We start from the raw sequence: 55,327 nt of genomic DNA, 5'->3' as shown, positions 1-55,327 counted from the left end.
CGCAACCTTGATCAGCGGTGAACCCACGGTGGCGGCCACGAGGGAGGACAGCGCCGAGATGTTGGCGGAGGCGTCCGAGACGTTGGAGGCGATCCCGTCGACCTTCTTCAGCTGCTCATTCGTGGTGGAGACGGTGGCGGTGACTTCGTCCATCAGCGGGGTGGCGCCGTCGCTGATCGAGCGGATGGACGTCCGCACCTCGTCAAACACTCCCCCGAGCTTCAGAATCGGCACGGCGAGCAGCAGGACCAGCAGTGCAAACACTCCGGCCGCGATCAGGCCGGCAATATCGCCACCAGACATAGACGTTCATCTCCTTGTTGCGTCGTATTCCTGCAGCGTGCTCCGACTGATACAGCCGGCAACCGCAGAACTCCCCCAAGTACCTTACATACAAAGAAGCCCGCGGCGCTTGCCACGGGCTTCTTTGTAAGGTGTTGCGTTGGATCTAGCGTGCGTAGAATTCCACGACGAGCTGCTCTTCGCAGGTCACGGGGATTTCGGTGCGCTTGGGGCGGCGCACGAGGCGGGCCTGCAGGGCGTCAAGCTTGACGTCCAGGTAGGCCGGAACCATCGGCAGGACGTCGCGGTGCGCGCCGGCCGCCGCAACCTGGAGCGGAACCATGGTTTCGCTGCGGCTGTGGACGTGGACCAGCTGGCCCTCGGAGACGCGGAAAGACGGGCGGTCAACGCGGATGCCGTCAACCAGGATGTGGCGGTGGACAACCAGCTGGCGGGCCTGGGCGATGGTGCGGGCGAAGCCGGCACGCAGCACGAGGGCGTCGAGACGCATTTCGAGCAGTTCGATCAGGTTTTCACCGGTCAGGCCCTTGGTGCGGCGTGCTTCTTCGAAGGCACGCGTCATCTGGGCTTCGCGGATGCCGTACTGGGCGCGCAGACGCTGCTTTTCGCGCAGACGTACGGCGTAGTCGGAGTCCTGCTTCTTGCGGGCACGGCCATGCTCACCGGGGCCGTACGGGCGGCGCTCCATGTACTTGGCGGCCTTGGGGGTCAGAGCGATGCCGAGTGCACGCGAAAGGCGTGCGGTACGGCGAGCACGAGTGTTGTTAGCCACTTGTGTCCTTCCAATATCTGCGGTGTGTCAGTGTTACTGGCCTCCACGATGGAGAGCATCGGCCAACCGCTGCCTTTTGCTACTGGGCACGGGGCGAAGCCCACCAAAACAGCGTCAAATCAGCATCAGATACTGAAGTCGGTGGGATTGTGCGTCCGTGCCTTGCCAGACAACGAATAAGCCTACCATGGCGGGGCCGGCGGGCCGTCAGATCCTGGCGTGCACGCCCCGGCTGCTGCGCCGCCCGAACGAGGCCGCTCCGAGGAATTCCACGGCCACGAACGATGTGGCCCCCACCACCCACTCGTCATGGCCGGGCGGGATCGCGAACGTATCGTTGGCGTGGATTGTGGAGCGCAGCCCGTCGGAGGACTCCACTTCCATTGTCCCGGAGACGCAGAATCCGAGATGGTGATGCTGGCACAGTTCGGTCTGTTCGAAGGGTTTGATGCATTCGGACCACCGCCAGCCCGGGCCGAGAATCCGCCGGGCCACGGAATAGTCATTCACGGTGACAAGATCGAATTCGGCTTTCTCCGGGCACCGCTTCTTGTCCGGGGCATCAAAGGACTTGACAGCCATGGTTGTGACGAAATTTACGGACATGGGACACGACCTGGAAACGGGGACTGCCTGGGAAGGGACCTTGGAGACCACGCACGTGCAGCAGATCCTTGCTGACGTAATTCCACGTTAGACCTCCCGGAGGGGAAGTCAACGGGCAGTTTCAGTGCCCGCCGGTCACTTGCCGCGGATGATCTTCCGCAGGCGCTCCAGCCGGGTGGAGATGTCGCGTTCCGCGCCGTTGGCGGTCGGTTCGTAGTAGTTGCGTCCCACCAGGTCGTCCGGCGGGTACTGCTGGGTGGCCACCGAGTGCGGTGCGTCATGCGCGTACTTGTAGCCCTTCCCGTGGCCCAGCTGTTTTGACCCCGGGTAGTGGGCGTCGCGCAGGTGCGCAGGGATGCCGTTGCCCAGCCCGGCCCGGACATCGGCGATCGCCTGGTTGATGCCCAGATAGGCGGCATTGGACTTGGGCGCCGTGGCGAGGTGCACCACGGCCTCGGCCAGGATGATGCGGCCTTCCGGCATGCCGATCAGCTGCACGGCCTGCGCCGCGGCGACGGCGGTCTGCAGCGCCGTCGGATCGGCCATGCCGACGTCCTCGGCCGCAGAGATGACAATGCGCCGGGCCACGAACCGCGGGTCCTCCCCCGCCTCGAGCATCCGGGCCAGGTAGTGCAGGGCGGCGTCGACGTCGGAGCCCCGGATGGACTTGATGAAGGCGCTGGCCACGTCATAGTGCTGGTCGCCGGCGCGGTCGTAGCGCACGGAGGCGACGTCAAGGGCCCGTTCCGTGTGCTTGAGCTCGATCGTGACCGGAGCCGGTTCTCCCGTACCGGCGGTGCCGTCGGCGTCGTCCGCGTCGCCGAACGCGACGCCGGCGGCCGCCTCCAGCGCTGTCAGCGCGCGGCGGGCGTCCCCGCCGGAGAGCCGGACGAGGTGTCCCAGGGCCTCGGCGCTGAGTTCCACCTTGCCGCCCAGCCCGCGAGGATCCGTCGCGGCCCGCAGCAGCAGCCCCTCGACGTCGGCGTCGGTGAGCGGCTTGAGGGTCAGGAGCAGGGACCGGGAGAGCAGCGGGGAGACGACCGAGAAGGACGGGTTTTCGGTGGTCGCGGCCACCAGCACCACCCAGCGGTTTTCGACGCCGGGCAGCAGCGCGTCCTGCTGGGCTTTGTTGAAGCGGTGGATCTCGTCCAGGAACAGCACTGTGGTGGTCTTGAAGAGGTCCCGGGCGGTCAGGGCCTCCTCCATGACACGCCGGACGTCTTTGACACCGGCGGTGATGGCGGAGAGCTCCACGAACTTCCGGCCCGGGCCCTTGGCGATCACGTGCGCGAGAGTGGTCTTGCCGGTGCCCGGGGGTCCCCAGAGGATCAGCGAGCTGGGGCCGGCGGGGCCGGTGGCGTCGGTGCCGGCCGCGAGCTGCCGCAGCGGGGATCCCGGGCCGAGGAGATGCTGCTGGCCCACCACGTCATCCAGGGTCCGGGGCCGCATCCGGACCGCGAGCGGGCTGCGCGGCGAGGTAGCGCGGCGGTCTGCGGACTCTTCGGCGTCGTCGTCGTCCTCGATAGCGGCGCTGCTATCCCGTCCTGCGCCAAAGAGATCATCCACATAGATAGGCTACTTCTAGTTCCCGCACGCGCTGCACCCACCACCTTCAACGGAGACCCGAGCCATGGCCACCACCGAAACCCGCCTGGCGTTCGTGTCCGGCACCCGCCTGCCTGGCTGGGTGGAGCGCTTCGCCGCGAGCCACGGCGCGGTGAACGAGGAAGAGCTCGACGGCGGCCTCCAGCTGCGCGCCGCGGACGGGGCCGCGGCCCTGCTGCAGGCACCGTGGCCGGTGGACGGGCGGCCCGGACGCGGCGGCGATGCCGTCTCCCGGCTGGCTTCCCTCGCCGGGCAGCCGAGGAGCGTCGGGGCCGTGCTGGTCCGCCGGGGCGGTTACTCCGTGGCCGTGATCAGCGCCGGCGCCGTGCTGGCGTCCAAAACCGGCACGCGCCATGTCCAGTCCCGGACGGCGGCCGGCGGCTGGTCCCAGCAACGGTTTGCCCGTCGCCGGGCCAACCAGGCCGATGCCCTGGTGGAGGCCGTCGCGGATCATGCCGCCCGGATCTTCGCGGCGCACCCCATCGAATACATCGCGCCCGGGGGCGACCGGACCCTCGCCGAACAGGTGCTCGCCGAGCCGGTGCTGAAGCAGTACGGTGCGCTGGCGAGGCTGGCGTTCCTGGACGTCCCGGACCCACGCGCCGCGGTGCTGAAAAAGGCCGCCGCGGACCTGTGCGCGGTGCGGATCCTGGTGACCGATCCGCCCGCTTGAAAGACCCGCGCCCCGCAGGCGGGGAACCGCCGAAATGGCGCGCCGGCGGCGCCCACGGAGGGAATCCTCAGCAGCCCGTCAGGTGCCGCTTCGGCCGCTCCTGCCGGTAAAGGTAACGTCCGGCCTCGGAGAACCCGGCCCGGGCATAGAGCTCCCGGGCTCCGGCGTTGGAGGCCATCACCAGCAGCCAGCAGCCTTCCACGCCGCGGGATGCCCCGGCAGCCAGCAGCGCCCGCAGGATCCTGGCGGCGTAGCCCCGCCGCCGGGCGTCCGGGCGGGTTGCCATGCAGTACAGGCCGCCCCGGCCGGCTGCCCCGACTGCCCCGCCGGGAGGCGGAACGGCGAGCCGTCCGACGGCGGCCGGCACGCCGTCGTCGTCCCGCAGCAGCGCGTACAGCGAGGGGCAACCTTCGAGGATTTCGCGGGCGACGCCGAGCGCCGCCTCGTCCCCCCGGCCGTCAACGCTCCACCAGAGACGCAGCCATTCCGCGGTGGGCTCAACGGAGAGCTCGACGCCGGAGCCGGGCTCCGGCGACTCCGGCTCCGGCTCCGTGCCGCCGTCCCGGACCAGCACCAACGTTTCGGACTGCCGGGTGAAGCCCTGCTCGTCGAGCACGGCGTTCAGGCCGGCATGACGCGGGCCTTCGAACATCTGGAAAATCAGCGGCAGGCGGCGGCTCCGGTACCAGAGCCGCGCCTCGCGCAGTGCACGGAGCTGCCCGTGCGGGTCTTCGCCAGGGTTCCGGGGCCAGACGGAGTTGGCTCGCTGCGTCACGCCGGACGCGGCGCGGAGCATCCAGCCGCCGGACTCCTCCCGCTCGGCGGCGGGCCAGGCGGCATCCATCAGCGCCTCAAGATCGGGCAACCCGGTCGGCTCCGTCATTTCTTCCCTTCAACACCTTCCATGAGACGGCAGAGGCCCCCCGGTTTCCCGGGGAGCCTCTGGCGTTGAACCATGCCGGCTATTCGGCCTTCTTGGCCTCCGGCTTGAAGTCAACGCCGGCTTCCTTGCGCTGCTGCGCCGTGATCGGAGCGGGCGCCTGGGTCAGCGGGTCGAAGCCGCCGCCGGACTTCGGGAAGGCGATGACGTCGCGGATGGACTCAACGCCAGCCAGCAGTGCCACCACGCGGTCCCATCCGAAGGCGATGCCGCCGTGCGGAGGCGCGCCGAACTTGAAGCCCTCCAGGAGGAAGCCAAACTTGGTCTGGGCATCCTCCTTGTCCAGGCCCATGAGTTCGAAGACCCGTTCCTGGATGTCGCGCTCATGGATACGGATGGAGCCGCCACCGATTTCGTTGCCGTTGCAGACGATGTCGTAGGCGTAGGACAGCGCCGACTCGGGATCCTTGTCGAAGCTGTCCATGAACTCGGGCTTGGGCGAGGTGAACGCGTGGTGCACGGCGGTCCACTTCCCGCTCCCGACGGCGACGTCACCGGAGGCGACAGCGGCTGCGGCCGGTTCGAACATCGGGGCGTCGACAACCCACACGAAGGCCCAGTCCGACGGGTTGATCAGGCCGGTGCGGTGGCCGATCTCCACGCGGGCGGCACCCAGCAGGGCACGGGCCGCGGACTTCTCCCCTGCGGCGAAGAAGATGCAGTCGCCGGGCTTGGCGCCCACGGCACCGGCCAGGCCGGCACGCTCAGTCTCCGTCAGGTTCTTGGCCACGGGGCCGGCCAGTTCGCCGTCTTCCTTGAAGAGGACGTAGGCCAGTCCCTTGTGCCCGCGCTGCTTGGCGAACTCCTGCCAGCCGTCCAGGGTCCGGCGCGGCTGGGAGGCCCCGCCGGGCATGACGACGGCGCCGACGTAGGGGGCCTTGAAGACGCCGAAGCCGGTGTCCTTGAAGAACCCGGTCAGTTCGGTGAGCTCCACGCCGAAACGCAGGTCCGGCTTGTCCGAGCCGTAGCGGGCCATCGCATCGTGGTAGGTGATGCGCTGGATCGGCGTCGGGATCTCGACGTCGATCAGCTTCCAGAGTGCCTTCACGATCGCTTCGCCGAGCCGGATGATGTCATCCTGCTCCACGAAGCTGGCTTCGATATCGAGCTGGGTGAATTCCGGCTGGCGGTCCGCGCGGAAGTCCTCGTCGCGGTAGCAGCGGGCAATCTGGTAGTACTTCTCGAAACCGCCCACCTGCAGGAGCTGCTTGAACAGCTGCGGGGACTGCGGCAGCGCGTACCAGGAACCGGGCGCGAGGCGAGCGGGGACCACGAAGTCGCGGGCGCCTTCCGGCGTCGAGCGCGTCAGCGTGGGGGTTTCGATCTCGACGAAGCCGTCCTGGTGGAGCAGTTCACGGGCCACGCGGTTGGCCTCCGAGCGCAGCCGCAGGTTCCGGGCGGGGCCGGGGCGGCGCAGGTCAAGGTACCGGTGCTTGAGGCGTGCTTCCTCGCCCACTTCGACGTGCTCATCGATCTGGAACGGCAGCGGCTCGGAGGTGTTGAGGATGGTGACCTTCTCGGCCATGACCTCGATCTCGCCGGAGGCCAGCGCCGGGTTCTCATTGCCCTCGGGGCGCCTGGACACGGTGCCCACAATCTGCAGCACGTACTCGTTGCGCAGACCGTGGAAAACCTCTTCCTCACGGACCACAACCTGGGCGACGCCCGAAGCGTCACGCAGGTCAACGAATGCGACACCACCGTGATCACGACGCCGGCCGACCCAGCCGGCCAGGGTTACGGTTTGTCCAATGTGCTCGGAGCGAAGGGATCCGAGGTCATGTGTGCGCAGCACAGCACGCCTTTCTGAAGAAGACAGAATCAAGTAAGTGAGGCCCGCTACGGGAACGGTCCCGTCCGAGTTTACCCGCTGGCCGGCGGGTAAGGCGTCCTAGCTGTTGGTGACCCGGACGTGCAGGTCCTCCTCGGCGGGGGCCCAGCTGGCCGGATCGGCGTCGGACTGTTCGCCGGAGCGGATGTCCTTGACCTGGTGCTTGCCGTCGTCGTCGGTGAACCAGACAAACGGGATGCCGCGGCGGTCGGCGAACTTGATCTGCTTGCCGAACTTCTCGGCCTTCGCGGCGACCTCGGTGGCGATGCCCCGGCTGCGCAGCTGCGCGGCGACGTCCTGGGCCGCGCCCCAGGTGTCGTCGTTGTTGAGCGTCACCAGCACGGCGGTGGGCACCGAGCGTGTTGCCTTGGCGAGGTCCTGGCTGAGGATGCGCGAGACCAGCCGGGTCACGCCGATTGACAGTCCGACGCCGGGGAACTTGCGGTTGCCCTTGCTGGCCAGTGCGTCGTACCGGCCGCCGGAGCAGATCGAGCCGAGCTGTTCGTGGCCCACCAGGATGGTTTCCACCACGGTCCCGGTGTAATAGTCCAGGCCCCGGGCGATGCTGAGGTCCGCGACGACCCGTCCCGGGGCGTGCTGAACGGTGGCCGCAATGACCTGTTCCAGCTCGTTCAGTCCTTCCTCCAGCAGTTCGCTGCTCACGCCCAGGGCCCGGACCTGCTGCACGAAGGACGTGTCCTCGGTGCGGATCGAGGCGAGCTTGAGCGCCAACTGTGCCTGCTCCTCGCTGGCCCCGAGTTCGGATTGCAGCAGCTCCGCCACCTTGGCGGGACCGATCTTCTCGAGCTTGTCGATGCTGCGCAGTACTCCGGCTGTGTCCATGAGTCCGATGCCGTGGTAGAAGCCTTCGGCGAGCTTGCGGTTGTTGATCCGGAGCAGGAAATCCGGAATCGGCAGGGCGCCCAGGGCCTCGGCGATGACCAGGGCAATCTCGACGTCGTAGCGGAACGGCAGTTCGCCGTCGCCGACGATGTCGATGTCCGCCTGGGTGAACTCGCGGGCGCGGCCCTCCTGCGGGCGTTCGCCGCGCCAGACCTTCTGGATCTGGTAACGGCGGAACGGGAAGGCGAGGTAGCCGGCGTTCTCCACGACGTAGCGGGCGAAGGGCACCGTCAGGTCAAAGTGCAGGGCCAAGGCATGCGGATCACCCTTGTGTGACTTGGCTTCCTCGCTGTCCTCATCCTGGAGCCGGCTCAGGCCGTAGACCTCTTTGTCGATCTCGCCCTTGCGCAGCAGCTGGCCCACCGTCTCCACGGCCCGGGTCTCGATCGAGGAGAAGCCATGGAGCTCAAAAGTCCGGCGCAGGGTATCCAGCACATGGAGCTCCACCAGCCGCTCCTCGGGAAGCCACTCGGGGAATCCGGACAGGGAGGCGGTGCGTGCCATGGTGGAATTTTCTCCTCAGGTATCACCGGCCGGTTCACTTGCGCCGCATCCCGGCCGTAACGGGATGTCCGAAACGGCTAACAGATAAGCGGCAGACCGGCCAGTCGTGCATAAACTGTGTGCGGCAGTCAGTTTATGCGTTGAACGCCGGCATCTCTAATGAGGCCGGGCACTAACGGGACTACCCACAGCTTTGCAGCTGAAACCGCGACGGCGCCACGGCCCGTCGAGGTTCCGGCCCGACAACCAGGAGGACTTTTGGCGGCCAGTTCACGGAGCGCCCGCGATGCCAAGCGGCGCGTCCAGCAGATGGAAGCAAAGCGCGGGCTGCGCCGGGAGCAGGACAAACGCCGGAAGCGGGACAACATCCTCGCCGTGGGCGCGGGCACCGCGGCGGTGGCCCTCGCCCTCGTCCTCCAGCTGACGGTCTTCTCCTCCAACCCCACCGAGGAGGAATTCGCCGCAGCGCAGGCCGAACTCGCCTCACCGGCCGCGACGCCGTCGGCCTCGGCCTCGGCCGGCAACGGCGAGAACATCCCCAAACCGGAGACCGCGGCCGGCAAGACCTTCACCGGCGAGCTCAAGCTCAATGCCGGAACACTCGGCGTCGAACTCGACGGCACCAAGGCGCCGCAGGCTGCCGCCGTCTTCAAGTCCCTGGCGGACCAGAACTTCTACGCCGGACTCAGCTGCCACCGGCTCACCACGGGCGAGACCTTCGGCGTGCTGCAGTGCGGCTCCAAATCCGGCGACGGCAGCGTCGATCCGGCCTACACCTGGGGTCCGCTGGAAAACACCCCGCCGGACAATGACTACCCGGCAGGCACCATCGCCGTGGCCAGGACGGGCGGGAACGCCAACGGCAACGGCACCCAGTTCTTCATTGTGTATAAGGACACCGTCATTCCGGCCGACGCTGCCGGTGGCTATACGGTGGTCGGCAAGGTGACATCCGGACTCGACGTGGTCGCCGGGATCGCTGCCGCCGGCCTTAAACCGGGTGATAACGCCACCGACGGCGCACCTGTGGAACCAGTCACGATAGACTCGTTCTCACTGAAGTAACCAGCCGGGGCCCTTGCGGCCACGGCGCCGGTATTTCCCTCCAAGCGAAAGACTTCTAGCGGTGACAGACAGTCAGAAATCCGACGAAACAGTGTCAGCAGCAGCTGCCAACGAGACCGAAGCCGAGGCAGTGTCCGTAGGACACGGCGCAGGACAAGCAACGGCACAGGCGCCAGCACACGCGACAGCACAGGCGCCAGCACACGCGACAGCACAGGCGACAGACACTCCGCCAGACCCAGCAGCGGACACGCTAACAGAGCCGCAGGTAACAGGGCCGCAGGTAACAGAGCCGCAGGCCGAGGTTAAGCCTGCACCGGAAGCTCCCGCCGCGGAAGCAGCCCCGGCTGAAGCAGCACCCGCCGCTGAAGCAGCCCCGGTGGCAGCAGCACCCGCCGTCGCAGCAGCACGCGCCGACGAAGCCGCCCCGGCTGCGTCGCGCCCCGCGCCGTCCCCGGCAGCCTTCGCGGCCCGGCCCAAGGCAAAGCCTTCCCCGGCCGCTCCGGCAGCCGCACCGGCGTCGGTCTCCTCGGCGGCTTCGCTCGCCGAGGCCGCCCGCTGGGGCCGTGTCGAAGGCGACGGCCATGTCTTCCTGACCGTAGCCGGTGAGGAACACCCCGTCGGCCAGTACCCGGGCGTCAGCGATGACGAGGCCTTGGGCTATTTCGCCCGGAAATACGACGACGTCGTCGCGCAGATTGTCCTGTTGGAACAGCGCGTCAGCTCCAAGGCGCCGGCCACGGACATGCAGAAGACCGTCACGCACCTGCGCGAGCAGCTGGCCGAGCGGAACATGGTGGGCGATCTCCCCGCCGCCGAGGCCCGCCTGGACGCCCTCGCCACGCAGATCAGCGAGCTTGAGAAGGCCGAGAAGGCCGAACACGACGCCGTCCGCGCCGCCGAACTGGCCGCCCGCGAAGCCATCGTGGCCGAAGCTGAGGAGATCGCCGGACACGACCCGGCGCAGATCCAGTGGAAGACCTCCAGCGCCCGGATGAACGAACTCTTCGAGGGATGGAAGACGGCTCAGAAGAGCGGGGTCCGGCTCGGCCGGAGCAACGAGGACGCCCTCTGGAAGCGCTTCCGGGCTGCCCGTACCGTCTTTGACCGGCACCGCCGCGCCTACTTCTCGCAGCTGGACAGCAACAACTCGGCAGCCAAGGCTGCCAAGGAGAAGCTGATTGCCGAGGCGGAAGCCTTGTCCTCCTCGACCGACTGGGGCTTCGCAGCTGGCGAGTACCGCCGCCTCATGGACGAGTGGAAGGCCTCTCCCCGCGCCAGCCGCAAGGACGACGACGCCCTCTGGGCACGTTTCCGGGCCGCGCAGGATGTCTTCTTCACCCACCGCCAGGCAGCCAATGATGAGATCGATCAGGAATACGGCACGAACCTCGTGGTGAAGGAAGCCCTGCTGGTCGAAGCCAACGGGCTGCTGCCCATCAAGGACCTCGCTGCCGCCAAGAAGGCACTCCAGTCCATCCGTGACCGCTGGGAAGAGGCCGGCAAGGTGCCGCGCGCCGATATGGGCCGCGTGGAAGCCGGGCTGCGGAAGGTGGAGGACGCCGTCCGCCAAGCCGAGGATGAGAACTGGAAGCGGTCCAACCCGGAAACGAAGGCCCGCACCAACAGCGCGCTGAGCCAGCTGGAATCCGCCATCGCCGGCCTCAAGGACGACCTTACCAAGGCCGAGAAGGCAGGCGACGAGCGCAAGATCACGGTAGCCAAGGAAGCTCTCGAAGCCCGCCAGGCGTGGCTGGAACAGCTCGAGCGTTCAGCGAGCGAACTCTCCTAGCACCCCGGCGGGCCTAGCACCCCGGCTGGAATCCAGCCCAGGCCCCGTTTCGGTTATCCACATGACCGGGACGGGGCCTGTTTCGTGGCCCGGACACCGGGCACGATTGCTGAATGGTCCACCCGCCCGGCGCTGATCCGGTTGCCCCTGATGCTCTTCCGGCCGAACTGTACTCCCCCGGCATGCTCTTCTCGTGGCCGGAGCTGCAGGCCATGGCGTCCGACGGCGTCCTGACGCAGCTGTACCAGCGCGGCTACCTGCCGCCGGGCACCCGTTCCACCCCGCGGCTCCGGGCCCGCGCTCTCGCCACGATGATCCCGCCGCCGATCAGGCAGCGCGTGGTCGCAGGCAGGATGACGGCGGCCTGGGTTTACGGCTGCGCGCGGGAACCGGACCGCCTGGCGCTGCTGGTGGACGCCAACCGGAGACTTTCCAGCCTGAGATCCACGCGAGGCTGCACTTTCCATGAGGTGCGCCTGGGTCCGTTCGACGTCGTCAGCCTCGGCGGGCTGATGGTCTCCAGCCCGCTACGGACTGGCGTGGACATCGCCCTCCATGTGGAAACGGAACGGGCGCTGCCGGCCCTGAACGCGCTCCTGGCCCGGACTGAGCTGGGCGTGCGGCTGCGCCTGCTCCGGCTCGCCGTGGAAGCCACCCCGCACGTGCCGCACAAGAAGGGGGCACTGGAGAAACTCGCTGCCCTGGAGGACGGAAAACCGCCCTAGCTGCGCCGCCGGTTCCCGGTGGTGCGATAGACGTCAAAGACACCGTCGATCCGGCGGACCGCACTGAGCACGTGGCTCAGGTACTTGGGATCGCCCATTTCAAAGGCAAACTTGGAAATGGCCACGCGGTCCGTGGAGGTGTGCACGCTCGCCGCCAGGATATTGACGTGGTTTTCCGACAGGATCCGTGTAACGTCCGAAAGCAGGGACTTGCGGTCCAAGGCCTCGACCTGGATTTCCACCAGGAACACGCTCGACTGCGTGGGCGCCCAGTCGACGTCGACAATCCGGTCCGGCTGGTCCATCAGGCCCGCGACGTTGGTGCAGTCGGTCCGGTGCACGGACACGCCCGAACCGCGCGTGACAAAGCCCAGAATCGGATCCGGCGGCACGGGTGTGCAGCACCGTGCCAGCTTCACCCAAACGTCGTCCACGCCGCGGACGACGACGCCGGAATCGGAGTACTTGGCTTTGCTGACCTGGGTGGGGATGGAGACCTCGGAGAGGTTATCGCCGGGCGTTTCCTTCCCGCCGAGGCTCTCGACAAGGCGTTCCATGACGGACTGGGCCGAGGTGTGGCCGTCACCCACCCCTGCGTACAGCCCGGAAATGTCCGCGTACTTGAAGTCCTCGGCGATTGCGGCGAGGGCGTCGTGCGTCATGAGCCGCTGCAGCGGGAGGTTCTGCTTGCGCATGGCCTTGGTCAGCAGTTCCTTGCCGCGGTCGATCGCCTCGTCGCGGCGTTCCTTGCTGAACCACTGCCGGATCTTGTTGCGGGCACGGGCGCTCTTGACGAAGTGCTGCCAGTCCTGGCTGGGCCCGGCCCCTTCGGCCTTCGAAGTGAAGATCTCCACCCAGTCGCCGTGGTTCAGTTCGCTGTTTAGCGGCACCAGCTTGCCGTTGACCCGGGCACCGATGGTCCGGTGGCCCACCTCGGTATGCACGGCGTAGGCGAAGTCCACGGGTGTGGAGCCGGCGGGCAGGGCCATGACCTCGCCCTTGGGGGTGAAGACGAAGACCTCGCGGGCGTTGATTTCAAAGCGCAACGAGTCCAGGAATTCGCCGGGATCGGAGGTCTCCTGCTGCCAGTCGACCAGGGAGCGTAGCCAGCCCATGTCGCCGTCGCGGGGGCTGCCCGGACCGGCAGCCGTGCGGTTCGGCTGGTCCTTGTACTTCCAGTGCGCGGCGACGCCGTATTCGGCGCGGCGGTGCATCTCATGCGTGCGGATCTGGATTTCGACCGGCTTGCCGCCCGGACCGATCACCGTGGTGTGCAGTGATTGGTACATGTTGAATTTGGGCATCGCGATATAGTCCTTGAACCGCCCCGGCAGGGGGTTCCAGCGCGAGTGCATCGCGCCCAGTGCCGCGTAACAGTCCCGGACAGAGTCGACGAGGACCCGGACGCCCATGAGGTCGTTGATGTCGTCGAAGTCCTTGTCCCGGACGATCATCTTCTGGTAGATCGAGTAGTAATGCTTCGGCCGTCCGGTGATGGTGGCCTTGATCTTGGCCGCGCGCAGGTCCTCGGTGATCTGGTTGCGGATGACACTCAGGTTTTTCTCGCGCTCCGGGGTCCGGTCCCCCACCATGCGCACGATTTCCTCGTAGACCTTCGGGTAGAGGGCCGCGAAGGAGAGGTCCTCCAGTTCCCACTTGATCGTGTTCATGCCGAGCCGGTGGGCCAGCGGTGCAAAGATTTCCAGGGTTTCCCGGGCCTTCCGCGCCGAGGACTCGGCGGACACGAAGCGCCAGGTGCGGGCGTTGTGCAGCCGGTCAGCGAGTTTGATCATCAGCACCCGGATGTCTTTGGCCATCGCCACGACCATCTTGCGCACCGTTTCGGACTGGGCCGCCTCGCCGAAGCTGACCTTGTCCAGTTTCGTGACGCCGTCAACCAGCATCGCGACTTCGGGCCCGAACTCGGCCTTGAGGTCCGCCAGGGTGTAGGACGTGTCCTCGACGGTGTCGTGCAGCAGTGCCGCGGCCAGCGTGGTGCCGCTGAGGCCCAGTTCGGCGAGGATCGTGGCCACCGCCACGGGGTGCGTGATGTACGGATCGCCGCTCTTACGCTTCTGCCCGCGGTGGCAGCGCTCCGCCACGACGAAGGCACGCTGGATGAGGTCGAAGTCCTCTTTGGGGTTGTTGGCACGCACGGTGCGGAGCAGGGGCTCCAGGATGGGCGAGTAGGCCGGGGCGCCGCGCCCTGTCAGCCGGGCGAGCCGGGAGCGGGTGCGTTCGCGGCGGCCGGGGAAGGTGGTCCGCGCGCCCGAGCTATCGACGGGGACAACCGGATCGGCGCGGACAGGAGCCACCACACCAGTCTGCGAACCCTGGCCGGTACCCTTGTCCGCTGGTGCTGCCGGCACCGGCGTCGAACGTTCTTCCAATGAAGCACCCCTCACAACCCGTTAATTACTCAAGTCTATTCCCGCGGCAGGATACTTCGATAACCGGCCGGAATACGGCGACGGGCCGGAGAGCGTCACGGATGACGTTCTCCGGCCCGTCGGATCACCGCCACCGGGCATGGCTCGAAACCTGCCGCAGGCTACGCCGTGGCCGGTGCGGCGGTTTTGGCCGCAGCCTCTGCCCGGCGCTGCTCCACGCGCTTGGCCTGCTTGACCAGCTCAGGTTCGTTCTGACGCAGCCAGGCGTAGAGCGGCGCGGCGATGAAGATCGTCGCGGCCGTTCCGATCAGGATGCCAAAGAACAGCGCCAGCGAGAGGTCCCGCAGCGTTCCCGCCCCCAGCAGCCCGGCGCCGATGAAGAGGATTGCACCGACGGGAAGGATGGCCACCATCATCGTGTTGATGGAACGGACCAGGGTCTGGTTGACGGCCAGGTTGACTTCCTCGCCGAAAGTCCGCCGGGTGGAAGCCTGCAGGTCCGCGGTGTTTTCCCGGATCTTGTCGAATACCACCACGGTGTCGTAGAGCGAGTAGCTGAGCACAGTCAGGAAGCCGATGATGGCCGACGGCGTCACCTCGAAATCGCTGAGCGCGTAGACACCGGCCGTGATGAACATCGTCACGACCATGCCGGCGATGGCGGACAGTGACATCTTCCAGGTGCGGAAGTACAGCGCCATCATCACGGCGGCGAGGCCGACGAAGATCAGCAGTCCCAGCAGGGCCTGCTTGGTCACGTCTGCGCCCCAGGTGGGCCCGATGAACGTGGACGTCACTTCGTTCTCGGTCACCCCGTAGGCCTGCGTGAGGCCTTCCTTGATCTGCAGCGTCTCGTCGTCGGTGAGCTTGTCCGTCTGGATGCGCATCGTGGTGCCGGCGACATTCGCCACCCGCGGGATGCTGCCGGCGACAACGCCCTGAACGGCCTGCTCACCGACGGTCGCGTCCGTGGTCTTGACATTGGAGACGGTGAATTCGGATCCGCCGCGGAACTCGATGCCGAGGTTGAAGCCGCCCTTGGCGACCGGGAGCAGGACCGAGAGCGCAACCAGGACGGCCGCGATCAGGAACCAGATCTTCTTCGACCCGACAAAGTCGTACGAGCGTTTGCCCGTGTACAGCTCATTACCGAAAGTAGAGAAGCTGGCCATTTACTTGCCCTCCTTGGACGCGCTCTTGGAGGAACCGGCAAGCTGTCCCTGCTTTTCCTGTTCCTGACGTTCCGCGAGGCGGCGTTCTGCAATGGTCATCCTGCGTTCGGCTTCGGCCGCGGCGCCAGTGTTCTTGGCACGGACCACTGCGGGCTTGTCCTCCGGCGTGCGGATCCGGCCCGCTCCCCGGTAGAGGGGCACGGCGCCGAGGCGCTTCGGGTCGAGTCCGGAGAACTTGTGGCCTTCACCGAAGAACTTGGTGCGGGCCAGCAGCTGAAGGGTCGGGTGCGTGAACATGAAGACGACGATGAGGTCAGCGATCGCGGTCAGGCCGAGGGTGAAGGCGAAACCGCGGACGTTGCCCACTGCCACGAAGTACAGCACCAGGGCGGCGAGGAGGTTCACGGCCTTGGACGCCAGGACGGTGCGCTTGGCGCGCTTCCAGCCGTTCTCCACCGCCGAGACGAGGCCGCGGCCTTCACGCAGCTCATCACGGATGCGTTCGAAGTAGACGATGAACGAGTCCGCCGTCTGGCCGATCGCGACGATGATGCCTGCGACGCCTGCGAGGGACAAGCGGTAGTTTTCGGTCCAGCCCAGGATCGCGATGGCCAGGTAGGTCAGCGCGCCGGCCACCACGAGGGAGGCTACCGTGACGAAGCCTAGCGCCCGGTACTGGAACAGCGAGTAGACCACCACGAGGAGCAGGCCAATCAGGCCGGCGAGCATGCCCATGCGGAGCTGCTCCCCGCCAAGGGTTGCCGAGATCTGCTGTTCGCTCTGGATCTCGAAGCTGATCGGCAGGGCGCCGAAACGCAGCTGGTCGGAGAGGGCCTTCGCGGACTGCTCGGTGAAGCCGCCGGTGATCTGCGGGCGGCCGTCGGTGATGACGGCGAGGGACCGCGGCGCGGAGATGACCTGGTCGTCGAGGACGATCGCGAACTGGGCCTTCGGATCCGAGCCGCCCTGGCCGCCGCCGGCGGTGTAGAACTGGTACAGGCGCTCGGTGACGTCCTTGAACTTGGCCGTGCCCTGGTCGTCGAACTGGATGTTCACGGCCCACTCGTTGGTTACGGCGCCCTGGGCGCCGGCCTGCAGCTGGAAGGAAGAAGCCTTGATGTTCGAGCCCTTCACTTCAACCGGTCCGAGGATGTACTTGATGGCCGGCGAGTTGGCCGACGCCGGCTCGCAGGTGACCAGCGGCTTGGCCGGGTCGGAGCGTTCCTGCTTGTCCTGGGAGGGGTTGTCGCAGTCGAGCGCCTCGAACTGCTTGTAGACCTCGGGGGTGATCCAGTTCTCATCACTGCTGTTGGCAGGCGCGGCCGTGGGCTGGGGCAGCTTGTCGTCCGGGGTCCTGGACTCCGCGGGAACAGCTGCGCCGGGCCCGGCCTGAATGACCGGGCGGAAGTTCATGTCGGCGGAGGCCTGGATCAGCGCGCGGGTTTCCTTGGAAGGGGTGCCCGGGAGGCTGACCACGACGTTGCGGCCGGACTGCGTGCTGATTTCAGCTTCCGTGACGCCCGAGCCGTTCACGCGCTGGCGGATGATCGCCACGGCCTGGTTGAGCTGTTCTTCGTTGATGTCCGAACCGCCGCCCTCCACCTTGGGCGCCAGGATCATCTGGGTGCCGCCTTCAAGGTCCAGGGCGAGCTTGGGAGCCCAGCTCGCCTGGCCGGCCATGGTGCCGCCCGCCAGGACTGCAGTCAGGACGGCGAGAATTACGCCAAGCCAGACCAGCACCCTGAGGGCTGTGTTTTTGGGGCCAGTACGTGCCATTGTCGATCTTTCTCTTATTTACGGAGGAACCGCCGGTGCGGGCCCGGAGGCACGCACCGACGGATGCCCGCAACCGTTACTTCGCGGGATAGCTCAGGTAGGCAGACTAGCTGTCTTTCTTGCCTTCGTCATTGAGGCGGCGCAGAGTTTCATCAGGAGTTTCATTGCGGGGCGCTTCATTGACAGGAGCGGCACTGTCCGCTTTTTCAGTGGTCAGCGAGGAAGCGTCGTTGGGAACCACCGCGGGCTCCTCGGCCGCGACAACCGGCTCAACAATCTTGGTGACGGCCTGACGGTGCACGGTGGCGGTGTTTCCCGGGGAGAGCTCGAGCAGGACCTTGTTCTCTTCCTCATCGATTTCGACGATGCGGCCGTACAGGCCGAAACTCGTCATCACCTCGACGCCGGGGCCGAATTTCGACTGGAGCTGCGCCTGCTGCTGCTGCGTCTTCTTGTTGCGGCGGAACATCATGAAGACGAACACGCCGAGCATGACGAACAGGAGAATTGTCATTGGATCCAAGGGGAAATTCCATTCTTTTACTTGCCTAGCTGGGTTTCAGCAACGTCCGCTTCACTCCGGGCCACCTGGCAGGTTCCCTGCCTGGCGGTGCCTGGCAGCGTACCTGCCGGAAAACCATACCCGGCCAGGAGCGGCCAGATGCGCGCCGCCCACAGAAACAAAGACCCGAACGTGCCGAGCGTCATTCCAGTCTAAAGGGAAAAGCTCACGGGGTGGTGTTATTGACTGTTACGGATCCATTCCGGATCCGCTTCCTCACCCAGTTCTGCACCGAGTTCTTCACCGATGTCCTCGGCCGGGAACAGCTCCAGGGGGTCCTGCGCGAAGACTCCGGCCGGCACGGCAAAGCCGAGGTGGGTCCAGGCCGGTGCCAGGGCAATCCGGCCCCGGGGTGTCCGCCCCAGCAGTCCCTCGCGGACGAGGTATGGCTCGGCCACGGTTTCCACGGTCTCCGTTTCCTCACCGACGGCGATCGCGAGGGTGGACAGGCCAACCGGTCCCCCGCCGAACTTCGTGATGAGCGCCTCGAGAACGGCACGGTCCAGCCGGTCGAGGCCGCGCTTGTCCACCTCGTACATGTCCAGCGCGGCGGAGGCTGCCCGGGCATCGATCTGCTCGATACCGTGCACCAGCGCCCAGTCCCGCACGCGCCGCAGGAGCCGGTTGGCGATGCGGGGTGTGCCCCGGGAGCGTCCGGCAATCTCGCTGAAACCGGCGGAGTTGACCTTGAGATCCAGGAGCCCGGCGGAACGCCGCAGCACAAGTTCGAGTTCCTCCACCGAGTAGAACTCGAGGTGGCCGGTGAAGCCGAAGCGGTCCCGCAGCGGTCCCGGCAGGAGACCCGCCCGGGTGGTGGCACCGACCAGGGTGAAAGGCGGCAGTTCGAGCGGGATGGCGGTGGCGCCGGCACCTTTGCCGACGATGATGTCGACGCGGAAGTCTTCCATCGCCATGTAGAGCATTTCCTCGGCCGGCCGGGACATCCGGTGGATCTCATCGAGAAAGAGGACCTCGCCCTCGGAGAGGGAGGACAGGATCGCGGCGAGGTCGCCGGCGTGCTGGATGGCCGGGCCGCTGCTGATCCGCAGCGGGGCGTTCATTTCGGCCGCGATGATCATCGAAAGCGTGGTCTTGCCCAGCCCGGGAGGCCCGGAGAGGAGCACGTGGTCGGCGCTGCGTCCGCGCATGCGGGACGCCTCCAGCACCAGGGAGAGCTGCTTGCGGACCCGGTGCTGGCCGACGAAGTCGTGCAGGTTCTTGGGCCGGAGCGCGGCCTCGATGACCCGCTCCTCCGGCTCCTCTCCCCCGGCGACGAGCGACGGCTCAGCCACGGGCGCCTACCCTGTTCCCGGCGCGGGCGCCGTCCTGGCCCAGCCAGCGGAGGGTGGCGCGAAGGATCTCGGCCACGTTGCCCTTCTCCGCCAGTTCGGGGGAATCGGCCAGGGATTTATCGATGCTGGCGGTGGCGTCCTTTTCGGACCAGCCGAGGCTCGTCATGGCCGCGACAACCTGCGGCTTCCAGACCGCTTCCGCGGATGCCGCCGGGGCCGTGGGGCCTGCGGTCCCGTGCGGCACCAGCTTGCCGGCCAGTTCCAGCACGATCCGTCCGGCGACCTTGGGTCCGATTCCGGGCACCTTCGTGAAGGCCTTGCCGTCGCCGGAGTGGGCGGCGACGCGGATGGCCTCGGGTTCGTGCACGGCCAGGACGGCCAGCGCCAGGCGGGGACCGACGCCGCTGACACTGAGCAGGATGTCGAACACCTCGCGTTCGTCATCGCTGGAGAACCCGAAGAGGGTGAGGGAGTCCTCCCGCACGATCAAGGAGGTGAAGAGCTTCCCCTCCTGACCCACCCGCAGGCTGCCGAGGGTCTGCGGCGTGGCGTTCACGCTCATGCCTGCGCCGTTGAGGTCGATCACTGCCGAGGACAGGCCGACGTGCGCTACGGTTCCGCGGAGAAAACTGATCAAAGCCGGGCTCCTGGGTTTACAGCTGACAATTTAAGCCGGAAGAACCGGCTATCCGAACATATATACGAATACCCTACCAAGCGGGCCTGACAATCAGCGCGCACGGCGCGCTTTTGCTTCCGCGTCCGCCCACGCCCGCTGGGCCGGGGTCAACGACTGGCTGCCGGGTCCGGTGGTGACTGCGCCCTTGTTAGAAGTCCCGCTGCCGGCCCGCCAGGCGTGGGTGATGGCCAGCGCCAGGGCGTCGGCGGCGTCGGCCGGACGCGGCGGGGCATCGAGGCGGAGGATCTTGGTCACCAGTTTGGTCACGGCGTCCTTGTTGGACGTTCCGCTGCCGGTGACCGCGGCCTTGACCTCCGACGGCGTGTGCAGCGCCACCGGGATGCCGCGGCGGGCGGCGGCGGCGATCACCACGCCGGAGGCCTGCGCCACGCCCATCACCGTGCTGACATTGAGCTGGGAGAAGACGCGTTCGACGGCGAGGACGTGCGGTTCGTACTTGTCCAGCCACTCGTCGATCGAGGTGGCGATGACCAGCAGCCGCTGGTCGAGGCTTTCCTCGGGAGAGGTTCCCACGACGCCGAACGCCACCATGGTGGCGCGGCGGTTCGTCTCAACGTCCACGACGCCGATCCCGCAGCGGGTGAGGCCCGGATCGACGCCGAGGACGCGAAGGGTCACTCGGCTTCCAGTGCGGCCTGCACTTCGTCGCTGAGGTCGGCGTTGCTGTAGACGTTCTGGACGTCGTCGAGTTCTTCCAGGGCGTCCACGAGCTTCAAGAACTTCTTGGCGGCGTCGAGGTCCAGCGGCACCTGCATCGACGGCACGAACTCGGCCTCATCGGTCTCGTACTCGATCCCGGCTTCCGTGAGGGCATCGCGGATGGCCTGGAGGTCGGTCGGCTCGGAGTGGATCTCGAAGCTGTCGCCGTTGTCCTTGACTTCCTCGGCGCCGGCGTCGAGGACGGCCATCAGCACGTCGTCCTCGCCCAGGCCGTTCTTCGGCAGCGAGACGACGCCCTTGCGGGAGAAGAGGTAGCTGACCGAACCGGGATCGGCGATGGTGCCGCCGTTGCGGGAGATGGCGAGCCGGACCTCGGAGGCGGCACGGTTCTTGTTGTCCGTCAGGCACTCGATCAGCAGCGCCGAGCCTTGCGGACCGCGGCATTCGTACATGATCTCGGTGTAGTCCACCACTTCGCCGGTGAGGCCGGCGCCGCGCTTGATGGCGCGGTCGATGTTGTCAGCGGGGACCGAGGTCTTCTTGGCCTTGGTGACGGCCAGCTCCAGGCTGGGGTTGCCCGCGAGGTCCGGTCCGCCCATGCGCGCTGCAACTTCGATGTTCTTGATCAGCTTGGCGAACGACTTGGCCCGGCGGCTGTCGAGGATGGCCTTTTTGTGCTTGGTCGTCGCCCATTTGGAGTGGCCTGACATGCTTACGCTTCTCCTCTGATCATTCGAATAAACAATTCGTGCACGCGCTTCTCGCCCGTCACTTCCGGGTGGAAGGAGGTGGCCAGCAGCTGGCCGGAACGCACAGCAACAATTCTAGCCGTCCCGTCCAGCGCCTCGGGGTGGCCTGCCCTGGACGGCTCCACCCTGGCGAGGACCTCCACGCCGTCCCCCACTCGCTCAACCCAGGGCCCCCGGATGAAGACGGCATGGACGGGGGGCACGCCGTGCTCCGTGGCGCTGAATTCCAGCCCCTTGAAATCGAGGTCCGTCTCGAAGGATTCCCGCTGACGGCCAAAGGCGTTGCGGCGGACCGTGATATCCAGGCCGCCGAAGGTCTGCTGCGGATTCCCGGCGAGGTCCCTGGCCGGGTCGGCGATCTCGTTCGCCAGCAGGATCATGCCGGCGCAGGAACCGTAGACCGGCAGCCCGCCCCGGATGCTCTCACACAGCGGCTCCCGGAGTTCGAAAATCCTCGACAGCTTGTCAATGGTGGTCGATTCGCCGCCGGGAATGATGAGGCCGTCGAGGCCGTCCAGCTCGGACGGGCGGCGGACTCCGATGCCGGTGGCGCCGGCATCCTCCACTGCGCGCAGGTGTTCGCGGAAATCGCCCTGGAGTGCCAGGACTCCGATCCGCAGGCCTGCGCCCGCGCGGGATTCAAGCGCAGAAAGGGGGTTGGTCATTCGACCAGCATAGTGGGACGGGTCTTCCCGAACGGCACCAGGCGCTGCCACCCGGCAGGCTTCCATGCCGCCGCTGGGATATATTACAAAGCATGTTTTACTTCAGTGTTCCGCTCGGCAAGCTCGTCCGCCGGGTCTCCCGGCTCAGGGGCGGAGGCTCTGCCCTTCCCGGGCTGGTGGTTGAAAAAATCGACCCCGGCTTCATGCAGCGGACACTGTCCACGCTGCCCCTCGGCGTCGCGGTCGTCAGCGGTACCAACGGCAAGACGACCACCACAAAGATGGTCGTGGAGCTGCTGGAAAGCCAGGGCCTGACGGTCTTCACCAACCGCACCGGCAGCAACTTCACCCGCGGCGTCGCCGCTGCCCTGCTCGGCGAGGTGGACTGGCGCGGCAGGCTCACGGCCGACGTCGCGGTGCTGGAGCTGGACGAGGCCCACGCCGTGCACTTCGTCAACCAGGTGCCGCCGCGCTACAGCCTCCTGCTGAACGTCCTGCGGGACCAGCTGGACCGCTTCGGGGAGATCGACAAGACCGCGGAGCTCTTGCAGCATGTTGCCTCCAAGACCACCGGAACCGTCGTGCTGAACCGGGAGGACCCGCGCGTCGCCCGGATCGCGGAAACGCTCAACGGGCCCGAGGCCCTGTATTTCGGGCTGGACGACTCCCTGCTGAGCACCTTTCCCAACGACGACGAGATGCGGGCGGCCCCCGGCAGCCCGGTGCCTCCTGCCCCCGCGAGGCCGCACGCCGACGTCGTGCTGCGCCGGGTCGGTGCCGACGATGCCGACTTTGAGTACGACGGCGTCACCGTCACCACCGCGATGAAGCTCCGCGGCGTCTACAACATCTTCAACGCGGCCGCCGCGTTGACCCTGGCCCGGGCCATCGCGGTCCGGGACGGGGCTGTGGCAGATAACGACGGCCTGCTCCGGGCACTGTCCCGTGTGGCGCCGGCGTTCGGCCGCGGCGAAAGCCTCGTCGTCGACGGCCTGCCGCTGGAACTGGTGCTGGTGAAGAACCCCAGCGGCTTCCGGCTCGGCCTGAAATCCTTTCCCGCCGCGGGCTACGCCACCATGATCGCGATCAATGACAACTATGCAGACGGCCGGGACATGTCCTGGCTCTGGGACGTCGAATTCGACACCCTCCGTGACGAGGGCGTGGACCAGCTGAGCGGCTCGCGGGCCTACGACATGGCCCTCCGGCTGCAGTACGACGACGTCCCCATCGGCGCCGTCAACACCGAAATCGCGCCCGCACTGGCTGCCTTCATCCGCGGCGCGAAGGACAAGCCGAAACGGATCTTCTGCACCTACACAGCCATGCTGGCCATCCGCCGCGAGCTAGCCAAAATCACCACAGTGGAGGTGGTCTCATGACCCCCGAATCTTCGTCCGGGCAGGCCGGGCGGCAGTCCGGGCACGGGCTCTCCTTCGGGCACGAGCTGCCGCCGGAGGACTCCGCCGCCCCCAGCAAGGGAACCATCCGGGTCCTGCAGCTCTATCCGCGCGACATGAATATCTACGGAGACTGGGGCAACGCCTTGGTCCTCGCCCAGCGCCTGCGCTGGCACGGCTACACACCGGAACTGCTCGAATACAACGTCGGCGACGACTTCCCCGCCCACGTGGACCTGATCCTCGGCGGCGGCGGCCAGGACAGCGGACAGCTGGTGATCAAGGACGATCTGCTGTCCCGGGAATCCACCTTGCGGGAGCTGGCCGAGGACGGCACCCCCATGCTCGTGATCTGCGGGCTGTACCAGTTGTTCGGGAAGTTTTTCAAGACCCGGCTGGGTTCGGTCATTCCGGGAATCGGCATCCTGGATGTGGAAACGCACGGCACCGAAGTGCGGCTGATCGGCAACGTCGCGGTGGCCTCCCCGGAATTCGGCAGCATCCTCGGGTACGAGAACCACAGCGGCCAGACCACGCTCGGGCCGGGCGTCTCCCCGCTGGGATCCACGGCCAAGGGCACGGGCAACAACAGCACCGACGGTCAGGAAGGCGCCCGCTACCGCAACATCGTGGCGAGCTACCTGCACGGCTCGCTGTTGCCCAAGAACCCGGCGCTGGCAGACTTCCTGATCCGGACTGCCGTCGAACGCAAGCACGGCACTTTCATCCCCGGCACGCCGGATGACTCCTACGCCGTCCTCGCCCGCGAGCACGCGGCCCGCCGGCCGCGCTGACAGCGGACTCAGGACGTGAGCGGTGATTCCGAAGGTGCCTTGCACCATGTCGAGCTGTGGGTGCCAGACCTGGTGCGCGCCAAGGCGGAATGGGGATGGATCCTGACCAGCCTGGGATACGAGGCCTACCAGAGCTGGCCCCACGGACTCAGCTGGCGCCGGGGCCAGACCTACTTGGTTGTCGAAGAGTCGCTGGACCTGAGCAGCCGCGAGCACCACCGCACCGCGCCCGGACTCAATCACCTGGCATTCCACGCCGGAAGCGCACAGCGGGTTGACGCCTTAGCAGACAAAGCCCCGCTGCACGGTTGGAATCCGTTGTTTCCGGAAAAATACCCGAATGCCGGCGGCCCCGGACATTATGCTGCCTATCTGGTGAATTCCGACGGGTTCGAAATAGAACTGGTTGCCGCGAATTGAGCCGGTCTCGGTCCCGGCCCTTCTGCGATCCGTAGCTGATCCACCGTTGCACCGTTCTACCCCCAGGGATTTTGGAATTGTTGCCCGGTTAGCCGCAATTCGATTTCGACCGTGATGCGGGCGCACTTGCGCCCAGGTTAGCGTGGTGCTGTGAATCAAGAAGGAGACGTTCTGGCGGGCGGTAATTCCACGGTCGTGACACGCATTGGTCAGACAGTCCGCCGGGGCGCAGGGCCATGGACGCCCGCGGTGCACGCCCTGCTCAATACCTTACGATCCGCCGGAATCACAGAAGTCCCCGCGACCCTCGGAATGGACGGGCGTGGACGGGAAGTGCTCAGCTATCTTCCCGGCGACGCCGCGCACTACCCGCTTCCGGAATGGGTATGGAGTCCGTCCATCTTGCACGACGCCGGAGCGCTCCTTCGACGCATCCACGAGGCAAGCGCGGAGCTTGCCGCAGCCGACCTCCATTGGCAATTGCCCACTCATGAGCCTGCAGAAGTCGTGTGCCACAACGACGTTTCGCCCTACAACATGGTGTTCCAGAAGGGCCGTCTCGTCGGGCTCATCGACTTCGACACAGCCTCGCCTGGCCCCCGGGCCTGGGACTTTGCCTTCCTGGCCTACCGGCTCGTGCCTTTGGGAGAAAATGGGGGCGACGCAGCGCCGGACGAGAACGAACGACGGGGTCGTCTCGATGCCTTGATCGACGCTTACGGCGTGCACTTTGAGCACCGGGACGTTTTTGAAATCCTCGCGGAAAGGCTTGGCGAGCTCGCCGATTTCACCGACGGCCGCGTCATGGCAACGGGACGTGCCGAGTTCGCCGAACACGCCGCCATGTACCGCCGCGACCGGGCCAGCATGCTCGAGTTGGCACGTAAGACTCCCTGAACTTCGAGAAAAGAAGAACCACGGACGCCGGCAGCAAAAAGGCGAGCTGCGTCAGTTCCAGTCCGCGGCGTGGGGGAAGGGTTCGTCACTCCTCCCACTAGTTCCCGGCATCCCAGGTCAGATCCGCGCCTTCGGGGATCTCAAGGGCCTCGATCGCCGGATCCGCGACGAGCTCGGCCACAAGCGCCGAACTGCCGGCGATGATGGTCGAATGGAAGTCGATCTCCGTGACCAGTGCCCAGGCCCTGTCCTCGGGCCAGAGCAGGCTGGGTGATTGCGGCCAGCGCGGATCATGGTGCCACGGCGCGTTGCGGACCCAGGCCGGGTCGGTGAATTCGGCCGGGGAAGACGAAAAAAGAAAGTGACTGCGGCCGGGAAGCTCAAGCCTCGGCCCGCGTACCACGCTGGCCGGCAGAAGCCCTGAACCGGCCCCGTCCTCGGCGCCAAGCGTTACGGTTCCTCGTCCGCCTCCGCCGTCCGTGCCGAAGCTCAACTGGCTGTATCCGGCCGAGCTCGTGAGGCCGCCCCACCCTTCCCAAATCGCGGCGACGCCCTTGCCCGGCGTCGTCGTGTGCCGGGAAAGGATCGACGCCGCCGCGGCCAGCACGTGGATGTCCAAGTTCCCCTGCCACGGCTCGGAGTAGCGCCAGCCCGCGGCGTCGAGGACCTCACGGTACGGCCCCGCGGCCGGCCCCGGCAGGCGGTGATACTGCGCGAGGGCGTGCATCGACGTGCCGAACGTCCGTGCCACCTCCTTCCACGGAACGGATTCACTGTCGACGTCGACCAGGACTTCTCTGTCCTGCCCGTGCCAGGACAAAGTATCTGCAGGCCGGTCCCGGGCCGCCGGGTGGAAAACCCGGGCGTAGGCGGCATAGCCGTGCGGCACGACGCTATGCATGTCCCTGGCCGCCGGGTCGAGGAGCGGCACGAGCCAGCTGCCGGATGCGGCCTCGTTGAGAGATTCCATGGCAGCAGCCTACTGAGGCCGTGCTATCCGGTAGATTGGGTGACCGGCCATAGATTCGGCGGAGGAGCTTTCAGCATGATTCGGATCGAGCGGGATGACCCCCGGCGCCGAGATGTCCTGGAGCTCTTGGGCGGGCATCTAGCGGACATGTCCGCCACGTCGCCCGCGGAAAGCGTGCACGCGCTCGATCCTGCGGCGCTTTCCGGCCCAGCCATCACCTTCTGGACTGCGCGGCAGGACGCCAGGGTCCTCGGCTGCGGAGCCCTCAAACAGCTGCAAGCCCGTCAGGGTGAGATCAAGTCAATGCACACAGCCGCCCACGCCCGCGGCCGGGGCATAGCCGCGCTCCTGCTGGCCCATATCGTTGACGAAGCCCGGCGTAGCGGCCACGAACGATTGTTTCTGGAAACCGGAAGCCAGGAGTTCTTCGCCCCCGCACGTCGGCTGTATCACCGGCATGGATTTCTCGATTGCCCGCCATTTGCCGGCTACGTCCTCGATCCGAACAGCATCTTCATGACCCTTGACCTTGCGGCACACGAACCGGCCGGACACATTCCGCGCCACCTCCGCTGAGGCCGAAGCAGTCTCACCTGCGGTTGACGAATGCCAGCACGTCGCGTGCGACCCGGCTGCTGGCGGCCACCCGGAGATGGCCGTGGCCTTCGTACCAGATCAGGGTGCAGTCCGGGATCAGTCTGGCTGTCTCAAGGGCAACATCCTTCGGGAAGAACCGGTCGCTGTCGCCGCAAATAAGCAATACCGGCTGCCGGATCCTCGGCAGTACCGCCCGTGAGTTGAAGGACAGTTCCGCCCGGGCTTCGGTCCGGATGTCCTCTGGCGGATATGGGGAGGCAGCGAGCAGGCGACCGCCGATGGCGGGCCCCAGCAACCGGCGCAGCCACCGCCCGTGCGGCCCCGGAACGAGGTACTCGGCGAAGGCTCTCCCGGCTCCTCCGGTGTCGCCGCTGGCGAGGGCAGCCGCCATCCGGGAGTCAACGTCCTTACCCCAGTCGCTGACTTCGGCTGCTGCGATGACCACGGCAACCCGGCCGAATGCGTGGGGATGCAACGCCGCCAGGTAGTGGGCGATCATCCCGCCGAACGACTCGGCCACCACCACGTCGATGTGGCCGCCAAACTCCTCGGTGATCACCTGGGCGTAGTCGTCGGCCATATCGGCAATCGTGTGCTCCGGCGGCATGTTCCGGCGGCGCGTGACCATCCAGACGGCAAATCCGGCGTCCAGATACGGCTCAAACTGCCGGCGGAACATGCGGCGCATCATCCCCTGCGGCACCGCACTCCCCGGGCCGCCCTGGATGAACAGCAGCGTCTTCCGGCCGTTGCCCCAGCTGAGGTAGTCCATGCCGTTCCGGAAGGTACCGTTCCTGGCCGTCCGCTGCGCCGCCGATACTCGCGCCATCAACGCCTCCCGTCCGTGAGCGACAAGAGCTGAATCACCGAGTCCCCGTGTCAACACCACCGTAAGCGTCACCCCCGCACCGGGCAAGGCCCGTGCCGGGCTCCTGGAGGCCGGGCAAGGCCCGTGCCGGGCTTCCTGGCGGCCGGAGGCGCCCAGGATCATCGGCTGACGTGGCTTCCCCGCAGCAGCTCCGCGAACTCCGTCGGGCGGGATGCCGGCCACCAGTGGCCACTGTCCACCCGGATGACCGTGAGGTTTTCCACCCACGAATCCAGTCCCTCCACGAGGTCCGGAGACAGGAAGGAATCCTTGAGTGGCACTACCACCTGGATGGGCATTGTCACGCGGCCGCCCGCCGGCCAGTTCCCGGCCGAGAAGAAATTGGCGCGGTAGAGCGCCAGCCCGCGGACGGGATCATTGCCGACGTCGCGCTTCGCCGTCTGCTCGTAGCGCTTGGTGCGGAACAGGCGCCAGGCGGCCTCCGGCAGCTTCGGCACGAGGAACGCGGCGATGTACCAGCTGCGCAACAGTTGTCCCGCCAGTTGCGGCCAGGCGCGGGGACGCCAACGCCGGCTGCGCACCCAGCGGGCGAAGTGCCGCAGGTCCGGGCCCGAGATGCTGGTGTACCGGCTGATCCGGCCCGCGGCCCGCGGATCCTGCACGGCGGCCCAGCCCTGGATCGACCCCCAGTCATGGCCCACGAGATGCACGTCCGCGGCGCCCACGGCCGCCAGCACGGCGAACACGTCGTCCACCAGCGTCTTCAGCGTGAAGTCGCCTGGGGTCGCGACGACGGCCGAAGCGCCCGCGTTCCGGGTGTCGTAGGCAACCACGTGGTGGGTCCGGGCGAGGTCCCTGATGGCCGTCAGGAACACCTGATGGTTGTCCGGGTAACCGTGCACCAGCAGCACCGTCGGCACATCTGGTGCCGGTTCCGGGCCGTACTCAAACACAGCCAGTTCGGCTCCGTGCGCCGCGACGGTCCGCCGTCGTTCCTTCAATTGCTCCATGCTGACCAAGCATAGGGCAGCATCACAAAATGCCGCCGGCACCGTTGAGAACTCTCCGCATACATGAAAGAGTTATTTCATGACTAACCCGTTACTGAGCCCCAGTGTCCTGCCGTTCGGCCTGCCGCCGTTCGCGGTGATCGACGACGAGCACTACGCCGAAGCGGTCGAAGCCGGCCTCGCCGAGCATCTGGCGGAGATCCACACGATCGTCGAGACCCCCGGTCCGGCATCCTTCGAAAACACGGCCCTGGCGATGGAGCGGTCCGGCCAATTGCTGCAGCGGGCTGCGGCGTCGTTCTTCACCATCGTTTCCGCCGACGCCTCGGACACGATCCGTGAGCTGGAGACCCGGCTGTCCCCGCTCTTCTCGGCCCATCAGGACGCCGTCTACCTGAACCGGCGCCTGTTCGAGCGCTTCGCCGCCATCAACACTGACAAGCTCGACCCCGAATCCAGCCGACTCGTCGACGAGTACCTCAAGGAGTTCCGCCAGTCCGGCATCCAACTGGACGCGGCGGGGCAGGAGCGCCTCAAGGCCGTCAATGCGGAGCTCTCCCGCCGCGGCACCGAGTTCGGCCAGCGCGTCAAGGACGGAATGAAGTCCGCCTCCCTGCTCCTGGACGACGCGGCCGAACTCGCCGGACTCCCTGCCGACGACGTCGCCAGCGCGGCGGCGGCAGCCCGCACGGCCGGACACCAGGGCAAGTTCCTGCTTACCCTCATCCAGCCCAGCAACCAGCCGGCGCTGGCAGCCCTGGAAAACCGGGACGTCCGCCGGCGGCTCTACGAGGCCTCCATCGGCCGGGGCAGCAGCGGCGGCAGCCTCGATGTGCTGGACCTGGTCAAGGAGACGGTCAGGCTCCGCGCCGAGAAGGCCGCGCTCCTGGGCTTCGCCAACTATGCCGAGCTCACCGTGGACCGGCAGACCGCCCCCGATTTCGCGGCCGTGCAGTCCATGATGAACCGGCTGGCCCCCGCCGCCGTGCGGAACGCCGACGCCGAGGCGGAGGCGCTGGCCGAGGTCGCCGGGCACCCGCTCGAGGCCTGGGACTGGGCGTACTACTCGGCCAAGGTCAAGCGCGAACGGTACGCCGTGGACGAACAAGCTTTGCGCCCCTACTTCGAGCTGGACCGCGTCATTAACGAAGGTGTGTTCTTCGCCGCCAATGCCCTCTACGGCATCACCTTCCACGAACGCAGCGACCTCACCGGCTACCACCCGGACGTTCGGGTCTGGGAAGTCAGGAACTCCGACGGCACTGGACTGGGCCTGTTCCTGGGCGACTATTACACCCGCGAGTCCAAGCGCGGCGGGGCCTGGATGAACTCCCTCGTGGAACAGTCCGGGCTGCTGAACACCCGGCCCGTGGTGATCAACAACCTCAACATCTCCAAGCCGCCGGCCGGCGAGCCCGCGCTCCTGACCCTCGATGAGCTCCGCACCACCTTCCACGAGTTCGGCCATGCCCTGCACGGACTGTTCTCCTCCGTGACCTACCCGCGGTTTTCCGGCACCTCGGTGCCGCGGGACTTCGTGGAGTACCCCTCGCAGGTCAACGAGATGTGGATCATGTGGCCGGAGGTCCTGGCCAACTATGCGCGCCATTACGCCACCGGCGAAGCACTGCCCCAGGAGCTCGTGGACAAACTCGACGCCGCCCGGCTCTGGGGCGAGGGCTTCGGCACCACCGAATACCTGGGCGCGGCCCTGCTGGATCTCGCCTGGCATGTCCTGGACGGCTCCGAGGTGCCCAGCGACGTCCTGGAATTCGAGGCCAAGGCGCTGGCCGCGGCCGGAGTGGCGCACAGCCTGATCCCGCCGCGCTACCGCACCGGCTACTTCCAGCACATCTTCGCCGGCGCCGGCTACGCCGCGGGCTACTACTCCTACATCTGGAGCGAAGTGCTGGACGCCGAGACGGCGGAGTGGTTCAAGGAAAACGGCGGGCTCACCCGGGCCAACGGTGACTTCTTCCGCGCCGAGCTGCTCTCCCGCGGCAACAGCGGCGACCCGCTGGAATCCTTCAGCACCTTCCGGGGGCGCGACGCCGAACTTGAGCCGCTGCTCAAGCGCCTCGGCCTCGACTAACGGCCGCGGAACGCAAACGACGCCGGCCCGCCACCTGGAGAGGTGACGGGCCGGACTCGTTCAATCAGGAGCGCAAGGCGAAGGACGGTGTGATCCGGCAGCGTGCGTAAAAGGGGCCCCGCGCCCCGAGCAGCCCCTGAGCTGCCAACAAGGCGCGGGGAATAGCACGCAGAGGATCAGCGCCGTCCGGCGCCCCACAGGCGCGAACTACCAGCCGCGCTCGGCGAGGCGGTGCGGCTGCGGGATCTCGTCCACGTTGATGCCGACCATGGCCTCGCCCAGGCCGCGGGAGGCCTTGGCGATCACGTCCGGGTCATCGAAGAAGGTGGTGGCCTTCACGACGGCGGCGGCGCGCTGGGCCGGGTTGCCGGACTTGAAGATGCCGGAGCCGACGAAGACACCGTCGGCGCCGAGCTGCATCATCATCGCGGCGTCGGCCGGGGTGGCGATGCCGCCGGCGGTGAACAGGACCACGGGGAGCTTGCCGGTGGCGGCAACTTCCTTGACCAGTTCGTACGGGGCCTGCAGTTCCTTGGCCGCGACGTAGAGCTCGTCCTCGGCCAGTCCGGCCAGCCTCTTGATCTCGGCGCGGATCTGGCGCATGTGGGTGGTGGCGTTGGAGACGTCGCCGGTGCCCGCCTCACCCTTGGAGCGGATCATGGCCGCGCCCTCGTTGATGCGGCGCAGGGCCTCACCGAGGTTGGTGGCGCCGCAAACGAAGGGAACCGTGAAGTTCCACTTGTCGATGTGGTTGGTGTAGTCGGCCGGGGTCAGGACCTCGGACTCGTCGATGTAGTCCACGCCGAGCGACTGCAGGATCTGGGCCTCGACGAAGTGGCCGATCCTGGCCTTCGCCATGACGGGCACGGACACGGCCGCGATGATCGCGTCGATCATGTCCGGATCGGACATGCGGGACACACCGCCCTGGGCGCGGATATCGGCGGGAACGCGTTCCAGCGCCATGACGGCCACGGCACCGGCATCCTCGGCGATGCGGGCCTGCTCGACGTTGACGACGTCCATGATGACGCCGCCCTTGAGCATCTCCGCCATGCCGCGCTTGACGCGGTTGCTGCCCGTGACGTTCTTGGCGGACGCGCCGGCTTCGCTGCTTACATCAGGTGTAGACACAAAAACCCCTATGGGTAGATAGATGACCTCGCCGGGGTGCAGGCGGCACACAGATGCCGTTCTCGCACACACCGGATTACCGGATCCATTGGCCGGTAGTGCTAATACTAGCCCCCGGCTGCGACACGGCTGAATTCCGGTTCCCCGCGCCGCGGCGGGGGCAAAAAGGGGCCGTCAGGCCGCCTGTTCGGTGGCGGTGCCTTCGGTTTCGTCGAGCGACTGGCGGTGTACGGCAACGATCCGCTGCACCACCGTCGCCAGGCTGGCCAATGCCAGCAGGCACAGCGTCGCGAAGAGCACCACGCTTGGCAGGCCAAGGCCGGTGAACCCGGTGACCACGAGGACGGAGACGAGCCGCTCGGCGCGCTCGGCGACGCCGACGTTGGCGTGGAAGCCGAGGGCTTCGGCCTTGGCCCGGGCGTAGGAGACCACCATCCCCAGCACGAGGCAGACGAGGGCGGCAACCGCGATCGGCGTGTCCGCGCCGCCGGTGAAGAACCAGACGGCGACGCCGGCGAACAGCGCGCCGTCCGCCAACCGGTCGAGGGTGGAGTCCAGGAAGTTGCCCCAGCGGCCTTCGCGCTGCTGCATCCGCGCCATGATGCCGTCAATGACGTCGGAAAAGATGAACGCCGTGATGAAGAGGGTCCCCCACCAGAGCTGCCCCAGCGGGTAGAACACGAGGGCGCCGACGACGACGCCGAGGGTGCCGACCACGGTGACGGCGTCCGGGGATACACCGATCCGCAGCAGCCAGCGGGCGAGCGGGGAGAACAGCGCGGTGAAGAAGCCGCGCGCGTGCCTATTCAGCATCTGGCTCCCTGGCGGAAGACTCCTGCGCGCTGTCGGTTGCCTTATGTTCGGACTCCTGGGGCCACGCCTCCGCCACCTGCTGGCGGACCTCGCCCAGAGTCTGCGTGATGGCCTTCGTCTGGGCAATGATGGGGAAGAAATTGCCGTCCCCGCCCCAGCGCGGCACCACATGCTGGTGCAGGTGGCCGGCGATCCCGGCCCCGCCGGTCACGCCCTGGTTCATGCCGATGTTGAAGCCGGAAGGGTTGGCGACCTTGCGCAGCACACGCATGGCCGTCTGGGTCAGCTCGGCAAATTCCGCCGTTTCCTCCACGGTCAGGTCCGTGTAGTCCGGCACGTGCCGGTACGGGCAGATGAGCAGGTGGCCGGGGTTGTACGGGAACAGGTTCAGCACCGCGTAGCTGGTCCGGCCCCGGTACACGATCAGCGATTCATCATCGCTGCGTCCGGGCGCGACGCAGAACGGGCAATCGTCCGGGTTCTTGAACTGGTGTTGGCCGCCCTTGATGTACGCCATCCGGTGCGGGGTCCACAGGCGCTGGAAAGCGTCCGGAACTCCGGCCAGGCCGAAGTCGTCCGTCACTGCGTCGTCGCCCGGATATTCCGGAGCGGCCCCTGTGGTGTCCTGCATGCCTGGTTCTTCCCTGTCCGCTAGCTGGTCCGGTTGCGGACGGCGTCGACGATCCGCTGGACGGCCTCTGCCACCGGCACGCCGTTGTCCTGGCTGCCGTCACGGAAGCGGAAGGACACGGCGCCGGCCTCGGCGTCGTCTCCCCCGGCGATCAGCACGAACGGTATCTTGTCCTTGCTGGCGGTGCGGATCTTCTTCGGGAAACGGTCCGAGGAAATGTCCACCTCGGCGCGGATGCCCGCGGCCTTGAGCCGGTCCACGACGTCGAACATGTAATCGTTGAACGCCTCGGCCACCGGAATGCCGACCACCTGCACCGGGGACAGCCACGCCGGGAAGGCGCCGGCGTAGTGCTCGGTCAGGACGCCCATGAAGCGTTCGATCGATCCGAAGAGCGCACGGTGGATCATGACGGGCCGCTGGCGGGTGCCGTTGGCTGCCTGGTATTCGAGCTCGAAGCGTTCCGGCAGGTTGAAGTCCAGCTGGATGGTGGACATCTGCCAGGTGCGGCCCAAGGCGTCTTTCGTCTGCACGGAGATCTTGGGGCCGTAGAACGCCGCTCCGCCCGGATCCGCCACCAGGTCCAGGCCCGAGGCTTCGGCCACCTCGGCCAGGGTGCGTGTGGCGTCGTCCCAGGCGGCATCCTCGCCAACGAACTTGTCCTCGTTCTTGGTGGACAGTTCCAGGTAGAAGTCGTCCAGGCCGTAGTCCTTGAGCAGGCCGAGGACAAAGTTCAGCGTGGTGGTGAGCTCATCCTTCATCTGCTCGCGGGTGCAGTAGATGTGGGCGTCGTCCTGGGTCATGCCCCGGACGCGGGTGAGGCCGTGCACGACCCCTGACTTCTCGTAGCGGTAGACGGAGCCGAACTCGAACAACCGCAGGGGAAGCTCGCGGTAGGATCGGCCGCGGGCACGGAAGATGAGGTTGTGCATGGGGCAGTTCATCGGCTTGAGGTAGTAGTCCTGGCCGGGCTTGCGGACCGTGCCGTCCTCGTTGAGTTCCGCGTCGATGTGCATCGGCGGGAACATGCCGTCGCGGTACCAGTCCAGGTGGCCGGAGACCTCGTAGAGGTGACCCTTGGTGATGTGGGGCGTGTAGACGAACTCGTAGCCGGCGTCGACGTGGCGCTGGCGAGAGTAGTCCTCCATGGCTTTGCGGATGATGCCGCCCTTGGGGTGGAACACCGGCAGGCCGGAGCCCAGCTCGTCCGGGAAGGAGAACAGGTCCAGTTCGGCGCCAAGCTTGCGGTGGTCGCGGCGCTCGGCCTCGGCGATGCGCTCCTGGTAGGCCTTGAGGGCTTCCTTGGTGGGCCAGGCCGTGCCGTAGATGCGCTGCAGCTGCTGGTTGCTCTGGTTGCCCAGCCAGTAGGCGGCCGATGACCGGGTCAGGGCGAAGGCGTTGGAGATGAGCTTGGTGTTGGGCAGGTGCGGGCCGCGGCACAGATCGCACCAGACGCTGTCGCCGCTCTTGCGGTCCACATTGTCGTAGATGGTGATGTCGCCGGCGCCCACCTCGACGTTGACGCCCTCCCCGGCATCGGCGGCGTTGTTCTTCTTGCCCAGCAGTTCGAGCTTGTAGGGCTCGTCCTTCATCGCCTCACGGGCCTCGTCCTCGCTCACCACCCGGCGGACGAACTTCTGGTTCTGGTTGATGATCTTCTGCATCATCTTTTCCAGCTGGCGCAGGTCCTCCGGCGTGAACGGCTCCTCGACGTCGAAGTCGAAGTAGAAGCCGTCCGTGATGTAGGGGCCGATGCCGAGCTTGGCGTCGGGGCGCAGCTGCTGCACGGCCTGGGCCATGACGTGGGCCGCGGAGTGGCGCAGGACGTTGAGTCCGTCCGGGGAGCCGATGGTGACGCCCTCGATCGTGGCGTTTTCGGGCAGCGGCTGGTCCAGATCCTTAAGCTCGCCGTTCACGCGGGCCACTACGACGTCGCGGCGCTCAAAAAAGAGTTCCGCGCCGGTGGTCCCGGTAGCCACCTTGGTCTCTTCGCCATCGACGAGAAGGGTGATCTGCTGGGCATCTGACACGGGTGTCTCCTATTCAAGGTTAAGGCTTCGTAGCTTGTGGCGTACGGGGACCACAGCCAGCCTCGTCCATGTTATCGGTTCCGGATGGGCCAACCAACGCACGACGGCGGCGCGGCGCCGGGTGCAGCAGCCTGCACGGCGCCCGCGGCGCCGTGCTCAGCCACCCGGCACGGCGCCAGCGGCGCCGTGCTCAGCCACCCAGCCCGGTGATGGCAAGGTTCCGGCTGATTCCGTCCAGCGGGCCGGGCAACTCCGGCCCGGGGTAGGCGGGGGCGCCGGAAACGGGCTCGGGGAACGGCAGGGTCTCGGTGCGGCTGAGGTCCCAGGCCATGCTGGCGCTGATGCTGATCCCCCGGGGTCCGGTCCGGCGGCTGGTGCCCCGGATCAGCAGCAGCCGGGTGCCGAACAGCAGCGGTCCTGCCAGCTCCTGCGCCTCATGGAAGAAGACCGAATCCACGCAGCCCGTGCCGTCGTCGACACTGATGAAGACCACCCTCCTGCCTCCCCGCATGGGCGGCGTCTGGGTGGCGACCCGGACCCCGGCGACCAGCACCTCGGTGCCGTTGCGCAGCCCCAGCAGCTTGTCCGCGGTGGTGACCCCGAGCCGGTCCAGCAGGGGCCGGTGGCTGGTCATCAGGTGTTCGCTGACGTCAACGGCCATCAGGTCCAGCTCCGCCCGGACGTTTTCCACCATGCTGGGCGCGGGCAGCTCCGCCTTCAGGTTTTTCAGCTCAATGTCCCCCAGCGGCAGGGCCAGCTGGCCCTCGATGATCTCCATGCCCTTCCGCTGGGGGCGGTGCTGCAGGTTCTGCAGGTGCCGCACCAGGTCGGCGCGGTTGGCTGCTCCCCCGGAGGCCCGGTGCAGGGAATCGAAGGCACCCAGCTGGGCTAGCCGCTGGATGCTCGGCTTGCTCAGCCGGGACCGGGCGCGCAGGTCCGCCAGCGAGTCATACGGCTGTCCTGCCACGATCCGCTTCAACTCGGTGCCGGAGAGTCCGTAGATGCCGTTCAGGCTCAGCCGGATGCCCAGCTTGCCGCGGTCCGGGCCGGCGGCGACCCGTTCCACCCGGTACTCGGCCTGGCTGCGGTTGATATCCAGGGGCAGGATGGGGATCCCCAGCCGCCGGGCCTCGGCCACCAGGAGCCGCTTGGGATACATGCCCGGATCGTGCTCCCAGAGTCCGGCGAGGAATGCCTCCGGGTGGTGGGTCTTGAGCCAGGCGGACTGGTAGGTGGGCACGGCAAAGGCAGCCCCGTGGGCCTTGCAGAAGCCGAAACTGCCGAAGGCCTTCAGGGTGCCCCAGACCTTGTCCACCACCTCAGGCGTGTAGTTCCGGGCCCGGGCCTCCTTCCGGAAGAATTCCTCCACTTTCCCTTCGAGCATCTCGTTGCCCAGCGCCCGGCGGAACTCATCGGCCCGGGCCAGGCCGCACCCGGTCATGACATCGAAGGTCTTCAGGATCTGCTCGTGGAAGACGGTCACCCCGTGGGTTTCCTTGAGGACCGGTTTGAGGTCCGGGTGCGGGTAGACCTCGGGCGCGAACCCGTGCCGGTGTTCCAGGAAGGGCCGGACCATGTCCGATTTCATCGGGCCGGGCCGGAACAGCGAGATGTCGATGATGAGGTCGTTGAAATCCCGGGGCGCCAGTTTGCCGATGAGTTCGCGCTGGCCCGGGGATTCGATCTGGAAACAGCCCAGGGTGTGGGTGCTGCGGATCAGCTCGTAGGTGGGTTCGTCGTCGAGCGGGACGGCGTTCAGGTCGATGTGCCCGTCCGCGGCGATGTAGTCCGGGCCGCTGCCGTCTGGACCGGCCGGGTGCGCCCCTGCTGCCACGACCTCAGCCTTGGAGGGGTGCAGCCGGATGACCTCACGTACGGCGAAGGCCATGGCGCTCTGCATCCGGACCCCCAGCACATCGAGTTTGAGCATCCCCATGGGGTCCATGTCGTGTTTGTCGAACTGGCTCATCGGCAGCCCAAGGCCGCTGGGCTGCACGGGCGTGCGGTCCAGCAGGGTGGCGTCGCCCAGGATGACACCGCACGGGTGCATGGAGATGTGGCGCGGCAGCCGGTCCAGCCGTTCCGTGAGGTCCACCAGCAGGTCCAGCTGCTGGTTCTCGGTGAAGTCGCGCTGCTCCACCCTCCCCGCGAATTCCCGCAGCTCCGGTTTCTCCACGAGGGCTTCCCGGAAGTTCCGGGCCGAGAACCGCCACAGCTGCTTGGCGATGTCCCCGATCTCGCCGTCGTCCATGCCCAGCGCCAGCCCGGCGTCCCGCACGGCACCGCGAGCGCGGTAGCCGTTCTGCATGCTCATCAGCGTGACGCGTTCGGACCCGAAGCGCTCAAAGATTTTCCGGTAGACGTTGTGCCGTTCGGCGCTTTCGACGTCGATGTCGATGTCCGGCAAGGTGGCGCGGTCACGGGAGAGGAAGCGTTCGAAGATGAGGTCGTGCTCAAGGGGGTTCACCTGGCTGACGTCGATCAGGTAATTGACCAGGCTGGACGCGCCCGAGCCGCGGGCGGCGGCACGGACGCCCATGTCCAGGATCATCCGCGAGACTTCGGCGACGGTCAGGAAGTAGGCGGCGAAGCCCAGGCTGTCGATGATCCGCAGCTCATGCCCCAGCCTGGCGCGCAGCTCCTCGGCGGGTTTCCCGGCGATCCCGGGGAAGCGGCGGCTGATGCCTGCCTCGCAACGCTGGCTGAGCTCCACGAGGGGATCCCCGGCGATTCCGATCACGGAGGCTTCGGGGACCACGGGCTGTTTCCATCCCATGTCCGTGACCGGGTCCACCCGGCAGCGGTCCGCGAGCGCCTCTGTCTGGGCCATCAGCCGTTTCAGGTCCGCGGTGCCGTACCCGGCGGCATGCATGATCTCTTTGCCCAGCTGCAGCATCTGCGCCGATGACTTGAGCCAGCCCTGCCCGTTGGGCTGGAGCAGCGGGGCAGCCGAGAGTTCGGGCAGGGATTTCAGCGTCCGGGCGGAGTCCAGCACATCCGCGGTGGCCGCACCGTCCTCGGCGACGTACCGCACGGCATTGCTCAGCACGGCGGGCACGCCATGTTCCGCGGCGAGTCTGAGCATCCGCACAGCGTGGGCTGTGCTGAGCGGCTCACCGGGCGTGCTGAGCTGCGTGACCACCTCGGCGGCGAGGGTCCCCGGCGGCATGGCATCCAGCCAGCGCTTGAACAGGGTACGGGGGCGCAGGTAGCGCCGCCCGCCCACCGCCCGGCCGACGTCGGAATCCGGACCGATCAGTACCGTCAGCACAGGCTGCAGGGTCTCCGGATGCATGGTCCGGGAGGCGAGCTCCGCCCGGGTCACGGCCACGGGCACCGCTCCCCCGGCCTTACCGGTGGTGCGGGCGTGGGCGTCGGAGATCAGCCGGCAGAGCGCCCGGTAGCCGGCGCCGTTGTTGTGCCCGTGGGCCAGGACGACGACGCGTCCGCCCACCTGGGTGCGGAGGTCGCCGTCGTCGTCAAGGACCGCAAGGTCAACCCCGACAATCGGATCGAGTCCGGCAGCCATGCAGGCCAACAGGTGCTTGACCGTCCCGTAGAGGCCGTCGCGGTCAGTGCAGGCGAGCGCGGTGGCACCGTCGGCCGCGGCGGCGGCGGCCAGTTCATCCGGCCAGGAGACCCCGTAGTGGGCGCTGAAGGCGGTGGAGACGTGGAGATGGGTGAAGCTCATGCCGATTTCTGGGGACGGAGGGCGTCATGGATCCTCAGCAGCCGCCAGCGGCCGCTGCCGACGTGCCGGCTCAGGTCAAGGGTGAGGGTCCCCGTCTGGGCTCCATCAACCGGGGACGGATCGGCCGGGCGCACCTGGACCCGCCAGATCTCGTGGTCCACCAGCCCGGGGCCGCTCCCCAGCGGGGCCCGCGGTTCCTCCGCCCACCATTGGCGCCGCTCATACCAGCGGACCGGTTCGGCGCAGACGGTGTAGTGCCGGCCGGCCCAGTCAAGCTTCAGGGGCACGCCGGAGGGTGTGCAGGCGACGTCTACCGACTCGCTGAACATACCCACAGTGCCTCCCGGGAAACCTCATTCGAATATATCTTCGAATGATTCCAGTCTACGCCCGGCCCGGGACAAAACCTAGATCAGGGGTGGACGGACGCTGGCACACGTAGCAGGATTGAGCCATGAGCTCCCATAACGCACTCCTGAAGCACGTAAAGATCGCCGCCAAGGATCCATCCTTGGTGGCGACGTTCGATATAGACGGAAATATCCCGGGGCAAGGCGCCTACGTGGTGGGCCTCCTGGCGGCCGGGCCGGACTATTCCCATCAGCGCAGGCTGGGTATTGAGTTCATGAACGGCGAGGCCGTTTCCTTCTACTACTTCAACCATGACGGCACGGAAGAGAACTTCGACCTCAAGGGCGTGGAACACTCAGGGAACACCATCACCGGAAACTTCCCCATCGCGACGGTGCTTGGCCTCCCCAAGGGCCACCTCATGACGGCCTTCAGCGATTGCGACGGCCGGGACTACCAGGCCAATGTGCCTGTAGACGAGGCCCTCTAAGCCCCTGCTAGGAGCTGGCTTTGTACACCTCCAGCTCAAGGGTGATGAAGGCATCGATCATGGCCTGGTAGGTCTTTTCGACGAGGTCGACGTCGATGTCCTTCTGTTTCGCAGTGGCGCGGACGTGTTCGATCACCCGCTCCACCCGCCCGGGCGCACGCACCTCGGCGCTGTCCGCCTTGAGGGTCCCGGCGATCCGGATCAGCCGTTCGCGGCGGCCGATCAGGGACACAATCTGCTCGTCCACCTCGTCAACAGCCACCCGCACGGCGGCGAGCTGTTCCCGGTCGGCCTTGGCGGTCTTGTCGTCTGCGTGATTTGTGGACATGTGCATGACAGTATCGAATGATGCAGCCACGAGTCGACTTAATTTCACTGGGTGTCCGCAGTGTTGACGCCGCCCGCAGCTTCTACGTTGATGGCCTCGGATGGCCGGTCCAGCGGGAAGTCCCCGGCGAGGTGCTCTTCATCCAGGCCAACCACGGCCTGGTCCTCTCGCTCTGGGACGCCGGGCAGATGCAGGCCGAAGCAGCCACCGATCCCCCTGCCGGCATTCCGTGCATCACGCTGAGCCATAATCTGGGCAGCGCGGCGGAAGTCGACTGGGTGATGGCCGAAGCGGAGTCTGCGGGGGCCACCATCGTCGCGGCGGCGCAGACCCAGCCCTGGGGCGGCTACACCGGCTATTTCGCCGATCCCGACGGCTACCGCTGGGAGGTCGCCTTCAACCCCAGCTGGGCGGTCGACGGCGGCGGCAAGGTGACGCTCTGACGCCCACCGTCACCACGGGAGTCCGCGGAGATCGATGGCTCCTTCCGGCACGCCCTACGGGCTGCGTTCCTGCGCAATCCAGCGGCGCGCTAGCTAGAACAGGCTTCCCACTGGCTGGATGAGTTCCGGGGAGTCATTCTTCACGTTCCCCACGGCGGTGCCCACGGCGTCGATCGTCCAGCCCTCCGCGACGTCGTGCGCCCCGGCCCGGACCAGGTCCACGAGGGTGGCAGCGTCATCGGCCTGCGGATCCAGCCATGTCTCCATGGTCTGGCGGTCCATCGGCAGTGGGACCCTGTCGTGCAGCGCGGTCAGCTCGGCCAGCATTCCCCCGGCGTAGCCCTCCGGCGGCGAGTCAGTGGTCATGATCGACGTCGAAAGCATCCAGCGCTCCGGGTCCCCCTCGGCCTTGGAAGGGTCTTTCCACCACTCGAAGAGTCCGGCGAACACAATGGGGCGCCCGTCCCGGGGGTGAACGTAATAGGGCTGCTTGTTGCGGCCCTCGCCCTTCCATTCGTAGTAGCCGTCCGCCGGGACGGCGCAGCGCCGGGACCGGGTGGCCTTCCGGAACGCGGGCTTCTCGAGGACGCTCTCGCTGCGTGCATTGATCATCTTCGAACCGATGCCCGGGTCCTTGGCCCAGGACGGCACCAGCCCCCAGCGCGCGATATGCAGCTGCCGGACCGGGCTTCCATCCACGAGCCGTTCCAGGATGATCGGCACGTCCGCTGTCGGGGCAACATTCCACGACGGCGGAATCGCGATCTCCTCCTCCAGCCCGGCATCGAATTCGGCCAGAAGGTCTCCGACGGCCCGGGCCATCACGTAGCGTCCACACATGGCACCAGCATGCCACCGCACGGATTCCGTGTCATCCGCCTGGCCGTCCGTCCGGGACACCCGCCGGCTGGCCGTATCCCCTAGACTCCCCGCATGGTCAAAACGTCAACGGTGGTCCTGATGTGCGGCGTTGCCGGCTCGGGAAAAACAAGCTACGCCAAGGCCCTTGAGGCCGAAGGTTACGTGCGGCTCTCGGTCGACGAGGAGATGTGGCGTCAGGACCGGGAGCTGGCGTCACGCTTCGGCACCCCCGAATACTTCGATTTCACCGTGGTGGTGGAACGGCAGCTCCGGATCCGGATCGTGGAGCTCATGGCAGAGGGCCGGGACATCGTCGTCGATCTGTCCTTCTGGTCCAGACAGCGGCGCGAGGAATACAAGGAGCTCGTCACCGCCCACGGCGCTGCATGGCAGCTCGTGTATCTTGAGGTGCCCAGGGATGAGCTCCTCCGGCGGCTGGAGCTGCGCCGGCTGCACGCGGGACCGAACTCGGCGCCGGTGGGACCTGCATACCTGGACAAGTTCATCACCGGTTTTGAGGTGCCCTCCGGCGAGGGCGAGACGGTAATACGCCCGTAGCGGCCGCCACCTCGGCGGGAATACCGGCCCCCGGGTTACGGTTGGTAACAATGACGTCCGATTTTTGTCGGCAACCGGCGCTGTCACCCGGCACCGTCAACCAGCTCTGAGGAGAACTTCGTGGACTTCACCCCCGAATCCGGCACCATCACCATGTTTTCGACCACCTGGTGCGGCTACTGCAACCGCCTGAAGAAGCAGCTGGACGCCCAGGGCATCGGCTACACCGAGATCAACATCGAAGAAGTTGAAGGCACCGCAGATCTCGTGGAGAAGCTCAACGGAGGCAACCGCACCGTCCCCACCGTGCTGTTCCCGGACGGCACCGCGGCCACCAACCCTTCCGCTGCACAGGTCAAGAGCAGGCTCGCCGCCTGAGTCCCGGCGGCCCGAGGGCTGTTTGTGCAACCTGTTGTACATTGCGCAACAACTTCTGGAATTTGGACCTGGCTGTGTGATAGACAGATCACAGTCACAAATAGCGCTGCCTCCATATTCCCGCACTGTACTCAAGGGAGCTTTTCCGTGGTCCACAAAGTCAAAGGTGTAGTAGCCCGCTCCAAGGGAGCACCCGTCACGGTGGAGACCATCCTGGTCCCCGATCCCGGCCCCGGTGAGGCGCTGGTGGACATCCTCACCAGCGGTGTCTGCCACACCGATCTGCACTACAAGCTCGGTGCCATCAACGACGACTTCCCGTTCCTGCTGGGCCATGAGGCCACCGGCGTCGTCAGCGCCGTGGGACCGGACGTCACCTCGGTGGCCCCCGGCGACCGAGTGGTCCTGAACTGGCGTGCCGTCTGCGGCGAGTGCCGGGCCTGCCGCCGCGGCGAGCCGCAGTACTGCTTCAACACCCACAACGCCACGCAGAAGATGACCCTCGAGGACGGCACCGAGCTCACCGCCGCCCTGGGCATCGGCGCGTTCGCCGCGAAGACCCTTGTGGCCGCCGGCCAGTGCACCAAGGTGGACCCTGAGGCCGACCCCGCCGCCATCGGGCTGCTGGGCTGTGGCGTCATGGCCGGCCTGGGTGCCGCCATCAACACCGGAAACGTCAAGCTTGGCGATTCCGTCGCCGTCATCGGCTGCGGCGGGGTGGGCATGGCGGCCGTCGCCGGCGCCGCGCTCGCGGGTGCCACCACGGTCATCGCCGTCGACATCGACGCCAAGAAGCTCGAACGCGCCAGGGAATTCGGTGCCACCCACACCGTGGACTCCTCCGCCGGCGATCCGGTCGAGGCGATCCGCGAACTCACCGGCGGTTTCGGCGCCGACGTCGTGATCGACGCCGTCGGACGCCCCGAGACGTACAAGCAGGCGTTCTACGCCCGCGACCTCGCCGGCACGGTGGTCCTGGTGGGCGTTCCCAGCCCGGAGATGACCCTGGAACTGCCGCTGCTGGACGTCTTCGGCCGGGGCGGCTCGCTGAAATCCTCCTGGTACGGCGACTGCCTGCCCTCGCGCGACTTCCCGATGCTCATCAGCCTCTACCGGCAGGGCAAGCTGGACCTCGACGCCTTCGTCACGGAGCGGATCACCATCGACCAGATCGAGGAAGCCTTCGACAAGATGCACGCCGGCGCGGTGCTGCGCTCGGTGGTTGAACTGTGAGCGCCGGAACCGGGGGCACCCTGAAGATCGAGCAGCTGGTAATCTCGGGCACGTTCTCGCTCGACGGCGGCACCTGGGACGTCGACAACAACGTCTGGATCGTCGGCGACGACCAGGAATGCCTGATCATCGACCCGGCGCACGACCCGGCTGCGGTCGAGGCCGCCGTCGCGGGCCGGAAGGTCACCGCCATCCTGCTGACGCACGGGCACGATGACCACATCGGCGCCGTCGGCGAGGTCCGCGACCGCGTCGGCGCCCCGGTCCATCTGAACCGTGAGGACTGGATGCTTTGGGAGCGCGTGTTCCCGGGCACCGAACCGGACCACGCGATCGCGGACGGGGACACTTTCGACGTCGCCGGTGCGCGGCTGCTGGCCCTGCACACGCCGGGCCACTCGCCGGGTTCCACCTGCTTCTACCTGGAAAGCGAAGGCACCGTCTTCGCCGGCGACACACTGTTCCAGGGCGGCCCGGGAGCCACCGGCCGGTCCTTCAGCGACTTCCCCACCATCATCGAGTCCATCCGGAGCCGTCTGCTGACGCTCCCGGCGGGCACCGTGGTGCGGACCGGCCACGGCGATACGACGACAATCGGCGCCGAGGCGCCGCAGCTTGAGGAATGGATCGCGCGGGGGCACTGAGCCCGGACGGCCAGCCTGCGCGGTCAGCCGCGCAGGCCGGCGAAGTCTCCGAAGCCGAGCTGCGCGTAGCGGGCGTAGGTGTCGATCACAGCCGCCTCGATGGCGTCCACGTCCAGGTGCGGGACGAGGTCGTTGACGGCGCCGGCCGTGGCAGGGTCCCAGTCCAGGCCGAGCGCCGCGTAGCTGGCTTCCAGCACGGCGCGGATCGGGGCGGAGTTCTCCACCACGATCACCGAGCTGAACAGCCAGCCGCCGGCCACGACGCGCTGGGCGGTGCCGATCAGCTTCACCTGGTGGGCCGGACGCTCCGGATCCTGGCCATGGACGCTGAATTCGCCGGGGCAGTACTCGCCGGGAATCTCCCCGACGGCGGCATCGACTCCGGCGCTGCGCAGCGCCTGCGCCAGCAGTTCGCCGAAGAAGGAGAAGCGTCCTTTGGCGCCGGCGATCGCGTCCCGGTGCGGTTCCAGATGGTCGATCACGAGGGCGCCCTGGTGGTAGGCAGCGGCACGCCCGCCGGCCTTGCGGACCAGCGGCTCAAAGCCCAGCTCGCGGCATGCCTGAGCGGCGGCGTCGAAGCCCGGAAGGTGTGTGTCCCGCTGCCCGAAGGCGACAGTGGGCACCGGGCGGTAGAGCCGCAGCATGGGTCCCAGCTCGCCGGCCTTGACCTTCTGCAGCAGTTCGATCGCGAAGTCCAGGTCCCCGGCGGCACCGAGCGATTCCTGCTGCCGGACGATCGTCAGCGTCCGTGGTGCGCCTGGGGCCTCCGGCATGTTGTTATGCTCCCTTATGGTCATCTTGCAGTTCCTCGTCGTGGCCGCCGCGTTCGCCGTCATCGATGCCGTCTGGCTCAAGTCAATGAGCAAGTTCTACCGGCGGAGTCTGGGGCACCTCCTGGCGGACAAGCCCCATCTAGGGTACGCCGTCGTCTTCTACGTCTTGTACATCATCGGAATCGTCTTCTTCGCCCTCCAGCCGGCGCTCGACGGCGGCGGCTGGCTCACCGCGCTCGGTTACGGCGCCGCGCTGGGAACCTTCGCCTACGCCACCTATGACCTGACCAACGCCGCGACCCTGAAGAACTGGCCGCTGGTCATCGTCGTGGTGGACATCGTCTGGGGTGCCTTCCTGACCGGCCTGGCCACGCTGGTCGGCTGGCTCGTCTTCCACTAGCATTTCCGGCACCCAACTGACCCGCAGTTGTTGTCGTTTTGAGCCCTGAAAACGACAACTATTGCGAGCCACTTGGGTGGTCAGGACTTCCGCAGCGTCAGGATCTGTTCCGCGCGGCCGAACGGACCGGTGAGGTCATGCAGCACCGTCGAGGTCAGGCCGATTCCGTCCGTGCCGAAGGACACCTCGTTATCCAGACCCAGCCAGTCCCCTTCGGGGCGCCGGTACATGTGGATCTGCAGGTCAAGGTTGGGAAAGGCGTAGCTGCCCTGGCCCGGCGGGACGCGCGCGGCGATCCCGTTGGCGGTGTCCACGAGACCGACCAGCCTGGCCTGGTCGCTGCTGTCCGCCTGGTCCGTCAACGGGTGTGTGGTGTGCAGCCAGACCGTGCCGGAGCCGGCACGGTGCCCCTCGGCAATCCGCATCTGCAGCGAGGCGATGTACCCGCCCGGCCAGATGCTCGCGGCGTCGTAGGGTTCGCATCCTTCCGGCGCGGGGATCCGGGGGTCTTCAAAGGCGGCGACGGCGGTCGTGTCGGACATGATCATCCGCCAGGCGGCGGCGCGGATGGCCACGCGGCCGCCCGCCACCAGCTCCGCCTGCAGCAGCTCGATGGTCCGGCCCGGGCGGAGCGTCGTGGTGATGACTTCGAACTCGCCGCCGGGGATCAGGCCCAGGATCTCGTAGCTGATCCGCGCCATGCGCATGTCCTCCCGCGGCTCGTGCCGGGCCAGGCAGTCCGCCATGATGCCGGACGCGGGAGCCATGTGCTGTTCGTGTTCGTTCCAGGCGCCCTGGGCGTGGATGGTGGAGCGGAAGCGCCCCTCCCCCAGCACCTTGTAATAGAAGTCGCCCTCGGCAAGCACCGGTAGTTCAGCAGTCAACGTCCGCCCTTTCGCAGCATCAATCGTAGAATCCCAAACCACCCTATCGCCTGCTGTGGCGTGCCTCAGGCCTCTACGCGGACGCCCCGCCAGAAGGCCACATGGTCCAGATTCCCGGGTTGACCGGGGAGCGCGGGAAGTATGGGGTTGCAGGCCCGAGGGGATTCTGCCGGCATCCCGCCCGGCCGGACGCGCACGTCCGGTGCTCCCACTCGTTCCGCCGGACTGGGTAGACTCGGAATCAGGTTTTTCACCACTATCCACCGAAGAGGTGCTCCCCTGATTCGAGTCATCAGCTACAACCTCCGCAAGCACAAGGCCAGTGGTGAGCTGGTTGATCTGGCCCGAGATTTTGAGATTGATGCCTTGTGCCTCCAGGAGTGCGACACCGCAGATCTCCCGGAAACCATCGGCAACCTGCACCTGGCTGACGCCACCAAGGGCAACCGGCTGGGCTTGGCGATCTATTACCGGATGGACCGGTTCACGGCCTATGAGACCAAGACGTTTGCCCTGAAGAAGTCCCTGCATGACCGCGTCCTGTCGCCCGCGCACGAGCGCCTGATCGGCACCCGGGTGATCGACAAGGAGACGGACCATGATCTCGTCATCGCGTCCTTCCATGCGGCGCCCCTGACCGCGTCCAACTCGCTGCGGCGGAATCAGATCCACGCCGCGCACGCGGAATTGCTCAGCATGGGCGGGGGCTTGTCGCTGATGGTGGGCGACTTCAACTACCCGTTCTTCACCAAGTACCTGACCGCCCAGATGAAGGACGCCGGTTACGACCTGACGCTCAGCGACCGGCGGACGTACACGCGGTACAAGGTCTTCAAGGGCCACTTCGACTTCGCGACGTCGCAGGGGCTCGAGATCGAAAACGTGGAAACCCTGCCCCGCGGCGCCTCGGACCACCTGCCCATCCTGATATCGGCGGAATACGGTCAGGACGCACCGGCAGCTGAGGACCCGGCATCACCCACCGCAGGGTAGCCGGCGAAGCCGCAACAACACCCGGCATTCGAAAAAGGCCACGAAAATTATGGATCAATAGAATCCCGCCAGCGACCAAGAGGCGGGCAGACCAGGCCACTGGGTCGGCAAACCCCTTGGTTCGGCCGATATCCACGGGCTTTGAGAACCTGACGGCCTAAAGGTCCAGCACCAGTTTCTCGCTTCGGCACCGCGAAACACAAATCATCATTGTTTCATTTGCGGCCCGTTCCTCATCGTTGAGTATTTCATCACGGTGATCCGGAATCCCACCTAAGACAACCGTTTCGCATGTTCCGCATGTGCCCTTCCGGCAGGAATTCAACGCTGGAATTCCGGCACGTTGCAGGGCGTCCAGAATTGTCTCATTTGCCTTTACATCGATTTCCATTCCATCGGCGGTTTCCACTACGAACGGGCCATCGTTGTCTGCGGCGGCGACACCTGGCTCCGCGCCGCCGTCGTCTTCCGAACCGAAGTCCTCAAACAGCAGATGAGGCACCAGACCGTCCGCGTGTGCCGCGCGAAGCTCGGCGAGCATCCGTTCCGGGCCGCACGTAAAGACAGTGGCATCCCCCGTCAGCCCCACCCCGCGCAGATACTCCGTCAGGTCCGTGCCGCCGGATTCCTCCAGGGCACGGAAGCGGACCTTGTCTCCGGCAGGGTCAAGGACGGCCAACTCGTCCACGAAAGCCATGGAGTGCATGCCGCGCCCGAGGTACAGCAGACGCCAGGACTCCCCCTTTTGGTGCGCTGCCCGGATCATGGGCAGCAGCGGTGTGATCCCGATGCCACCGGCAATGAACACCTTCTCCCCAGAGCCCGGCGTGCCGCGGAAGTTGTTCTTCGGGCCGCGGATGTCGAGGACGTCGCCTGCCTTCACCACCTCGTGGACGTAGCGGGAGCCGCCCCGGCTGGACTGCTCCCGCAGCACCGCGATGCGCCATTCGTAGCGTTCGGCCGGATCGGAGCACAGCGAGTACTGACGCAGGATCCCATTGGCGAAAAGGACATCGATGTGGGCACCCGGCTCCCATGCCGGCAGCGCACCACCGTCGGGATCCGACAGAATCAATGAAAGGACGCCGGCAGCTTCCCGCCGGACCTCGCTGACGGTGAGGCGGACGAAGCCTTTTCCGGCCGGCGCGGGCACGCTGAGCCTGGCAGTGTCAGCGGCCTGGAGCGTCATCGCTGCCTCCGCTAAGCACGGCGTTCACGGCGGTGACCACCGCTCCGTCGTGGACCAGTTCGCCGGCTTTGCGCAGCCGCGGGTACAGGACCACGTCCTGCTTGAGGTGGTCGATGGGGCGGCCGTCGGCGGCGGCCGTGGAGCGCAGCAGAGCCAGTGCGGCCAGGCTCGCGGCCCCCGGCATGGCGCCGGCCGTGGCAGGAAGGCGCATGCGCAATTCCAAGGCCTGCGCGGCCATGAGGAGTTCGACTGCCACCACGGACTCGATGTTGGTGACGATCTGGCGCGCGTGCCGGCCGGCGTTGTTGGCCATGGACACATGGTCTTCCTGGTTCGCGCAGGTGGGGATGGAGTCCACGCTGTCCGGATGGGCGAGCGTCTTGCAGTCGGAGACCAGGGCAGCCGCGAGGTACTGCGGCAGCATGTACCCGCAGTCCATCCCGATCTGTTCGCTGGCCACCAGCATGTCCGGCAGTCCGCGGTTCAGGGTGCCGTCGTCGAGCCGGAAAAGCCGGCGTTCGGTGATGTTGCCGATTTCCGTGACCACAATCGAAATGAAGTCCGCTACGAAGGCGACATATTCGGCGTGGAAGTTGCCGCCGGAGACGGCTTTAAGCGTGCGGGTGGGCGGCAGTGACGGGAAGATCAGCGGGTTGTCGGTAGCGGCGTTGATCTCGTTGTCGATGATCCCGGCGGCGAACTCCAGCGTGTCCTTGACCGGGCCGAAGACCTGCGGGATGCAGCGCAGGGAATAGGCGTCCTGGGGCGGCTGGCGCACGGGGTCGGTGCCGGCGTCGCCGTCCACCAACCCGCTGCCGGCGAGGAGTTCGCGGAGCCGTGCGGCCACCTCGATCTGACCGCGCTGGCCCCGGGCCTGGTGGAGTTCATCGATAAAGGCATCACCGAAGCCCATGAGGGCCTCGATGGTCATGGCCGCCGTGATCTGCGCCGTTTCCAGCAGGTTCTGCGCGTCGTAGAGTGCAAGGGCCGCCTGGGCGCAGGAGAAAGACGTGCCGTTCAGGAGTGCCAGACCGTCCTTGGCGCCGAGCGGAAGGCGCTCGATCCCGGCATGGGCCATGGCGGCGATCCCGGAGACCACGGCGCCGTCCACGAAGGCCTCACCGGAGTCCAGTTCTTCGTCCTCACCGGCATGGGAGCGGGACATGACGATGGCCACGTGGGCCAGCGGGATGAGGTCGCCGGAGGCTCCGAGGGAACCGTATTCCGGGATGGCGGGGTACACGCCCCGGTTAAGCATCCGCGTCAGCGTCGTCACAATGTCCGCCCGAACGCCCGAATGGCCCTGGGTGAGGCTGACGACGCGGATGAACATGGTTGCGCGCACCACTTCCTCATCGACATACCGCCCCACGCCGGCCGCGTTGGAAAGAACCAGCCGCCGGGACAGCTCGGCGGCGTCGGATGGCTGGTCGAAAGCCTTGCGGCCGGCAAGGGAACCGAAACCGGTGTTGATGCTGTAAATAGCGGCTGTCTCTTTGCCGGCAGCCATGCCGTCCATGACGCCGTCCAACCACTCCTGGCTGGGCTTCATCCGTGCCAACGCCTGCTCATCCACCACTACGGGACGCCGGCGGCGGGCCACGTCGATCAGGTCCTGCAAGGTTGTGCGGTGCGTCCCCAGGACTAACGGCGCGGTATCAAGCAGTGTTTCGAGCGTCATCTCTTACCTCTCGGGTTGTTCTGCGGCTCGCGAGGGAACCCAGCGATGCCGCCAGGTTCTCCGCTGCCTCATTCATTGTTTTTAGCGTCGAGTTCAGCCAGGCCCGGGAGCCGCAGCGGCCCTCCGGACCGGCCACGTTGAGGGCACACACAGCTTCGCCGTCGAGCATCACCGGCACAGCGACGGAGACGGCACCCGGATCCAGTTCGCCGCGGGACACCACCCAGCCGTTGGCCCGGATCTGGGCGAGGCCGAGTTGGATCTGCCCCGCCGAGGGTGAGTTGTCCGTAAAGCGCGGAATATCGCCGTCGAGTACCTGGCGCACGACGTCGGCCGGCGCCCAGGCGAGCAGGGTCCGGGGGCCGGCCCCTGCGGTCAGCGGCAGGAGCTCATTGACGGCGAACGTGTGCTTGTTGGCCTTGTCCGGTTCCGCACGGCGCAGGCACATGGCCTGCGTTCCGACTCGGATCACCATGACGGCGGTCTCCCCCACGGCGTCCACAATGCCCTTCAATACGGCTGTGCCGACTTCCGCGAGGTGGCTTTGAGTCAGATGCCGGCCCGACAACGCCAGAAGCGCGTGACCTGGCCGGTAGATGCCGGAGTCCTCCTGGACGAAGCCGTGTTCACGCAGTTGATGGAAGTAGCGGTAGGTGGTGCTGACCGGGATCCCGAGCTTCAGGGCCACACTCTCCACGGTGGAATCGCCGGCTTCCGCAACTTCTGAAAGGATCAGCAGCCCCCTCTCGAAGGATGTCTGTGTTGCCATGGCGTTGCCTCCTGTCTGATTCGGGCGCCGTGTGTCGCCGGTCACGAAGTGATCGTGCAGGGCGCCGGGCCGGATGTACAAAACCCATTCTCACAGAGTGAGAACGGCATTTATCGGGTGCTTCCGTTTCTCGATACTTTGATGCCACGAATTGGCTGCCCCGCAGCAAAGCACTCCGACGGTTTCGAGGCCCACGATGTCAGTAAGCACTCCCCGGAAGAACGTTCCCGTGTTGTCGGACGATCCCTACACGGACGAGAATCTCATCAACCCGTACCCCTTGTTCGAGCGGATGCGGGCCGCCGGTCCCGCCGTATGGTTGGAGAAGTACGGCGTCTTGGCCTTTGCCGGTTTCGAGGAATGCAAGGAGATTCTTGAGGACTACGCAACGTTCATCTCCGGCGCCGGCGTCGGCCCCAAGAACCTCCATCACCAGCCCGCGTGGCGCCCGCAAGGGATTCTGGAATCGGACCCGCCAGTCCATGGCCCCATGCGCGCCGCGATGGCCGGGGTCATCTCCCCCCGCGGTGTCCGGTCCCTGCGGCTGCAATTCGAGGTGTTTGCCGATGAACTCGTGGACCAACTCATCGCCCGGAGAACGTTCGACGGCGTCACAGACCTCGCCGAGCTGTTCCCTATCCGCGTCTTCGGCGACGCCGTCGGAATCCCCCGCGAAGGCCGCGAAGCCAACCTGCTGCCCCACGGCGCCATGAACTTCAGCTCCTTCGGCCCCGACGACGAGCGCTCCCGCGCATTCTTCGACCAGGGCGCCGGAACGCACGAATGGGTCATGAACAATTGCGCCCGCGAAAACCTGTCTGCGGACGGCATGGGTGCCCAGATCTGGGAGTACGCCGACCGTGGCGAAATCACGGCGGAGCAGGCCGCGTTGCTGGTCAGGGCCATGCTGTCCGCAGGCCTCGACACCACCGTTTTCTCTATCGGCAATACCCTGCAGGCACTGGCCTCCCACCCCCAGGAGTGGGCCAGGCTTCACGCCAATCCGCGGCTGGCCAAGTTCGCCATTGATGAAGCACTCCGCTACGAGTCACCGTTCCAGTCATTCTTCCGGACCGTTGCGACTGACACGGTTTTTCGGGACATCCCGCTGCAGGCCGGGTCAAAGGTGCTGTTGTTCATGGGTTCGGCCAACCGGGACGCCAGCCAGTGGGGACCAACGGCGGATCAGTTCATGATCGGCCGGAACGCCGGGGGACATCTGGCCTTCGGCATGGGCATCCACCACTGCGTGGGCCAGCCTATATCCCGGCTTGAGATGGACGTCCTCTTCACAGCCCTGGCTAAGCGCATCAAAAGCCTGGAGCTGGTGGGCGAGCCCGTGCCGTACCTGCACAACACCCTCCGCGGCTGGCGCTCCGTCCCGCTCAAAATCGTGGCCGCCTGACCTGTGCTTTCCGTAAGGAGGTCTTGTCCAGCTTCCTTTCGCTCCCCCGTGTTGACCAGTTATCGGTTATGAGACGGCCTGCATCCAAGCTTCGTGTTCAGCGGCGGTATCGTGCCTGACTCGGTCTGGCCGCGGCCGATGAGCTGTTCAACTACGCGCTGGCCCTGGGCGGAACGCGCTGGCTAGGTGATGAGCTCGGCACGAAGCAGCCGGAGCTGTACATGAACGTGGGCGGCCGCCGTCCTCCGGCTCAGGCCCTGCGCTGTTTGACAGCGCCAGCGAGGGCGGCCAAGCCCTTTTCGAAGTCCGTACCGACCATTTTGTCCATGTTCATGAACAGGGCGAAGAGCTTGCCGACGCCCTTGTTCTCGCCGGTCATGGTCCAGGTGACCTGTGTTCCGCTGTCGGACGGCGTAAACGTAAAGCTGGTCGGGTTAACGGCCTTGAAGGGCTTGGCGAATTCCAGGCGGATCTTGATGCTGTCCGGCTCGGTGGCTTCGACAATCTCCATGGTGCCGGAGCCCGCCTTGCGGTTGCCGCTCCAGGCGTACTTGGCGCCGACGCCGGAATCGCTCCCGGAGTAGCTGCGCTGCATTGCGGGATCCACGGACTCCCACGGCGACCATTTGGTCCATTCATGGAAACTGTTGACCAGCGGGAAGATGGCTTCGGGCGGGGCCGGGATGACTGCATTTCGGGTGACTTCATAGGTGGACATGGGCCAATCCTAGAGGGTTGCCGGTCCGGCGGGACGCCGGACCGGCCGTCGCGGCCCGCTAGATTTTTTCGGCCGTCGCGGCCCGCTGGATTTTTTCGATGACCGGCCGGCAACGAACTGGAAGGCCAGAGTGCGGCCAGGATCTGCGGTGGTGCTCCGGTAGCCGCCCTAGATTTGCCCACCGCGCGGCGAAGCCAGTCCTGCCGTCACACTACAGCGCACCAAACTCGAAGATTTCCAGCGTGGTCCCGTTCCCGGTGGCTAGGCGACGTGAAGGTGTGTGAGCTGTGCGTTTACCGCTGCGGTGGTGCGCTCCAGGTCTCCGGTGGCGAGAAGGTCCATGAGAGCCCCGCGCAGCATCCCCAGGATGAGGGTCCGCTGATTCTCGGCGTGGGAGGTGACGCGTTCCGCGGCGGGCTGCGCATCCGCGAGCAGGGTCAGCCAATCGTTGACCGTGGCGCGGGCGAAGCCTGCCCAGGGTCCGTCCGCGGCGGCCAGCGAACGGGCATAACCCTCAACCCACAGGACCAACAGTCCACGGTGTTCGGCCGCGGAAAGCCATGACCAGAGTTCACCGGCGATGATGCCGATGCGGTTTGCATCATCAACCGAGGTGGCGCGCAGCCGCTCAAGCAGGGCCAGTTCCTCCGCCCTGGCTATGGCCAGGAGAGCGCGGATCAGGCCTTCCTTGTTGCCGAACAGGTAGAGCAGTACACGCGGGCTTGAGCCGATCTCCGCAGCGAGCGGGCGAAGGGACAGATCGGTCAGTCCGTGTTCGAGTATGTAGGCGTACGCCAGTTCAAGCAGTTCTTCCTGCCGGGCCGATGCCGTTGCCTCTTCGGTGAGCATGGGGATAGTCTAAGCACTGAAACAGTCGTTTCAGTAATCTGATTCTCACCACGAGGTCTCAACACGAGGAACTGAAGAAGACGGAGAACGATGGAGTAGTGATCCGCCCATTGGGCCGGCCGGGTGACCTGGGCTGGGGGGTGATGTCCCATGGCGAGGTCTACGCCGACGAATTTGGCTGGGACTCCACCTTTGAGGCGCTGGTGGCCCGGATTGTGGCCGACTACGTCGAAACCCATGATGCCGTCCGCGAAGCGGCATGGATTGCTGAAATCGACGGGAAACGCGTCGGCTCCGTTTTCTGTGTGGCGGCGGATGAGACGACGGCGAAGCTGCGGATACTGCTGGTGCACCCGGACGGGCGCGGCAAGCATCTCGGTGCCCGGCTGGTGGACACCTGCATGGATTTTGCCCGCACGGCAGGGTATTCACGGATGGAGTTGTGGACCAATGATGTTCTGTCCGCCGCTCGGCGGATTTATCTCCAACGCGGATTCACGCTGACGGCAGAACAGCCTCACCACAGTTTTGGGGCCGAGTTGGTAGGGCAAACGTATGCGGCGGATCTAACAGCAGGTACAGGCTTCCGGCCCGGCGCGGCAGTCCCGGACCTGTGGTGAGGGTCCCTGCCGGCGCCGGGCAGGGACGGCTCCGAGGCGTCGGGTCGAGTGGGCGATAACGAGCCCCAAACTACCCGGGTCCGGCGAGTTGAGCTCCCGGTCGTGGTCATCCGGAGCCAGGAAATGGCCGCGACGGCCGAACGTGGCTTGCGGCCTGTTCGGCGGCTTGCCGGTCTCCGGCAGAGCTTCACGCCCCCGATCGCCCTCCAGGCCGGCGCGCGGACTCCTATCAGCGCCGTGGACGCGGCCGTCCAGGCGGTGACATGCTCGTTGCGCCGGCGGCAACGTCATTCCTCTCCACCAGCGCGCTGGCGGACGTCGTCATTGGTGCCACCGCGTCGATCGTGGATGTGAAGAGCCGTTGCCGGCCTCAGCTTGCAACGCCGGTGATGGTGCCCGCCGGCTCTTCGGTGAGATCGACGACGTCGGACGCTGCGTTCTTCTTGACGGATTCGACCCCACCCATGGCGCTGGCCTTGGACTTATAGGTCTGCGAGGACGCGATCACCTCGCCATTGGCCGCCTTGAGCCGGAAGCGGAACCCGCCGGACTTGTCCTTGTAGACCTCGAATTTTCCCGCCATTTCGCACCCCTGATTTCGGTATCCGAAGGGCGGGTCGGGTGGCCGGCACGCCATAGGTTACCGCCGCCGCTGAAGCGTGCGCCAGAGTCCGCGTTGACTCATAGAAAACCTCCGCGTAGCTGGATACGTTGCCTCAGTTGAATACCTCCGCGTAGCGGCGTGGTTTCCGGGCGGGGCGGCGTAT

At 66.7% G+C, this 55,327-nt stretch carries 55 protein-coding genes (1 of these 55 cut by a window edge); 20 read left to right on the top strand and 35 right to left on the bottom strand.

Features of this window, described 5'->3' with window-relative positions; translation table 11 throughout:
* The 4 genes from ABIB26_RS07610 to ABIB26_RS07595 all read right to left on the bottom strand — a co-directional run.
* A protein-coding gene (locus ABIB26_RS07610; RefSeq protein WP_354241058.1) for a DUF948 domain-containing protein crosses the window boundary here: on the bottom strand, positions 1-303 show its 5' portion. The gene continues 72 nt to the left of window position 1, outside the view; only the first 303 of its 375 coding nucleotides appear in the window; its start codon is at positions 301-303; its stop codon lies beyond the left edge, outside the window.
* 145 nt (positions 304-448) lie between these two features.
* Positions 449-1,075 (bottom strand): 30S ribosomal protein S4, encoded by a 627-nt coding sequence (gene rpsD / locus ABIB26_RS07605; protein ID WP_354241056.1) that lies wholly within the window; start codon positions 1,073-1,075, stop codon positions 449-451.
* A gap of 207 nt (positions 1,076-1,282) precedes the next feature.
* Positions 1,283-1,681 (bottom strand): cupin domain-containing protein, encoded by a 399-nt coding sequence (locus ABIB26_RS07600; RefSeq protein ID WP_354241054.1) that lies wholly within the window; start codon positions 1,679-1,681, stop codon positions 1,283-1,285.
* A gap of 135 nt (positions 1,682-1,816) precedes the next feature.
* A complete protein-coding gene (locus tag ABIB26_RS07595) occupies positions 1,817-3,247 on the bottom strand; it encodes a replication-associated recombination protein A (RefSeq protein ID WP_354241052.1) in 1,431 nt (476 codons plus the stop codon).
* A gap of 64 nt (positions 3,248-3,311) precedes the next feature.
* Here ABIB26_RS07595 and ABIB26_RS07590 point away from each other — a divergent pair, with 64 nt between their 5' ends.
* Positions 3,312-3,959: an acVLRF1 family peptidyl-tRNA hydrolase gene (locus tag ABIB26_RS07590; protein WP_354241050.1), complete on the top strand. Its 648-nt coding sequence runs from the start codon at positions 3,312-3,314 to the stop codon at positions 3,957-3,959.
* Positions 3,960-4,026: 67 nt separating this feature from the next.
* On the opposite strand, the gene ABIB26_RS07585 is transcribed toward ABIB26_RS07590, so the two are convergent.
* The 3 genes from ABIB26_RS07585 to hisS form a co-directional block, all read right to left on the bottom strand.
* Positions 4,027-4,842 carry a GNAT family N-acetyltransferase gene (locus tag ABIB26_RS07585; protein WP_354241048.1) on the bottom strand — a complete coding sequence of 272 codons (816 nt, stop codon included), beginning with the start codon at positions 4,840-4,842 and terminating at the stop codon, positions 4,027-4,029.
* Between the two features lie 79 nt (positions 4,843-4,921).
* The gene (gene aspS / locus ABIB26_RS07580) at positions 4,922-6,694 is read right to left on the bottom strand and encodes an aspartate--tRNA ligase (protein ID WP_354241046.1); all 1,773 of its coding nucleotides are present in this window, start codon (positions 6,692-6,694) and stop codon (positions 4,922-4,924) included.
* Positions 6,695-6,790: 96 nt separating this feature from the next.
* On the bottom strand, positions 6,791-8,137 hold the full coding sequence (gene hisS, locus ABIB26_RS07575; RefSeq protein ID WP_354241044.1) for a histidine--tRNA ligase: 1,347 nt from the start codon (positions 8,135-8,137) through the stop codon (positions 6,791-6,793).
* Between the two features lie 258 nt (positions 8,138-8,395).
* Between hisS and ABIB26_RS07570 the strand changes: the two genes are divergently transcribed.
* From ABIB26_RS07570 to ABIB26_RS07560, 3 genes are all read left to right on the top strand, one after another.
* Positions 8,396-9,202, top strand: coding sequence for a peptidylprolyl isomerase (locus ABIB26_RS07570; RefSeq protein ID WP_354241042.1), 807 nt, complete (start codon positions 8,396-8,398; stop codon positions 9,200-9,202).
* A gap of 61 nt (positions 9,203-9,263) precedes the next feature.
* On the top strand, positions 9,264-10,994 hold the full coding sequence (locus ABIB26_RS07565; RefSeq protein WP_354241040.1) for a DUF349 domain-containing protein: 1,731 nt from the start codon (positions 9,264-9,266) through the stop codon (positions 10,992-10,994).
* A 113-nt stretch (positions 10,995-11,107) separates the two neighbouring features.
* A complete protein-coding gene (locus ABIB26_RS07560) occupies positions 11,108-11,719 on the top strand; it encodes a hypothetical protein (RefSeq protein WP_354241038.1) in 612 nt (203 codons plus the stop codon).
* Here ABIB26_RS07560 and ABIB26_RS07555 read toward each other — a convergent pair.
* The 9 genes from ABIB26_RS07555 to pdxT form a co-directional block, all read right to left on the bottom strand.
* Positions 11,716-14,109, bottom strand: a complete 2,394-nt coding sequence (locus tag ABIB26_RS07555; protein ID WP_502913633.1) for a RelA/SpoT family protein — start codon at positions 14,107-14,109, stop codon at positions 11,716-11,718. The two genes, ABIB26_RS07560 and ABIB26_RS07555, sit on opposite strands and share 4 nt — an antisense overlap.
* Before the next feature lie 161 nt (positions 14,110-14,270).
* The gene (gene secF / locus ABIB26_RS07550) at positions 14,271-15,281 is read right to left on the bottom strand and encodes a protein translocase subunit SecF (protein WP_354241036.1); all 1,011 of its coding nucleotides are present in this window, start codon (positions 15,279-15,281) and stop codon (positions 14,271-14,273) included.
* Positions 15,282-17,057 (bottom strand): protein translocase subunit SecD, encoded by a 1,776-nt coding sequence (gene secD, locus ABIB26_RS07545; protein ID WP_354241034.1) that lies wholly within the window; start codon positions 17,055-17,057, stop codon positions 15,282-15,284. It abuts the gene before it with no gap.
* 106 nt (positions 17,058-17,163) lie between these two features.
* Entirely contained in the window at positions 17,164-17,571 is a 408-nt protein-coding gene (gene yajC / locus ABIB26_RS07540) for a preprotein translocase subunit YajC (protein ID WP_354241032.1), read from the bottom strand.
* A gap of 227 nt (positions 17,572-17,798) precedes the next feature.
* Entirely contained in the window at positions 17,799-18,911 is a 1,113-nt protein-coding gene (gene ruvB, locus ABIB26_RS07535; protein WP_354241030.1) for a Holliday junction branch migration DNA helicase RuvB, read from the bottom strand.
* The gene (gene ruvA, locus ABIB26_RS07530; RefSeq protein WP_354241029.1) at positions 18,904-19,548 is read right to left on the bottom strand and encodes a Holliday junction branch migration protein RuvA; all 645 of its coding nucleotides are present in this window, start codon (positions 19,546-19,548) and stop codon (positions 18,904-18,906) included. The genes ruvB and ruvA overlap by 8 nt, the downstream gene beginning before the upstream one ends.
* Before the next feature lie 93 nt (positions 19,549-19,641).
* Positions 19,642-20,229 (bottom strand): crossover junction endodeoxyribonuclease RuvC, encoded by a 588-nt coding sequence (ruvC, locus tag ABIB26_RS07525; RefSeq protein ID WP_354241027.1) that lies wholly within the window; start codon positions 20,227-20,229, stop codon positions 19,642-19,644.
* Complete coding sequence (locus tag ABIB26_RS07520; RefSeq protein ID WP_354241025.1) at positions 20,226-20,981, bottom strand: YebC/PmpR family DNA-binding transcriptional regulator; 756 nt, start codon at positions 20,979-20,981, stop codon at positions 20,226-20,228. The genes ruvC and ABIB26_RS07520 overlap by 4 nt, the downstream gene beginning before the upstream one ends.
* A gap of 2 nt (positions 20,982-20,983) precedes the next feature.
* Positions 20,984-21,685, bottom strand: a complete 702-nt coding sequence (pdxT, locus tag ABIB26_RS07515) for a pyridoxal 5'-phosphate synthase glutaminase subunit PdxT (protein ID WP_354241023.1) — start codon at positions 21,683-21,685, stop codon at positions 20,984-20,986.
* 92 nt (positions 21,686-21,777) lie between these two features.
* Here pdxT and ABIB26_RS07510 point away from each other — a divergent pair, with 92 nt between their 5' ends.
* From ABIB26_RS07510 to ABIB26_RS07495, 4 genes are all read left to right on the top strand, one after another.
* The gene (locus tag ABIB26_RS07510) at positions 21,778-23,067 is read left to right on the top strand and encodes a Mur ligase family protein (RefSeq protein WP_354241021.1); all 1,290 of its coding nucleotides are present in this window, start codon (positions 21,778-21,780) and stop codon (positions 23,065-23,067) included.
* The gene (locus ABIB26_RS07505; protein ID WP_354241019.1) at positions 23,064-23,879 is read left to right on the top strand and encodes a type 1 glutamine amidotransferase; all 816 of its coding nucleotides are present in this window, start codon (positions 23,064-23,066) and stop codon (positions 23,877-23,879) included. The genes ABIB26_RS07510 and ABIB26_RS07505 overlap by 4 nt, the downstream gene beginning before the upstream one ends.
* Before the next feature lie 15 nt (positions 23,880-23,894).
* Complete coding sequence (locus ABIB26_RS07500) at positions 23,895-24,299, top strand: VOC family protein (protein WP_354241017.1); 405 nt, start codon at positions 23,895-23,897, stop codon at positions 24,297-24,299.
* Positions 24,300-24,632: 333 nt separating this feature from the next.
* On the top strand, positions 24,633-25,196 hold the full coding sequence (locus tag ABIB26_RS07495) for a phosphotransferase (RefSeq protein ID WP_354241015.1): 564 nt from the start codon (positions 24,633-24,635) through the stop codon (positions 25,194-25,196).
* 97 nt (positions 25,197-25,293) lie between these two features.
* Here ABIB26_RS07495 and ABIB26_RS07490 read toward each other — a convergent pair whose 3' ends face one another.
* Positions 25,294-26,166: a hypothetical protein gene (locus tag ABIB26_RS07490; RefSeq protein ID WP_354241013.1), complete on the bottom strand. Its 873-nt coding sequence runs from the start codon at positions 26,164-26,166 to the stop codon at positions 25,294-25,296.
* Positions 26,167-26,241: 75 nt separating this feature from the next.
* Here ABIB26_RS07490 and ABIB26_RS07485 point away from each other — a divergent pair, with 75 nt between their 5' ends.
* On the top strand, positions 26,242-26,742 hold the full coding sequence (locus ABIB26_RS07485) for a GNAT family N-acetyltransferase (RefSeq protein ID WP_354241012.1): 501 nt from the start codon (positions 26,242-26,244) through the stop codon (positions 26,740-26,742).
* A 13-nt stretch (positions 26,743-26,755) separates the two neighbouring features.
* On the opposite strand, the gene ABIB26_RS07480 is transcribed toward ABIB26_RS07485, so the two are convergent.
* Together ABIB26_RS07480 and ABIB26_RS07475 are read right to left on the bottom strand one after the other, a co-directional pair.
* Complete coding sequence (locus ABIB26_RS07480; RefSeq protein ID WP_354241010.1) at positions 26,756-27,592, bottom strand: alpha/beta fold hydrolase; 837 nt, start codon at positions 27,590-27,592, stop codon at positions 26,756-26,758.
* Positions 27,593-27,750: 158 nt separating this feature from the next.
* Entirely contained in the window at positions 27,751-28,602 is an 852-nt protein-coding gene (locus tag ABIB26_RS07475; protein WP_354241009.1) for an alpha/beta fold hydrolase, read from the bottom strand.
* Between the two features lie 79 nt (positions 28,603-28,681).
* Here ABIB26_RS07475 and ABIB26_RS07470 point away from each other — a divergent pair, with 79 nt between their 5' ends.
* Positions 28,682-30,694, top strand: coding sequence for a M3 family metallopeptidase (locus ABIB26_RS07470; protein WP_354241007.1), 2,013 nt, complete (start codon positions 28,682-28,684; stop codon positions 30,692-30,694).
* A gap of 207 nt (positions 30,695-30,901) precedes the next feature.
* Here the strand turns inward: ABIB26_RS07470 and pdxS are convergent, their stop codons facing one another.
* From pdxS to ABIB26_RS07440, 6 genes are all read right to left on the bottom strand, one after another.
* Positions 30,902-31,828 (bottom strand): pyridoxal 5'-phosphate synthase lyase subunit PdxS, encoded by a 927-nt coding sequence (pdxS, locus tag ABIB26_RS07465; protein ID WP_354241005.1) that lies wholly within the window; start codon positions 31,826-31,828, stop codon positions 30,902-30,904.
* Positions 31,829-32,002: 174 nt separating this feature from the next.
* Positions 32,003-32,641: a phosphatidylinositol phosphate synthase gene (pgsA, locus tag ABIB26_RS07460; RefSeq protein ID WP_354241003.1), complete on the bottom strand. Its 639-nt coding sequence runs from the start codon at positions 32,639-32,641 to the stop codon at positions 32,003-32,005.
* The gene (locus ABIB26_RS07455; protein ID WP_354241001.1) at positions 32,631-33,272 is read right to left on the bottom strand and encodes an HIT family protein; all 642 of its coding nucleotides are present in this window, start codon (positions 33,270-33,272) and stop codon (positions 32,631-32,633) included. Before ABIB26_RS07455 ends, pgsA begins: the two co-directional genes overlap by 11 nt.
* 20 nt (positions 33,273-33,292) lie before the next feature.
* A complete protein-coding gene (gene thrS / locus ABIB26_RS07450) occupies positions 33,293-35,302 on the bottom strand; it encodes a threonine--tRNA ligase (RefSeq protein ID WP_354240999.1) in 2,010 nt (669 codons plus the stop codon).
* 190 nt (positions 35,303-35,492) lie between these two features.
* Complete coding sequence (locus ABIB26_RS07445) at positions 35,493-38,993, bottom strand: DNA polymerase III subunit alpha (protein WP_354240998.1); 3,501 nt, start codon at positions 38,991-38,993, stop codon at positions 35,493-35,495.
* Complete coding sequence (locus ABIB26_RS07440; protein ID WP_354240996.1) at positions 38,990-39,328, bottom strand: DUF6504 family protein; 339 nt, start codon at positions 39,326-39,328, stop codon at positions 38,990-38,992. Before ABIB26_RS07440 ends, ABIB26_RS07445 begins: the two co-directional genes overlap by 4 nt.
* A gap of 119 nt (positions 39,329-39,447) precedes the next feature.
* Between ABIB26_RS07440 and ABIB26_RS07435 the strand changes: the two genes are divergently transcribed.
* Positions 39,448-39,834 (top strand): hypothetical protein, encoded by a 387-nt coding sequence (locus ABIB26_RS07435; protein WP_354240994.1) that lies wholly within the window; start codon positions 39,448-39,450, stop codon positions 39,832-39,834.
* A 7-nt stretch (positions 39,835-39,841) separates the two neighbouring features.
* On the opposite strand, the gene ABIB26_RS07430 is transcribed toward ABIB26_RS07435, so the two are convergent.
* Complete coding sequence (locus ABIB26_RS07430; protein ID WP_354240992.1) at positions 39,842-40,168, bottom strand: chorismate mutase; 327 nt, start codon at positions 40,166-40,168, stop codon at positions 39,842-39,844.
* A gap of 14 nt (positions 40,169-40,182) precedes the next feature.
* On the opposite strand from ABIB26_RS07430, the gene ABIB26_RS07425 reads away from it, so the two are divergent.
* On the top strand, positions 40,183-40,605 hold the full coding sequence (locus ABIB26_RS07425; RefSeq protein WP_354241364.1) for a VOC family protein: 423 nt from the start codon (positions 40,183-40,185) through the stop codon (positions 40,603-40,605).
* 93 nt (positions 40,606-40,698) lie between these two features.
* On the opposite strand, the gene ABIB26_RS07420 is transcribed toward ABIB26_RS07425, so the two are convergent.
* Complete coding sequence (locus tag ABIB26_RS07420) at positions 40,699-41,445, bottom strand: SOS response-associated peptidase (protein WP_354240990.1); 747 nt, start codon at positions 41,443-41,445, stop codon at positions 40,699-40,701.
* Between the two features lie 93 nt (positions 41,446-41,538).
* Here ABIB26_RS07420 and ABIB26_RS07415 point away from each other — a divergent pair, with 93 nt between their 5' ends.
* The 4 genes from ABIB26_RS07415 to ABIB26_RS07400 all read left to right on the top strand — a co-directional run bounded on the left by ABIB26_RS07415 (position 41,539) and on the right by ABIB26_RS07400 (position 44,279).
* Complete coding sequence (locus ABIB26_RS07415; protein WP_354240988.1) at positions 41,539-42,024, top strand: P-loop nucleotide/nucleoside kinase family protein; 486 nt, start codon at positions 41,539-41,541, stop codon at positions 42,022-42,024.
* A 120-nt stretch (positions 42,025-42,144) separates the two neighbouring features.
* Positions 42,145-42,402, top strand: coding sequence for a mycoredoxin (locus ABIB26_RS07410; protein ID WP_354190350.1), 258 nt, complete (start codon positions 42,145-42,147; stop codon positions 42,400-42,402).
* A gap of 147 nt (positions 42,403-42,549) precedes the next feature.
* The gene (locus ABIB26_RS07405) at positions 42,550-43,635 is read left to right on the top strand and encodes an S-(hydroxymethyl)mycothiol dehydrogenase (RefSeq protein ID WP_354240986.1); all 1,086 of its coding nucleotides are present in this window, start codon (positions 42,550-42,552) and stop codon (positions 43,633-43,635) included.
* Positions 43,632-44,279 carry an MBL fold metallo-hydrolase gene (locus ABIB26_RS07400; RefSeq protein ID WP_354240984.1) on the top strand — a complete coding sequence of 216 codons (648 nt, stop codon included), beginning with the start codon at positions 43,632-43,634 and terminating at the stop codon, positions 44,277-44,279. Before ABIB26_RS07405 ends, ABIB26_RS07400 begins: the two co-directional genes overlap by 4 nt.
* 23 nt (positions 44,280-44,302) lie before the next feature.
* On the opposite strand, the gene ABIB26_RS07395 is transcribed toward ABIB26_RS07400, so the two are convergent.
* Positions 44,303-45,052 carry a lipoate--protein ligase family protein gene (locus ABIB26_RS07395; RefSeq protein ID WP_354240982.1) on the bottom strand — a complete coding sequence of 250 codons (750 nt, stop codon included), beginning with the start codon at positions 45,050-45,052 and terminating at the stop codon, positions 44,303-44,305.
* A 16-nt stretch (positions 45,053-45,068) separates the two neighbouring features.
* Here ABIB26_RS07395 and ABIB26_RS07390 point away from each other — a divergent pair, with 16 nt between their 5' ends.
* Positions 45,069-45,452 carry a DUF2177 family protein gene (locus ABIB26_RS07390; RefSeq protein ID WP_354240980.1) on the top strand — a complete coding sequence of 128 codons (384 nt, stop codon included), beginning with the start codon at positions 45,069-45,071 and terminating at the stop codon, positions 45,450-45,452.
* A gap of 80 nt (positions 45,453-45,532) precedes the next feature.
* Here ABIB26_RS07390 and ABIB26_RS07385 read toward each other — a convergent pair whose 3' ends face one another.
* The gene (locus ABIB26_RS07385) at positions 45,533-46,336 is read right to left on the bottom strand and encodes a thioesterase family protein (protein WP_354240979.1); all 804 of its coding nucleotides are present in this window, start codon (positions 46,334-46,336) and stop codon (positions 45,533-45,535) included.
* A 282-nt stretch (positions 46,337-46,618) separates the two neighbouring features.
* On the opposite strand from ABIB26_RS07385, the gene ABIB26_RS07380 reads away from it, so the two are divergent.
* Positions 46,619-47,329 (top strand): endonuclease/exonuclease/phosphatase family protein, encoded by a 711-nt coding sequence (locus ABIB26_RS07380; protein WP_354241363.1) that lies wholly within the window; start codon positions 46,619-46,621, stop codon positions 47,327-47,329.
* A gap of 157 nt (positions 47,330-47,486) precedes the next feature.
* On the opposite strand, the gene ABIB26_RS07375 is transcribed toward ABIB26_RS07380, so the two are convergent.
* The 3 genes from ABIB26_RS07375 to ABIB26_RS07365 are packed head-to-tail and all read right to left on the bottom strand — an operon-like array spanning position 47,487 to position 50,968.
* Positions 47,487-48,518 (bottom strand): PDR/VanB family oxidoreductase, encoded by a 1,032-nt coding sequence (locus ABIB26_RS07375; RefSeq protein ID WP_354240977.1) that lies wholly within the window; start codon positions 48,516-48,518, stop codon positions 47,487-47,489.
* The gene (locus tag ABIB26_RS07370) at positions 48,499-50,199 is read right to left on the bottom strand and encodes an HAL/PAL/TAL family ammonia-lyase (RefSeq protein WP_354240975.1); all 1,701 of its coding nucleotides are present in this window, start codon (positions 50,197-50,199) and stop codon (positions 48,499-48,501) included. The genes ABIB26_RS07375 and ABIB26_RS07370 overlap by 20 nt, the downstream gene beginning before the upstream one ends.
* On the bottom strand, positions 50,177-50,968 hold the full coding sequence (locus ABIB26_RS07365; protein ID WP_354240973.1) for an IclR family transcriptional regulator: 792 nt from the start codon (positions 50,966-50,968) through the stop codon (positions 50,177-50,179). Before ABIB26_RS07365 ends, ABIB26_RS07370 begins: the two co-directional genes overlap by 23 nt.
* A gap of 196 nt (positions 50,969-51,164) precedes the next feature.
* Between ABIB26_RS07365 and ABIB26_RS07360 the strand changes: the two genes are divergently transcribed.
* Positions 51,165-52,373: a cytochrome P450 gene (locus ABIB26_RS07360; RefSeq protein WP_354240972.1), complete on the top strand. Its 1,209-nt coding sequence runs from the start codon at positions 51,165-51,167 to the stop codon at positions 52,371-52,373.
* Positions 52,374-52,623: 250 nt separating this feature from the next.
* On the opposite strand, the gene ABIB26_RS07355 is transcribed toward ABIB26_RS07360, so the two are convergent.
* A complete protein-coding gene (locus tag ABIB26_RS07355) occupies positions 52,624-53,091 on the bottom strand; it encodes an SRPBCC family protein (protein WP_354240970.1) in 468 nt (155 codons plus the stop codon).
* 261 nt (positions 53,092-53,352) lie between these two features.
* Complete coding sequence (locus ABIB26_RS07350) at positions 53,353-53,940, bottom strand: TetR/AcrR family transcriptional regulator (protein WP_354240968.1); 588 nt, start codon at positions 53,938-53,940, stop codon at positions 53,353-53,355.
* A 98-nt stretch (positions 53,941-54,038) separates the two neighbouring features.
* Here ABIB26_RS07350 and ABIB26_RS07345 point away from each other — a divergent pair, with 98 nt between their 5' ends.
* Positions 54,039-54,560: a GNAT family N-acetyltransferase gene (locus ABIB26_RS07345; RefSeq protein ID WP_354240966.1), complete on the top strand. Its 522-nt coding sequence runs from the start codon at positions 54,039-54,041 to the stop codon at positions 54,558-54,560.
* A gap of 370 nt (positions 54,561-54,930) precedes the next feature.
* On the opposite strand, the gene ABIB26_RS07340 is transcribed toward ABIB26_RS07345, so the two are convergent.
* The gene (locus ABIB26_RS07340) at positions 54,931-55,143 is read right to left on the bottom strand and encodes a YegP family protein (protein WP_354240964.1); all 213 of its coding nucleotides are present in this window, start codon (positions 55,141-55,143) and stop codon (positions 54,931-54,933) included.
* Positions 55,144-55,327: the final 184 nt, after the last annotated feature.

Origin of the sequence: Arthrobacter sp. UYEF20 (assembly GCF_040546335.1) — a bacterium.
Taxonomy (GTDB): Bacteria; Actinomycetota; Actinomycetes; order Actinomycetales; family Micrococcaceae; genus Arthrobacter.
The sequence above is the reverse complement of the archived record's forward strand: the minus strand, read 5'-3'. Positions and strand labels throughout refer to the sequence as shown.

What these genes read in the sequence shown, in the direction of transcription:
- ABIB26_RS07600 (WP_354241054.1), bottom strand. Translation starts at nt 1,681, where the DNA reads ATGTCCGTAAATTTCGTCACAACCATGGCTGTCAAGTCCTTTGATGCC.
- ABIB26_RS07590 (WP_354241050.1), top strand. Translation starts at nt 3,312, where the DNA reads ATGGCCACCACCGAAACCCGCCTGGCGTTCGTGTCCGGCACCCGCCTG.
- ABIB26_RS07585 (WP_354241048.1), bottom strand. Translation starts at nt 4,842, where the DNA reads ATGACGGAGCCGACCGGGTTGCCCGATCTTGAGGCGCTGATGGATGCC.
- hisS (WP_354241044.1), bottom strand. Translation starts at nt 8,137, where the DNA reads ATGGCACGCACCGCCTCCCTGTCCGGATTCCCCGAGTGGCTTCCCGAG.
- ABIB26_RS07560 (WP_354241038.1), top strand. Translation starts at nt 11,108, where the DNA reads ATGGTCCACCCGCCCGGCGCTGATCCGGTTGCCCCTGATGCTCTTCCG.
- secF (WP_354241036.1), bottom strand. Translation starts at nt 15,281, where the DNA reads ATGGCCAGCTTCTCTACTTTCGGTAATGAGCTGTACACGGGCAAACGC.
- secD (WP_354241034.1), bottom strand. Translation starts at nt 17,057, where the DNA reads ATGGCACGTACTGGCCCCAAAAACACAGCCCTCAGGGTGCTGGTCTGG.
- yajC (WP_354241032.1), bottom strand. Translation starts at nt 17,571, where the DNA reads ATGACAATTCTCCTGTTCGTCATGCTCGGCGTGTTCGTCTTCATGATG.
- ABIB26_RS07520 (WP_354241025.1), bottom strand. Translation starts at nt 20,981, where the DNA reads ATGTCAGGCCACTCCAAATGGGCGACGACCAAGCACAAAAAGGCCATC.
- pdxT (WP_354241023.1), bottom strand. Translation starts at nt 21,685, where the DNA reads ATGACCAACCCCCTTTCTGCGCTTGAATCCCGCGCGGGCGCAGGCCTG.
- ABIB26_RS07510 (WP_354241021.1), top strand. Translation starts at nt 21,778, where the DNA reads ATGTTTTACTTCAGTGTTCCGCTCGGCAAGCTCGTCCGCCGGGTCTCC.
- ABIB26_RS07505 (WP_354241019.1), top strand. Translation starts at nt 23,064, where the DNA reads ATGACCCCCGAATCTTCGTCCGGGCAGGCCGGGCGGCAGTCCGGGCAC.
- ABIB26_RS07490 (WP_354241013.1), bottom strand. Translation starts at nt 26,166, where the DNA reads ATGGAATCTCTCAACGAGGCCGCATCCGGCAGCTGGCTCGTGCCGCTC.
- ABIB26_RS07485 (WP_354241012.1), top strand. Translation starts at nt 26,242, where the DNA reads ATGATTCGGATCGAGCGGGATGACCCCCGGCGCCGAGATGTCCTGGAG.
- ABIB26_RS07480 (WP_354241010.1), bottom strand. Translation starts at nt 27,592, where the DNA reads ATGGCGCGAGTATCGGCGGCGCAGCGGACGGCCAGGAACGGTACCTTC.
- ABIB26_RS07475 (WP_354241009.1), bottom strand. Translation starts at nt 28,602, where the DNA reads ATGGAGCAATTGAAGGAACGACGGCGGACCGTCGCGGCGCACGGAGCC.
- ABIB26_RS07470 (WP_354241007.1), top strand. Translation starts at nt 28,682, where the DNA reads ATGACTAACCCGTTACTGAGCCCCAGTGTCCTGCCGTTCGGCCTGCCG.
- pgsA (WP_354241003.1), bottom strand. Translation starts at nt 32,641, where the DNA reads ATGCTGAATAGGCACGCGCGCGGCTTCTTCACCGCGCTGTTCTCCCCG.
- ABIB26_RS07455 (WP_354241001.1), bottom strand. Translation starts at nt 33,272, where the DNA reads ATGCAGGACACCACAGGGGCCGCTCCGGAATATCCGGGCGACGACGCA.
- ABIB26_RS07445 (WP_354240998.1), bottom strand. Translation starts at nt 38,993, where the DNA reads ATGAGCTTCACCCATCTCCACGTCTCCACCGCCTTCAGCGCCCACTAC.
- ABIB26_RS07435 (WP_354240994.1), top strand. Translation starts at nt 39,448, where the DNA reads ATGAGCTCCCATAACGCACTCCTGAAGCACGTAAAGATCGCCGCCAAG.
- ABIB26_RS07430 (WP_354240992.1), bottom strand. Translation starts at nt 40,168, where the DNA reads ATGCACATGTCCACAAATCACGCAGACGACAAGACCGCCAAGGCCGAC.
- ABIB26_RS07425 (WP_354241364.1), top strand. Translation starts at nt 40,183, where the DNA reads ATGCAGCCACGAGTCGACTTAATTTCACTGGGTGTCCGCAGTGTTGAC.
- ABIB26_RS07420 (WP_354240990.1), bottom strand. Translation starts at nt 41,445, where the DNA reads ATGTGTGGACGCTACGTGATGGCCCGGGCCGTCGGAGACCTTCTGGCC.
- ABIB26_RS07415 (WP_354240988.1), top strand. Translation starts at nt 41,539, where the DNA reads ATGGTCAAAACGTCAACGGTGGTCCTGATGTGCGGCGTTGCCGGCTCG.
- ABIB26_RS07395 (WP_354240982.1), bottom strand. Translation starts at nt 45,052, where the DNA reads ATGCCGGAGGCCCCAGGCGCACCACGGACGCTGACGATCGTCCGGCAG.
- ABIB26_RS07390 (WP_354240980.1), top strand. Translation starts at nt 45,069, where the DNA reads ATGGTCATCTTGCAGTTCCTCGTCGTGGCCGCCGCGTTCGCCGTCATC.
- ABIB26_RS07375 (WP_354240977.1), bottom strand. Translation starts at nt 48,518, where the DNA reads ATGACGCTCCAGGCCGCTGACACTGCCAGGCTCAGCGTGCCCGCGCCG.
- ABIB26_RS07370 (WP_354240975.1), bottom strand. Translation starts at nt 50,199, where the DNA reads ATGACGCTCGAAACACTGCTTGATACCGCGCCGTTAGTCCTGGGGACG.
- ABIB26_RS07365 (WP_354240973.1), bottom strand. Translation starts at nt 50,968, where the DNA reads ATGGCAACACAGACATCCTTCGAGAGGGGGCTGCTGATCCTTTCAGAA.
- ABIB26_RS07360 (WP_354240972.1), top strand. Translation starts at nt 51,165, where the DNA reads ATGTCAGTAAGCACTCCCCGGAAGAACGTTCCCGTGTTGTCGGACGAT.
- ABIB26_RS07355 (WP_354240970.1), bottom strand. Translation starts at nt 53,091, where the DNA reads ATGTCCACCTATGAAGTCACCCGAAATGCAGTCATCCCGGCCCCGCCC.
- ABIB26_RS07350 (WP_354240968.1), bottom strand. Translation starts at nt 53,940, where the DNA reads ATGCTCACCGAAGAGGCAACGGCATCGGCCCGGCAGGAAGAACTGCTT.
- ABIB26_RS07340 (WP_354240964.1), bottom strand. Translation starts at nt 55,143, where the DNA reads ATGGCGGGAAAATTCGAGGTCTACAAGGACAAGTCCGGCGGGTTCCGC.